Below are 47468 nucleotides of genomic sequence, written 5' to 3'. Positions count from 1 at the left end.
AAGGATGCCAAAGTCATTGCACAATTAGTTAAGGATGGGAGATATGCTGAACCAACAATTCCGCAAGGAGTTTATGCAGAACTCCGAGTGGCTAAAAAAATACGTGATCTCTTGACTGACGATCTTCAAACTGTCCAAGGGCAGATTCATAACTGGATAGATCGCTATTTTCCTGAGTTCCTTACGGTCTTTAAAAAGTGGGAGGGAAAGGCAGCGTTACAGTTCTTAAAGCTTTTTGCGTTACCGCATGAATTAGTAAAGTTCTCTGATCAAGACTTATTAATGCATTTAAGAAAAACTGTAAAACGTAGTGTTGGTCTTAATAAAATTCAAGAGTTAAAACATGCAGCTAGTAAGTCCATAGGACTTAGACAAGGCGCAAATATGGCCAAATTAGAGCTTAAAACATTAATTGATAAGTATGAATTAGTTCAACTTAAATTCGAAGAATTGGATTCAAAGATTGATACATTAATCGATCAGATACCTGGTGTCCAACAAATGTTGGCTATAAAAGGTGTTGGAAGAGATACAGTTGCGGGTTTCTTCGCAGAAGTTGGAGATTTAAGTGAATATTCTCATCCCCGCCAACTTATTAAACTAGCTGGTCTAAGCCTTAAAGAGAATACTTCAGGTAAACATAAGGGTAAAACCACAATTACCAAAAGAGGTAGAAGGAAACTACGAGCCCTCCTGTTTAGGGTATGTATGATTCTAGTTGCTAAGAATACAGCGTTTAAAGCATTACATGCTTACTATACTCAAAGACCAGATAATCCATTGAAGAAGATGCAGTCACTCATTGCTTTGTGTAATAAATTGATTCGTATATTCTTTGCGATTGGAAAGAAACAATTTGAATTTAATGAAGAAAGAATGTTGAAGGACATTCCTCATATGAAAGAGTTACAGACTGTGAAAGAAGCCGCATAAAGACGCAATAAATATAGATTTTAAGTAGTTTTACTTTTTATTATTTATGATTAGTATTCTATCGAAATGAAGCACGGATTAGTCAGCAAAGCAACTAAACTTCGGGCATGGACCCTGTGGAGCAGCATGACTGACATCCACCTCATGGTAAGGTTGGACGAAGGAATTTTAGAGCAATGACTCTGCGAGACATGGGAGGGTTGACCTCCGTGAGACATGTGGACATCCAAATGTGCGATCATATTTTAACATTGTTACCAATTTTTTCTTAAGGTTGGTCTAGTTGAATAAGAGTCTTTTTACTCTAACGGTCCAACATTTACCTAAATAGATAATAATATCCACTAAATCATAGATTATTAAAAACAAGCTAATATGAAAATCTAAGAAAACGAGAGAAATCGGCAGATTTCGCTTTCTTCATTGAGGGAGTTAGTGCAACAAGGCAAAACTACATTTTCAGGACTTCCAAAAGTATGGAAGTCCAGTTTTTTTATATAGAATCAACACTAACCACTAGCAGAGCTTTCTTTAAAAAAGGTAAAATAGAAAAAACATAAATCTTATGCACCACCAAATTAATCAGCCAAAGATCCTGGAAATAAAGCCGGATATGCGGCATCTAACATGATGGAAGGGGAAATAGAACGTTTCATGGGCAAGAATCGATCAAATTGTTGTATAGACGTGAATTTGGCCTTATCAAGGGCTAAGTTATAAATCTTTTTGATTATTAAGCCACTAACGTTATAGATTTACATGTTAATAGTCTTTATTGCATTTCTTTTTTTCGTGTTTACCCATAAAATGACTGGAATTAACATGAATGATAGATAAGCACCGATAAAACCTAATATCGTATAACTAGAGAACGCAACAATAAAACTTGATAATATGCTGCCGGCAGACCCACCAATTGCTACACCAACGTCAATGGATCCTTGTATTTTAGCACGGTTTTGAACAGTAGTTGAATCAACAACAATTGCCGTTCCACTAATTAAACCAAAGTTCCAGCCTAAACCTAGCAAAACAAGTGAAATAGTTAGCCATACAACTGATTCTCCTGGAACTAATGCTGCTAATAACCCTGCAGCTGTTAAAGTAACAGCAGATGCTATAACCATCTTCATACGTCCGATTTTATCAACAAGTGAACCTGTAATTAGAGAAGGGAGATACATTGCTGCAATATGAAGGCCGATTACTAATCCAACTGCAGACAATCCACTTCCATGGTGTTGCATATGAACCGGTGTCATTGTCATAATGGCTACCATGACAATATGAGATAAAATTAATACACTCGCTCCAATCATAACTCCAGTACGCTGAACTTGTTGCTTAGAATGATCTATAGTAGACGTTTCTGCCTTTGTCTTATTATTTTCTTCGATTGCACGTGCTACCATTAATGGGTCGGGTTTTAAAAATAGAAAGAATACAAGTCCCGCCAAAGTATAAGCTACCATTGCAAGTAAAAATGGTCCTGAAAGTGTTGGCATACCTAAACCTTCAGCTACGTGCCCCATTGGCGTAACCAGATTAGGACCAGCCACAGCACCGAGTGTAGTTGCTACCATTGCGATACTAGCCGCTTTTGCGCGTTGATTTGCTTTTGCTAAATCGACACCAGCGTACCGTGCTTGTAAATTCGTTGATGTACCTGCGCCATAAATAAATAACGAAATGAATAAAAGCAGAATACTATTTAAATTTGCTGCTACTACGACACCGAGTGCTCCAAGTCCCCCGGCAATAAAGCCAAAAGAAAGCCCAATTCTTCTTCCAAAAGAATTTGTAATTCGTCCAACAACATACGCGGACAGGGCGGAACCTAAAGTAAATAGTGCGGTGGGTAACCCTGTTAAGCTTTCAACACCTAACATTTGCTGAGCAAGTAATGCACCAACTGTAATACCTGCTGCTAATCCAGCCCCGCCAAGCGTTTGCGATAGTAAAATAACAAGTAAAGTTCGTCTATATAAAGCCTTTTGCAGACTTTCTGAACTTGCAATTTTTTGAATATCCTCTGTTTGAAATTTAAACATTGTGTCAGCTCCTTTATGGTCACAGTGCCCCTCGAAATTTGTCGAATGATTTACTTGGTTGAAGTCCAGTGACGCCCCGAAATTTGTCGAAAGAATACTTCCGACTAACTTATTTGCTTTTCTTTCCGCTAATAAATTGTTTTAACGCCGTTTTTTTATCGAATATTAAATGAGATATTAAAGATATTTAATATCCTTAATTGCGGTAAAATGAACCAAAATTTACCTTAAGGAAGACCTAATAGAATATCTTTAATTGAAAAAATTAACGTGATTCAGATCTTATATGTGAAATAATCTTATCATCAACATTTTTTATAATTTCTAATAATGTTTGTTCTTTAAGATGTTCTTCCATTTTTCTTTCTGCTTTCTCCATTACTTCTTGAATTAAGCATTTATGGTTATTGTGTAAATCATTTTCTAAACTACAATTAAATAATGACGCTGATCCTTCAATAGCATGGATAATTTCTAAAAAAGTAATATCCCTTATATTTTTAACTATTTTATACCCACCATTTACCCCGGGCGCCGATTCAACAAAACCAGCTTTTACCAACTTTGTTAAAACCTTTGAAAGATAAGTTGGCGACACCTTCTGAATTTCTGCCAAAGGACGTACTCCAATTGTTTTTCCGCTTGGTGTTAAAGCTAAAAATACCATGGTATGAAGCGCATAATTCGTTGCCTTGGAATACTTCAAAATTCCACCTCCAATTACAGATTCAATATGTCCATATTATTCTTTCTTTTAATATTAGTCAACCAATAGAAATATCTTATGTTCACTCCTGATGTCAACATTCCTTTATTTTGATGAGGTTACAAATTAACCAAGCATTAAGCATTATCTTCTAAATCATCATTTCATAAAGAAAGATAACCTTTTTTAATAGAAAGGTTTTTTGAGTTTATTTTCAGTTCATATAAATATGATATTTTTTGTGTGCGGAGGAAAAAGGGAGGTAACTATCATGGAAAAAAGTAAGTCTATAAACCATATGCGTTATTTAAAGAGGTTTAGTTGGTTTGTAGCTGTATTAAGTGTTGTTTTGGTCCTAGGAGGGACCCTTTCATTAATAGGATTGTTGCCGAAAAGTATGTGGACTGGCTTAGATGCTTTTCTAACAAAAATGACGCAAATTTTTGGCATTGTAGCTGTGTTTCTCATAATTTTTAGAAAGGTCTGGATGGGTGTAAAGAAGAGTAAAGTTCTAAATCTCCGCTGGATTTTCTCCACTTGGCAATTTCTCAAAAAAAGGCATACTTTGTTTGGTTGGATTGTAGTAGCTGCGGGAACGGCACACAGTCTTTACTTCCTTCTTTTTATACCGAGTGACATGAATGGAGTTTTCAGCGGGATCCTTGCATTCGTGGTCATGATTTTGATGGTTTTATTTGGATATAAATTAAATCAAAAAGTACGCACAACCAAATATGTGAGATTGTCACATACTCTTCTAGGCATAGCCTTTATGATTGGACTGGTATACCATATGGTCGAACTTCACTAGGGGGAAAAAATGAAAATTTTTAAGCAAGAAGTTTAGGAGGAATAGTAATGAAGCTACTAGAATTAAAACATATAAATAAATCATATAAATTGGCTGGAAAAGAATCAGTATCCGTTTTGCGCGATGTGAATATAAACTTTGAAAGTGGTGAATTTGTTTCTATCTTAGGAGAATCCGGTTCGGGGAAATCTACATTAATGAACATTATCGGCGGGATGGATTCAGATTATGAAGGAGACGTCATTGTTCAGGGGAAAACGCTGCGGGCAATGAAAGAAAAGGAAATCGATGCCTAGAAAGGAAAAAATTGGATTTGTTTTTCAAAGCTTTAACTTAATCCCTCATTTATCTGTGTTTGAAAATGTGATGATTGCCATGCAAATGATGGATAAAAGCGTAAAAGAACGAACGAAACATGCATTGGAAATTTTGGCAGAAGTGGGTTTACAGGATCATGCGAAAAAACGGCCCAATCAGCTTTCTGGCGGGCAAAAACAGCGTGTTGCGATCGCACGTGCCCTAGCCAATGACCCTGAGATTATTTTAGCGGATGAGCCAACAGGCGCACTCGATCAAGAAACAAGCGGCCAAATTCTTGAGCTGCTTGATTCCATAGCGAAAAAAGGTGTTCTCATTATTACAGTGACGCATTCACAAAAGGTAGCTGATTTTGGTAGTCGGATTATAACGGTTGAGGATGGGAGTATTAAAGAAGATCAGTCATTAAAAGAGCGATACACCACTGTGAAGGAAACGGTACAGAAAAAAGGAAAAAATTTAAGTATGATCGACTCTTTTAAGCTGGCTATGAAAAATATGCAATTAAAGGCGAGACGAAATATTCTCGTCGCTTTGGGAGGTTCCATCGGAATATTCAGTGTTATTTTAATGTTGTCTTTAGGAAACGGTGTTACAGACTATATGAATAATGAAATTAACACGAATTTGAATCCCCTTCTTGTTGATGTGGTAAAGCAGAATGAAGAAGAGACTACACAAGAGAAGGAGTTACGGCCTAATCCACAAACGGGGAGTGAGTCATTTTCAGATGAAGACATAGCTAAGGTCAGCAACTTAGAAAATGTTGAGAGAGTAGAAAAAGTGACAACGATCAGGGGAAAAACGAATGTTGTATACAATGAAGAGAATTATGAACTGGCATCAATGGGAACTATAACTGATACAATTAATGAAGATAATATTGAAAAGGGAACACTCCCATCTAAGAATGAAGTATTGCTGACGACTTCTTTTGCACAAAGTTTATCCAGTGAAGAGACATATGAGTCCCTCGTAGGAGAATCCGTTACACTCTTTATTAATGAAATGGGAGAAAATAATCAGCCTGTCATAGTGGAAAGAGAGCTAGTCATCTCGGGCATATATGCTCAGGAAGATATGGGGCCAGTAGAAGGAGCAGGTGCGTACGTATCGTATACGACGCTAGAAGATGCATACAGCGAACAGAAGTTACTATTGCAACCTGTACAGCTTAATGCGTATGCAAAAAAACAGGAAGATGTAGAAAAAATTAAAGCAGATGTGGAAAAAGCCGGCTTCGTAAGCTCTCCGATTGCAAGTATGATGGAACAAGTAACAACGTATGTGAATATGGCATCATGGCTGTTAGCTGGAATTGCGGCTATCTCCCTGCTTGTATCTGGTATTATGATTTTAGTCGTCCTTTATATAAGTGTAGTGGAACGAACGAGGGAAATTGGGATTCTACGGGCGATTGGTGCTAGAAAGAAAGATATTCGCCGCATTTTCTTTTCAGAGTCTGCTCTTATGGGTCTGTTGAGTGGTGGAATAGCCGTTGCAGGAGCCCAGCTTATTAGTATTCTTTTGAATAATTTGACGTCCAAAAGCTTCGGTACTGAACTGATTCAGCCGACAAATGAATACATGCTGTTTGGAATCGGAGCCAGCATTTTGATTAGTGTGATTGCAGGATTACTCCCATCTTCTAAAGCAGCTAAACTCGATCCAATGGAGTCCCTTCGATACGAATAAAAAGCAGGACAGAACCCTTTCATTACATTGTATGATAGGGAATAAATAGATGAACGGAGGGGGCAAAATGAATAAGATTTTAGTCGTGGATGATGACCCGCATATTCGGAAGTTGATAAAGCTTTATCTTGAAAATAGTCAATTCACCGTAGTGGAGGCCAAGGACGGAAAGGAAGCATTGGATTATGTGTCCCATACAAAAGTCGATTTAATGATTGTCGATGTCATGATGCCACGTGTAAATGGCATCGAATTAACGGAAGATATTCGCAGGTACTTGGATATTCCAATCTTAATGGTAACAGCAAAAGGCGAATCGATGGATAAAGTTAAAGGGTTTCAGGCCGGAACGGATGATTATTTGGTGAAGCCCTTTGACCCTGTGGAGTTGGTCCTCCGGGTTAAATCCCTTTTAAAGCGCTACAATATTTCCACATCAAAGACAATCGAAATTGGTCATACAAAAATTGACCTTGAGACCTTGACCGTTTCTTCAAATGAAGGAACGGTATCGCTAAAAAAGAAAGAATGTGAACTACTCTTTATGCTGGCCAGTTCGCCAGGTAAGATTTTTACTCGAACACAATTGATTGAAAGCCTTTGGGGAATAGACTATGAAGGGGACGAACGGACAGTGGATGTTCATATTAATCGCCTTCGTCAGCGGATTGAGTCTTTCTCATCTTTAATAATCACCACTGTTCGAGGGCTCGGATATCGGTTGGAGGAAAAATAGGGTGTTAAAAAAAAACCTGCGTATTCAAATAGTCGCTACTTTTATCATGATTATACTCCTTAGCCTCTTTTTATCATTTGGAATTACTCGATTGATTTCGGAGAGGGAAATTAGCATTGACGAGCCGTTTTTAACGATTGCAAGTGACATTGCTGATCTTCTTGCGGTAGCTGAACCCGATAGGCGTAATCAAGTGCTGGAAATTTTATCTAAATATAATATACATGGTGAAGTTTTAAAAGAAGGACATTTACTGCCTTTTTCATTAACAGAGGAAGAAACTTCACTGCTATTTCAGACTGATATAACAGAGCCGTTCTTTTTAAATAAAAAGGAAGGTCCTGTGCGATTTATTGGAGTACCGAATATTGATGATAGTGGAAGTTCATTGATCGTAAAGGTGGACTTTACCTACTTTTCGGAGGCTATCCAGCGCATCATACTCATTAGTCTTATTTTGGTATTGATTATTGGCAGTCTGTTTATTCTGCTAGCCTCTAACTACATTATTAAACCAGTAAGAAAACTGACGAGTGCAGCGAAAGAAATGGCAACAGGAAATTTATCCGTTCGGCTTAAATATAAAAAGAATGATGAACTCGGGGAATTAATAAACAGTTTTAATCATATGGCAAGTGAACTTCAAAAAATTGATAAAATGCGAGATGATTTTGTCAGTAATGTTTCTCATGAAATCCAGTCGCCAATCACATCGATTCGAGGGTTTACAAAGGCGATTAGAGACGGTGTTATTCCACAAGAACAGCAAAAAGAACATCTGGATATTATTTATGAGGAAACCTTAAGACTTTCGAAGCTTAGTGATCATTTACTTCGGCTTGCTTCACTCGATTCAGAAAACCATCCTTTCAATCCGGTGGAGTATCAATTAGATGAACAGCTACGTAGAACGGTTCTCGTTTTGGAACCGTTATGGCCGGAAAAAAATCTTGATGTTGAACTCGATCTCAAGCCTTGCAAAGTTAAGGTTGACCAGGATTTGTTTGAACAGGTATGGCAAAATTTAATTACTAATGCGATTAAATATTCCGATAAAAATGATAAAATTGAAGTGAAAATGGAAATAGTTGATAAAGAAGTCCGCATTCATGTAAAAGATAATGGAAAAGGGATTCCAGAAAAAGACCTTCCATACGTATTTGACCGATTCTATATGGTGGACAAGGCAAGAAGCCATTTAGGAGGAGGAAATGGGCTGGGGTTGTCGATTGTGAGAAAAATCATCGAACTTCATGGCTGTCAAATAAATGTAAAAAGTGAGGAAGGAAAAGGCAGCTGTTTTACGATTTCCATCCCGCTTTAGATTAACAAGTAAAAACCTCGACCATTATTTGAGTTGGGTTCAATTCCAGGACTAAATTTGATTCCGTAATGATGCTACAACTTTAATAAAATTATAATTAAGGACCTAACCTGAGGTCCTTAATTTATATTATTTATCTACTAATTAAAGTATCTTCTAGTAAAACCTTTACATTTAGGAAATTGCGTTTCGAATTTTCATTCTGGTCAAACAAGATCTCTATTGGCAATTGACTCGTCCCGATGGTCGCAATGTAGGTGGCAATGCCTGCATCGATATTTTGAAAAATATCAATGAGGTTGGAGACCAAATTTACGTCAAAAAGACAGTCAATAATGTCTTTATATAGATATTTTTCGCTTCGTTCATGACGACTTACATTCTTCCTTTGCATGTTCGATACCTATCAGACACGGTGATGATCCGGTCGCCACGTTTTTACAGACTTTTTAATGTCATCTGGCGATAGGCTTTCAATAATTGTACGTTCAACTAATTCAACTAACTCCGCATCTGATGCAAACCGCAATGCAATTAATTGCTCCTTCGTAATGCTGTCATCTAAACGACTGCCTGTTAACATATAATAACGCATTTGCTCTTCTGTACGAATGAGTCGATCTTGTAAAGTTAAAGCATACATACGTGCAAGCATTCCGGGAATGATTGCCAGTACAACTACGCCAAATAATAATAACAATTGCATAGAAAAGCCGTATTTCATAAATTGATAAATACTATAGATTGCTGTAGTCAAAAGCAATATGAAACTTAATGGCAACCAAACAAAGTGCTGCAACGGTTGAAAACGGGTATGACTTCCATACGATTGTTCTTTCATTTTCTCACCTCCTATACCCATAAGGGTATTATAAAACATTTCAACATAAATAGCGAAGGATAACTACTTGAAAAAGCTGATTGTTTTTTCGCAAAAAACATATATTCAAGCCAATTTGAAGAGATTTATTATGATATAAGTTGAAAATAATTATTTTATTCAAGGCATGTACTAGTTGTATTTTTTTGACAAGATATATTTTTTCTTTAATATATATACCCATAAGGGCATTTTAATCATTCAAAAAATACAGATACTATAAAAAAGGAAATGGGGGTGTTAAAATGGTCAAAGTAACACATGCTGCAATTTCAGCCATTACCAGAGAGGTTCAAGATATCATTGATGAGGGTAGAAAACCGCTGATTCGCTTTTCCATGGGCGTTGGCTGAGGGGGCCCGCAGCTTCGTCTGACTCTGGAAGAGTCGGCTTTAGAAAATGATGAAATAATAGAGCAGGATGGAATCAGCTTTTTAATAAATGAAAGAGATCAAGTATATTTTAATGATGCAAAGATTGATTATGTAAAGACATTATTCGGAGGCGGACAGTTTACTGTGCTTCGTGTTTAAGTTAAAGGGCTATTTTTAGCCCTTTTTTACATATTTGATTATGACCAGAAAGGAGAATATTATGAACAACCATTGGAATAATCGCTTTCAAACTGAGAATTATGTTTATGGGACAGAGCCAAATGTGTTCATATCCGAAATGCAGGAAAAACTTCAATTATCCGGGGATGCTTTGGCTATTGCTGAAGGTGAAGGCAGGAATGCCGTTTTCTTAGCTGAACAAGGAATGAGGGTGACTGCTTGGGATTATGCAGAATCTGGGCTGTAAAAAACAAGGAAGCTTGCCGAGAACAAAGGGGTAACTGTTCAAACAGAGTATGTTGATTTAAATGAAGCTATTTGGGAAACAGAACTGTGGGATAAAATTATTTGTGTTTTTGGACACTTCCCAAAGAAAATACGTAAAAAAACACTTGAGGGAGTAAAAAAGGCAGTAAAACCAGGGGGGTATTTTGTAACAGAAGTATATTCAATTTAGCAACTTCCCTATAAAAGCGGGGGACCAAAAGATATCGATTTCCTTTATTCTCCGGAAGAGTTCCTGCAAACCTTTACGGATTGGCGGATTGTTCATTTCTTTATGGGTGAAGCTATTCGATATGAGGGAGATTTACATACTGGCTTAGCACATGTTATTCAATTTGTTGGCCAAAAACCGGAATTATAAAATGCTGGTAAAAAGGTGAGAAGGCTCCAATTTTTCAATCGGGGATCCTCACCTTATATTATTTTGCAGATTTTTCAACACATTCTTAACAGTTCATACCAAGGAGAATAAAGGTCCCCAAGTCGGATTAACACTTTGTGATCTTTTTCTAATTAATGATATACAGCTGAATATGTTTTCCAACCGCCATCAAGATTCTTTACTTTAAAACCGTTGGCCATTAAAATTCTTGTAGCAAGATATCCTCTTAACCCTACTTGACAAGATACATAAATTGTATTGTCCTTAGGTAGTTCTTCTAAGCGGCCACGGATTTCTCCTAATGGAATATTGACTGAACCTTTGATGTAACCAGCTTCTCTTTCACTTGGTTCCCGAACGTCAATTAGTAGTCCTCCATCTTCTATAATAGAGTCGATTTCATTCCATTGTATTGTTTCAACGTCCTCCTCAATCATGTTTGCAGCAACATATCCAGCCATGTTAACTGGATCTTTTGCAGATGAGAATGGAGGAGCATATGCTAACTCAAGCTCAGTTAAATCAAATACCGTTAATCCACCCTTAATTGCGGTAGCGATAACATCAATTCTCTTATCTACACCATCTGCACCAACTGCTTGTGCTCCAAAGATCTTCCCAGTTGATTCTTCGAAAATTAATTTAAGCGCGATTGGATGTGCTCCTGGATAATAGCCTGCATGTGATGCTGGGTGTATATGAAGCACCTTGTAATCTTTTCCAAGCTTTTGTAATACCTTTTCGTTATTGCCTGTTGTGGCAACAGCTAAATCGAATACTTTTGCAATTGCTGTCCCTAGAGTCCCATGGTATTTTTCATTTTTCCCATAAATATTATTAGCAACAATCCGGCCTTGACGATTTGCAGGTCCGGCGAGTGGAACCATGGCAGAGATTCTGCTAATAAAGTCAACAACTTCGATTGCGTCACCTAATGCATAGATTGACTCATCACTAGTTTGTAAGTATTCATTTACCTTAATTCCACCACGTTCCGCAACGTCAAGACCAGCATCAGCAGCTAAAGTGTTTTCTGGACGAACACCAATAGATAAAATAATCATATCTGTAGATACTTTGTTTCCGCTTGATAAAATAACAGTCTTACCTTGATCTTCAAATGCTTTTACGCCATCTTTAAGTAGAAGATTTACTCCTTTTTCGATGAGATGTTTGTGTACAATAGCGGCCATTTCATAATCAAGTGGAGCCATTACTTGGTTTGCCATTTCAATTAATGTAACTTTTACTCCACGCTCAACAAGGTTTTCTGCCATTTCCAACCCGATGAAACCACCACCGATTACAACAGCTTCTTTTGGTTGTTTATGATCAACAAAGCTTTTAATTTTATCAGTATCAGGTATATTGCGAAGTGTAAATACGTTCTCAGCCTCGTTTAAACCTGGAATAGGTGGAACAAGTGGCTTTGCTCCGGGAGAGAGAACTAGTACATCATAGCTCTCTTCATATTCCTCGCCTGTTTTTAGATTTTTAACTGAAACAGTTTTAGTATCACGGTTAATCTTTGTTACTTCACTGACATTTCTAATATCCAAATTGAACTTTTTACTCATTCCATCTACTGTTTGGACAAGTAGTTTTTCGCGTTTTTGGATGGTTTCACCTATATAGTATGGTAAACCGCAGTTTGCGAAGGAAATATGTTCTCCTCTTTCAAATAAAACGATTTGTGAACTTTCATCTAATCTTCTAAGTCTTGCTGCAGCAGTAGCTCCGCCCGCAACGCCACCGACAACTACAATTTTTTTACCCATCTTTTATCTCTCCTTATTATGAAAAATTTATCTTTAGTTAATACCCCTACCCCTATATTAGTCCAACGTAAATATAAAAGATGTGATAAAAATCACATCAGCGGAAGAAATTTGTGGAAGTGCCCTTGAAGGTATTCAATTTGCCTAATAAGAAATAATACTCTTGAAAGGGGGTTATTATATGACAGTAACAGCGAATCGAGTTCTTGATGCGAAAGGTCTTGCATGTCCAATGCCGATTGTAAAAACGAAAAAAGAAATGACCACACTTGAACCAGGACAAGTAATGGAGATCCAGGCAACTGACAAAGGATCTACTGCAGATATCAAGGCATGGGCAGAGAACACGGGTAATCAATATTTAGGAACGGTCACAGAAGGGGATACATTAAAGCATTATCTTCGTAAAGCAACGTCGGAAGAGGAAAAGCCTGAGAAGAAACATGATGCTGTTGCTACACTCGAGGATCTTCAAAATTCAATTGACGGTAACGAAAAAGTTACAATACTTGATGTAAGAGAACCAGCTGAATACGCATTTGGACACATTCCAGGTGCTATTAATATACCTTTAGGCGAGTTAGAAAAACGCTTTGAAGAACTAGATAAAAGCGAAAACCTTCATGTTATATGTCGCACAGGTAGTCGAAGTGATTTAGCAGCTCAACAGCTTACAGCGAAAGGGTTTCAACATGTAAAAAATGTTGTCCCAGGTATGAAAGAATGGAAAGGCCAAATCGAGAGTAAATAAGGAGGAATGAATCATGAAAGTAGCGATTATTGCTGCAAATGGTGGTATGTTCGATGCATATAAGGTTTTTAATATTGCTACTGCTGCCGCAGCAACCGATGCAGAAGTAGGAATCTTTTTTACATTTGAGGGGTTAAACCTCATTCATAAAGAAGGACATAAAAACCTACCAATGCCGGCGGGTACAGAACATTTTCAGGAGGGTTTTAAAAAAGCTAATGTTCCCCCAATTGAAGAATTAGTTTCCATGGCAAGCGAGATGGGTGTCAAAATGATTGCCTGCCAGATGACAATGGATGTGATGAGCTTAGAAAAAGAGCATTTTGTGGAAGGTATTGATGTAGGAGGAGCCGTTACCTTCTTAACGTATGCGAAGGATGCAGACGTAACACTTACATTCTAAGGAGGGACAAATTTGGCACAAACAATTTCAGTAAAAGAACTAGTGAAAAAAGTGCTAAGTAAAGAGAAGCTTTTTATTCTCGATGCAAGAAACACGGATGATTTCGATGATTGGAAAATTGAAGGGGAAAATGTGGAAGTTATCAATAAACCTTATTTCGAGTTAATTGATGGAATTGAGCCAGTTCAAGACCAGTTACCAAGAGACAAAGACATCTATGTCATTTGTGCGAAAGGTGGTTCCTCTGAGTTTGTAGCAGATCAAATTATGGAAGCTGGTTTCACGAATAACGTGTTTTCTATAGAAGGCGGAATGAAAGCATGGAGTGAATACTTAGAACCGATAAAAATTGGTGACTTAAAAAATGGTGGTTCGATTTATCAATTTGTTCGTATTGGGAAAGGGTGTTTGTCATACCTAATCGAGTCAAATGGCAAAGGAGCTATGATTGATACAAACCGAATGATCGAACAATATGAGGAGTTCATTAGTGAGCACAACATCCAGATGAAACATGTACTGGACACTCATCTTCATGCAGACCACATATCAGGTGGGAGAAAACTTGCTGAAAAACATGGTGCTACTTATTATTTACCACCTAAGGATGCTGATGAAGTCACATATGAATATAACCATATTCAAGATGGTGATGAATATCAGGTAGGAGAAACGACAATTAAAGCAGTATACTCACCTGGACATACAATCGGGAGTACATCCTTTGTCGTGGATGATCAATATTTATTAACAGGAGATATTTTATTCATTGATTCGATTGGTCGCCCAGATCTTGCAGGAAAAGCTGAGGATTGGGTAAGTGATCTTCGAAATACCTTATATAAGAGATATAAGGAACTAGCAGATGACCTTTTCGTTCTCCCAGCACACTTTATGACTCATCATGAAATGAATGATGATGGAAGTGTGTCTGAGAAACTTGGAGTCCTCTATAAAGAAAATCATGGATTAAATATACATGATGAAAATGAATTTAGAAGGACTGTAACTGAAAATCTTCCTCCTCAACCGAATTCATATCAGGAAATACGCGAAACAAATATGGGTAAGATCAATCCGGAACTAGAGCAACAGCGGGAAATGGAAATTGGACCAAATCGATGTGCGGTTAGGTAGTAAGGAGAAACACAATGCTGTTCAATCAACTAAGGTGTTGGATTGTAAAGGTCTCGCCTGTCCTATGCCTATCGTTAGGACAAAGAAGAAATGGACACATTGGAATTAGGAGATGTTTTGGAAATTCAAGCGACCGATAAAGGTGCTAAAAATGATTTAACAGCATGGCGAAATCAGGCGGACATGAATTTATTATAGAGGAAGAGGAAAATGGCGTACTAGAGTTTTGGATTAAAAAAGGTTAACAAACAAAAAGATAGGTGGCAAAAAGTCACCTATTCCCTTTGAAGTGAGTAACATTCATATGACTTATAAAAAAGCGTTTCTACTGAAGTAGAGACGCTTTTACCAAATTTTTAAAGTGAAAAAGAATTTCGTTATTTTCATAGAATTTTCACATTGGACTTTTATTATATTTTTTAGGGACTATAAAATAGATATTTTTTCTATTATATATATTTTAATTTATTATCAAATAGAAAGAGGGATTTCTTTGAGTGTAATTGGAGCAGATACTGTATTAATTGTAGGAATGTTACTAGCTATGTCTGCTGGAGCACTGTCTTTTCTTTCACCTTGTGTACTTCCTATTTTCCCAGCATATTTATCTTACATTACTGGAATAAGTGTGAAAGAACTAAATGAAAGACAAAATACTAAAATACGCGGGAAGTTATTAAGTCATTCGATCGTATTTTTATTAGGTGTTTCACTCGTTTTTATTAGCTTAGGTGCAAGTGCTTCTTTTTTCGGACAATGGATTCAATCAATATTAAACGGTGAAACAGGATTATTGATTCAGAGAATTGCAGGTATCTTTTTAATTGTAATGGGGTTGTTTGTTGCGGGGTGGTTAAATATCTCTTTATTAATGAAGGAAAGGCGGTTTCAGTTTGCAAGAAAACCTTCAGGATATGTAGGGACGTTTTTTGTGGGACTTGGCTTTGCCGCTGGATGGACGCCTTGTATAGGACCAATCTTCGGTTCAATTTTGCTATTGGCCGCAAGTAATCCCACGCAAGGCATGGTATATACAATGATGTATATTATTGGCTTTGCTTTACCTTATCTAATATTGACTTTCTTTCTCGGATCAACAAAGTGGATTGTACGCAGAAGTTCATTGATTATGAAAACGGGCGGAGTAATTATGATTTTAATGGGCCTAGTATTATTCTTAGGCTTGATGCCGCGAATTACGGGCTTTTTACTTGATATCGTTGAAGGAACATGGTTATCGAAATTAGGATAGTAGGTGGAGGTTAAAGAGTTGAGTAAAATAAACAAAATTATTCTTGCTGTAATCATATTCGGGATGTTTAGTTGGGTGATTTTTGAAGCGGTTTTTTCCAATGGCGATACAACAACGCAAAACACTATATCAGAAGGAGAAACGAATGCTGATGTAGTGACAACGTCTGATGGTAGTGGAATTACAAAGGGTGAATTAGCACCTGACTTTCAGCTTAAAACTTTGAATGGTGAAACTGTGAGTTTGTCCGATTATAGAGGTAAACCAGTCTTTATTAACTTTTGGGCAACTTGGTGTCCCCCATGTAGAGCAGAGATGCCTGATATGCAAGAATTATATGAAAAAAAGGATATTGAGATATTAGCTGTTAATTTAACATCAACTGAGCCGAGTCAAGAAGATGTTAGTAAGTTTGTAGAGGATTATGGTTTGACTTTTCCCATAGTGCTTGATGAAAACTCAAGTGTATCAGAAACTTACGAAGTATATGCATATCCTACTTCTTATTTGGTAGATTCAAATGGGCATATACAATTTATTTCCATAGGTGCAATGAATTATGAATCAATGGCTCAAGAATTCGAAAAGGTGAAATAAGCCTTGTTGTTCAGTACAATAGTCAAGAGGTGACCTATGTGACACAATCCATACTGGTTGTTGAAGATAATCAAATGATTCGCGAGTTAATTAAAATTTACTTAGAAAAGGAAGGTTATCATGTAATTGAAGCTGAAGATGGAATACAAGCAAAAGATGCCTTCTTAACATACCATCCATGTTTAATCATTCTTGATTTAATGCTTCCAAAGCTAAGTGGAGAAGATTTTTGTATGTGGGTTAGAGAACAAGAGCAAAATGAGGTATCCATTATTATGTTGTCGGCGAAAGCACGTATCGATGATCGGATAAAGGGATTAAAAATGGGTGCGGATGATTATCTAACTAAGCCTTTTGATCCTAATGAACTTCTGGCCCATGTCGAAGCTGTTCTAAGGAGGACAGGGCAATTTTGCCAAAAGATAACATATGGAGGTTTATCTATAAAACCTAGAAAAGGCGAGGTTATCTTATATGATAAAAAGTTAAATTTAACTAATCATGAATTCAAACTTTTATATCATTTCTTAAAAAATCCGAATGTAGTTTTATCAAGAGAGGATTTAGTAAATCAATTATACCCCTATGCTGATAAAATGATATTAGATAGGACGATCGATGCCCATATTAAAAAGCTACGAGAAAAAATTGAAGATAATCCGTCTTCTCCAAAACGAATACAAACGGTCAGAGGAATGGGGTATAAATTTGTTGATGGATAAAGTGTTAAAATCATGCTTTCCCAAAAAGGTTTTATGGAGATTAACACTGACAAATATTATAGTTATTGCCACATTTATCATCTTGAGTAGTTGGGCGATCTATAACACAGCTTGTTTCTTGGTTGAGGGCATGGGGCAAATTAATGCTCAAAAACAAAATGAGTTCAATACGACACTTTTTCAATATTTATGGATATTTAGTGTCAGTGTAATCATAATGGGTAGCGTAGTTCATTTTTATATAACAACGAAGTTAATTAAACCATTGAATAGATTGATAGAGTCTACAAAAATTATGAAGCAAGGGCATTATCCCGAGCCAATTAAAGTGAAATCGGATGGAGAGATAGAACAACTTATTCTCCATTTTAATGAATTAGTACAGCAATTAAAGAATAATGAACAATATCGACAGAAACTTATTTCGGATCTATCACATGAATTTCGAACGCCGTTATCAAATTTAAATGGTTACTTAAATGCATTAAGTAATGGGGTCATTGAAGGTAACCCAAAACTATATGAATCACTTCAGAAAGAATCTAAACGTCTTACGCATATGGTTGAACAGTTTGAGATATTAAAAGAATGGGATTATGCGTCCATACAAAACTTTACTGAAAGACAGCAGGTAGATATGCGCTTATTGCTAGAGCAATCCGTTGAAATGTTTAAATGGTTATTGGATCAGAGAGGTATTAAAGTAGATTTACAAACGGATTATGGAAAAGTGACTGTTATCAATGGAGGGATTCCACAGGTAATTAGTAATTTGATCGATAATGCAATCCGTTATTATGAGGGTACAGGGCCAATTATCATAAAAGGAGAAGCATTAGATGAAGAATACCTCGTGACCGTAAGTGGACCTAGCCAAAGAATTTCAGAATTTAACCAAGAAAAAATCTTTGAGAGATTTTATCGAACTGATTCTTCAAGAAATAGTGAAACGGGTGGAACAGGACTTGGACTATCGATTTCAAAAGAAATTGTTGAACATCATAATGGGAAGATTGGGCTAATATCGAATCAGAATTATAATTCATTCTGGTTTACTTTGCCTTTAGGCCATATCACTTAAAAAAATTATCTGACATTAAAAAATAATAATGATTAACAGCTAGGAAATAAAATAATACTCCTAGCTATTTTTATGAAAACAATCATAATCCTCTTTTAATCAGATAAGCACAAAACCAATTTAAGATTTAACAACTGTTATATAATATCAAGTCTCATTGTCACAGGCTATTAAGAAATTATGTGGAAAAAATCACTTCGTATTTTAACTCCTGTAAAAGAAATAATAAGGGTTAGAGGAGGTGTGATGAATAGCCTTCTTAATTAGTTGGATAAGATAAAAAAGAATTGTGTTGACCTTAAAGGTCACTCATCTAATGAGGTGATTTGAGTTTGGATTTCTCTTTTATAATTGTGATTTTTTTAATTGGATTCATTGGTTCATTTATTTCTGGTATGGTTGGAATTGGTGGATCTATTATTAAATACCCTATGCTGTTATATATACCACCGTTATTTGGATTAGCTGCGTTTAGCGCCCACGAGGTTTCTGGAATAAGTGCAGTTCAGGTGTTTTTTGCAACAATGGGTGGGGTATGGGCATATCGAAAAGGTGGCTACTTAAATAAGACACTTATTATTTACATGGGAGTAGCCATATTAGTAGGAAGCTTTATAGGGGGATATGGTTCAAAGCTTTTGAGTGAGGGTGCAATTAACCTTGTATACGGTATACTTGCAGTTATTGCAGCTGTGATGATGTTTATCCCGAAAAAAGGAATAGATGATATTCCACTTGAGCAAGTAACCTTTAATAAATGGTTGGCTGCAATTCTATCACTGATAGTAGGTATTGGTGCTGGAATTGTAGGAGCAGCGGGTGCATTTATTTTAGTACCTATCATGCTTGTGGTTTTAAAAATACCAACTCGTATGACAATTGCTTCATCATTAGCTATAACGTTTATTTCTTCTATTGGAGCAACAATTGGAAAATTAACAACCGGTCAGGTAGAGTATTTCCCAGCACTAATTATGGTTATTGCAAGCTTAATTGCTTCTCCACTTGGAGCAAATCTAGGTAAAAAAGTAAATACGAAGATTCTACAGTGGATATTAGCGGCACTAATTCTTGCAACATCTATCAAGATTTGGGTAGATATATTATTTTAAACAAGAGGTGAGATAAATGGCTGGACACAGATTTAATCCTGAAAAGGCTGATAAATTAATTAATCCAGATAGAAAGAAGATCGTTGACCCGGAAAGAATCATTACAATGCTTGGACTAACAGAAAGTGACAAGATTGTCGACTTGGGAGCTGGAAATGGTTTTTTTACCATTCCATTTGCGCAAACCACTAGAGATACAGTGTATGCGGTTGATATCGAACAAAAAATGTTAGAACTTCTAAAAGAGAGAGCGAATAAGGCAAGTATCGAAAATATTACCTATATCCAAAGTGATTTAGAAAATATAAAAATGGAAGAAGATACTGTAGACAAGGCCTTCATTGCATTTGTGATGCACGAGATCCCAAATATGACAAAGGCACTAGAGGAAATAAAACGTATTATTAAACCAGGAGGAAAACTCCTTATTGTAGATTGGGAAGCTGTAGAATCTGAAATGGGGCCACCACTGCATGAACGAATCTCTTCTAAGGAGATGGAGAACTTTTTACATAGCAATGGATTTCAACCTACTGTTAAGATCCTTCATGAAGCAGTCTATGCAGTCTTAACCGACGTAAATTAATGGGTAAAGGGGAATCATGATGTTTGATTATACGGTTACAACGAAAAAGAATATGGAAGAGGCTATAAAAAGCCTAGAGGACAACTTAAAAGAAGAACAATTTGGTGTGTTGTGGAATTTCGATTTGAAGGAAAAACTGCAATCAAAAGGTCTTGATTTTCAAAAAGAGTTTAAAATTCTTGAAGTATGTAATCCACATGAAGCACATAGAGTTATTAATGAAAACATTATGGCAGGTTACTTCCTACCATGTAAAATAGTTGTTTATAATGAAAAAGAAACGACGAGTATTGGAATGCCGAGACCGACATCACTTATTACCATGATGAAGGATGAAAAGATACATTCTCTTGCTAAGGATATTGAAGAAAGGCTAATAAGATGTATTGAGAAAAGCGTGTAATAGCTATAGTTGGGTGTATGTGAAAAAAACATCCAACTTTTTTATTTTATCTGTTGACAATATACCCATTAGGGTATAACATTGGAAATGTGATTTTTATCACAGCATCTTTAAATTTTGAATAATAAGTAAGAAATAATAGGGTTGACACCCGTTTTTATTTTAGTTAACATTATACCCATAGGGGTAAAGGTAAAAATAAAACTATGGAGGTTATCTACATGAATATAGATAAAGTATTAGATGCAAAAGGGTTAGCTTGCCCAATGCCTATTGTAAAAACAAAAAAAGCAATTGATAGTCTTGAGTCAGGGCAAATCTTAGAGGTTCTTGCAACTGACAAAGGTGCAAAAAATGATTTAACAGCATGGGCAGCATCTACTGGACATGAACTAGTTGAAACAAAAGAGGAAAATGGTGTTCTTTACTTTTATATAAAAAAAGGCTAATACATTGGAGTAAATGGGAGGAATAAGAATGACTGAAAGAAAAAAAACAACGATCGTATTATTTAGCGGGGATTATGACAAGGTAATGGCAGCTTATATTATTGCGAATGGTGCAGCAGCATATGATCATGAAGTAACAATTTTCCATACTTTTTGGGGATTAAATGCTTTACGTAAAGATGAAGAGATTAAAGCAGACAAAAGCCTCATTGAAAAAATGTTTGGCAAAATGATGCCTAGGGGTGCAAATAAACTAGGACTTTCAAAAATGAATATGGCAGGAATGGGGCCAAAAATGATCAAGGATGTAATAAAAAAACATAATGCGTTGCCATTACCACAGCTTATTGAAATGGCGCAAGAGCAGGATATCAAGCTCGTTGCATGTACAATGACAATGGATTTACTTGGACTTAAACAAGAGGAACTTCTAAAAAATGTTGAATTAGCAGGTGTTGCGGCTTATTTAGCAGATGCTGAAGATGGAAATGTAAACTTGTTTATCTAAGAGACTTTATTGCACACAGGAGGTAATGAACATGGAATATATCAATTATATCGTTTTTGCACTAATTGTAATTTTTATCGTACAACGTCTTATTCCTACAAGAGGAATTAGAAGTATTAACACAGTTGAATTAAATAATGAATTAAAGGACAAAAACAAACAATTTATTGATGTTCGTACTCCTGGTGAGTTTAAAGGCTATCACATCAAAGGGTTTAAAAACATGCCACTTCATCAGCTTGCAAAAAAAGCGAATGAACTTTCAAAGGATAAGGAAGTAGTTGTGATCTGCCAGAGTGGTATGAGAAGTCAAAAAGCCAGCAAGCAATTAAAAAAATTAGGTTTTAAGCATATAACAAATGTTAAGGGTGGCGTGAGTTCCTGGAGATAATGATAGCTATCACAATTGTAAATAAACTTGTTGAAAATGGAGGAAATCAAAATGAAACAACTAACAGCTAAAGAAGTTGAAACATTACTAAACGAAGGTAAAACGTTAAATATCATCGATGTTCGTGAAGTGGATGAAGTTACGGCAGGAAAAATTCCTGGTGCTGTGAATATCCCACTAGGATTAGTAGAATTCCGTATGCATGAACTTGATAAGTCAAAAGAATATGTTATGGTTTGCCGTTCAGGTGGTAGAAGTGGAAGAGCTTCTCAATTCCTTGAAGGACAAGGATTCAAAGTGATCAACATGGAGGGCGGGATGCTCGCTTGGGAAGGTAATGTAGAGTAATCTTTTTGAGTTTGTATAATACCATTATAGGTATATAAAGGTGCACAGTTTCTTTTAAACATGGACACTTATACAACTTATGTACAACAGATATCCAAATATGATTTTGATTGATGATTTAACGTTAAAATTGTTTTTTCGGAGGTAATAAAATGGAGTCATTAAAAACGAATCTTGTATTAGATGCAAAAGGGTTGGCTTGCCCGATGCCGATTGTGAAAACTAAGAAAGCAATTAATAATATAGAGGGCGGTCAGGTCCTAGAGGTACAAGCAACCGATAAAGGTTCAAAAGCAGATCTTAAAGCATGGGCTGAGAGCACTGGGCATCAATACCTTGGCACAATAGAAGAAGGCGATATACTGAAACATTATATTCGTAAAGCTAGCGGTGAAGAAGTAGCAGAGAAAAAACATCCGAATGTTGTTTCAAACGAAGATCTTGAGGCTGCTCTTTCTTCTGGAAAGGATATTCTTGTTCTAGATGTTCGTGAAGCTGCTGAATATGCATTTAGTCATATTCCTGAGGCAATCTCTATTCCGTTAGGAGAATTAGAGGAAAGAATGAATGAACTGAATGTAGATCAAGAAATCTATGTAGTTTGTCGCACAGGTAACCGTAGTGACTTAGCTTCACAAAAGCTAACAAAAAAAGGTTTCAAAAATGTTGTTAATGTGATACCAGGAATGAGTAATTGGACTGGAAAAACAAAATCTATTACAAATGAATGAAAAAAGGAGTAATGAAGTCATGAATACTATTAAAGTTTACACTACAACTCGTTGTCCTTATTGTGTAATGCTAAAAAATTTTTTAACAGATCAAAATATTCCTTTTACAGAAATTAATGTTGAATCCAAACCTGAAATGATGCAGTATGTTGTAAACAAAACCGGTCAAATGGGTGTACCACAAACTGAAGTAAATGGAAAATGGGTACTAGGCTATGATCCAAATAGCATCATGGCAGCACTAAAAAATTCATAAATAAATCGTAATATAAAAAAATTTTAATTTAAAATATACCGTAGGGGGTAATAAGGAAATGGCTGTTCACGTAATGACTGCAAAAGATGTTACGAAAAAAGTATTCGCTAAAGAATCATTGTTTATCTTAGACGTTCGTAACGAAAGTGATTTTAACGATTGGAAAATTGAAGGTGAAAACTTCGACTATTTAAACATTCCGTACTTTGAATTACTAGACGGGGTTGAGGAAATCCTTGAAAATCTACCAAAAGATAAGGATATTTTAGTAGTTTGTGCCAAAGAAGGTTCATCTGTCATGGTAGCTGATATGCTTTCTGAAGCTGGGCTAGCTGTTTCCTACCTTAAAGGTGGTATGAAGGCTTGGAGTGAACATTTAGAGCCAGTTAAAGTGGGCGACTTTAAAGATGGTGGCGAAATCTATCAATTCGTTCGTATCGGAAAAGGCTGTCTATCTTACATGGTTGTATCAAATGGTGAAGCAGCTATTATTGATGCAACCCGTATGACTGATATCTTCCTTGATTTTGCTGAGAGCAAGGGTGCAAAAATCACACATGTATTTGATACTCACTTACATGCTGATCATATTTCTGGAGGAAGAAAAATCGCAGAAGCTACAAATGCAACTTACTGGTTACCACCAAAAGATGCTACAGAAGTAACGTTTGAATACGCTGCTCTAGAAGGTGGTCAAGATGTGACTATTGGTCATACAACCATTAATATTCATGCATTGTATTCTCCAGGTCACACAATTGGATCTACTTCTTTCGTTGTGGATGAAAAATTCTTACTTTCTGGTGATATTCTATTTATTGATTCAATCGGTAGACCGGACCTTGCTGGTTTAGCACAGGATTGGGTAGGAGATCTAAGAGAAACTCTTTATAACCGTTATAAAGAATTGTCTGATGACCTAGTGGTTTTACCTGCTCACTTCATGATTATTGACGAATTAAATGAAGATGGAAGTGTATCCGAAAAACTAGGAACACTATTTGCGAAGAACCATGGTCTAAATATTAAGGACGAAGCAGAATTTAGAAGAATCGTAACAAAAAACCTACCACCACAACCAAATGCATATCAAGAAATCCGTGAAACAAACATGGGGAAAATTTCTCCTGATGAAGAAAAACAACGTGAAATGGAAATCGGACCAAACCGTTGTGCGGTACGCTAATTACGAACTTAATTGATAGGAGGAGTTATTTTTATGAATATAGCAAAGGTATTAGATGCAAAAGGACTCGCATGTCCAATGCCGATCGTAAAAACAAAAAAAGCAATGAATGAAATCGAATCAGGCCAAGTCCTTGAAATTCATGCAACTGACAAAGGTGCTATAAATGACCTAACAGCTTGGGCTAAGTCTGGTGGTCATGAACTAATAAAGCACGAAGAAGATAATGAAGTATTAAAGTTCTGGATTAAAAAGGCGTAAACAACCAAAAAAAGGGAACCGTATATGGTTCCCTTTTCTCAAGAGGAGGTAAACATAAATGGATTTTACATTTATCATTACAATTTTTCTAATTGGTTTTATTGGTTCATATATCTCAGGAATGTTAGGAATCGGTGGATCTATCATTAAATATCCAATGCTATTATATATTCCACCATTATTTGGTTTAGCAGCTTTCAGTGCTCATGAGGTATCAGGAATCAGTGCTGTTCAAGTATTTTTTGCAACTATTGGTGGTGTCTGGGCATATCGTAAAGGTGGGTATTTAAATAAAACACTGATTCTCTATATGGGGATTAGTATTTTAGTAGGTAGTTTTGTTGGTGGATTTGGATCCAAATTTATGTCAGAGGGTGGAATTAACGTAGTCTATGGTGTGTTAGCGTTAATTGCTGCTGTTATGATGTTCATTCCGAAAAAAAATGTAGATGATGTTCCATTTGACCAAGTTACTTTTAATAAGTGGTTAGCTGCTGTACTTGCCTTTATTGTAGGTTTAGGTGCTGGGATTGTTGGAGCAGCCGGCGCATTTTTACTTGTACCGATCATGCTCGTTGTCTTAAAAATTCCTACCAGAATGACAATCGCATCTTCACTTGCGATTACATTTATTTCATCCATTGGTTCTACTGTAGGAAAAATAACAACAGGCCAAATTGAATATGTTCCAGCCATTATTATGATTGTAGCAAGCTTAATTGCTTCACCACTAGGTGCAAATGCAGGGAAGAAGATGAACACAAAGGTTTTACAGATTATCCTTGCAATTTTAATCGCTGCAACTGCAGTGAAGATTTGGATGGATATTCTATAAAATAAAGAGACCGATATGCTTAAAGAAGGAAGGGTAATCTTTATGAGAAATTTTGTTTTCTTTGTATCATTACGTTCAAATGTACCCTTTGTTTTAAAAGAAGTTTTACGCATGGTCGAGAATGGGCATAAAGTAAGTATATTCTTTGACCTTGATGGTGCAAGAGTTCTTGATAAGAATTATGTAAAGGTTAGAAAAAGGAATCATAATGTTGATCTAGATATTCTTTTACAAAATGCAGTTGATAAAGGAATAAAATTATTTGGTTGTCAAATGAATGTATTAATTGCAGATGGTCTTGAACTTATAGATGGAGCCGAATTAGCTGGTGTTGTAACTTTTCTAGAAAAAGCATATGAAGCAGATGCCGTTTTGAGCTGTTGAAGGGGGACTTCTAATGAAAAAACGAAAAGTAGTTGTGTTAGTCTTACATGATGAATTAGAATCGGCATATCCTCCATTGAATATTGCGGTTGGCGCAGCTTCTTCAGGAGCTAATGTTTCATTAGCTTTTTTAAGAAAAGGTGTTAATTTACTTGATAAAGGGTTTGTTCCAGTTGTTTCTGATGGAACTGAATATTTGTCAAAAGCGTTAAAGAATTTTAACGCACCAACTATTCGCGAACTCTTTGATATAGCAGTAGACTCGGGGGTTAAATTGTATGCTGTTGATTTAGATATTCAAAATCATACAAATTTTTTATACTCGATTGAACAGGTTCCGATAAAGTGGATCCTTAATGAAGCGGTGTCAGCTGACCTTTTTGTTCATTTTTAACGTGTAGTTGTACCAAAATTGAAATGGGGTGAAACAATGGAGAAGCCCAACAAGAATTGTGGTAATGGTACTTGAGGAATTAAGACAAACAAGGACTCAAAGGTTAAGGGCATTCCGCCAATATGACCTGGTGTTCTTGTCTGGCTCCTGGTAGGAGTCATTATATTGCTACAAAAAATATTTTAACGAGAAAGGAGGAGCACACCCTCCTTTTTTGTTTGTGGAAATTTTTCTACTATAGATTTTAAAGATGCTCATACTACTCATAAATCAATTACTATGAGGAGTTGGGATGATGGCAAAGAAACTTACAATTATTCAGCAGAATGATACACATGGAAATCTTGAGGAACATAATGAGCTCTTTTGGAATAGCAACTATCATCTCCGGAGGGTAGGTGGCTTTTCAAGGATTTTTCAATTTGTGAAAGAACTAAAACGGAACCAAAATGTCTTGTTCCTAGACGGCGGAGAATTATTTCACGGCACTGCCCCACTTGTTTTGTCGAGGGGCGAAGCGGTCCTTCCGCTTTTACAGGAGATGCAAATTGATGCATTTGTTCCAGGCAATTGGGATTACGCGTATGAACCAGATCAACTTGTAAAATTGGTGAAGCAGCTGCCATTTCCTGCATTCGCATGTAATGTACATATAAAGGAAACGAGGGTCACCTCATTATTTGAACCCTATATTGTAAAAGAAGTGAATGATGTCACTGTTGGTGTAATTGGAAGAACCTATCCATATGTAGATGTAACGATGCCTGAGGCTTTTTCTGCTGGCTTAGAATTTTCAATTGGGGTAGATGAGGTTAAGAGGTGTGTTGAAGCTTTACAAAAGGAGAATGTCGATCTCATAGTCCTTTTAAGCCATATGGGATTACCGCTTGATTACAAACTAGCATCATTGGTTAGTGGTATCCATGTGATTGTGAGTGGACACAGTCATGACCGTATAACAAAACCAATCATTCAAAATGAAACCCTTATCTTTCAATCGGGAGCTAGTGGTTCCTTTCTCGGATTACTGGAAGTAACATGTGAGAAGAACAGAGTTATAGACTACTCGCATAAATTTATTCCGTTAGATGTAAGTCAATTTGAAGATAATGACAAAATTAATTACCTAATTCAACAGGTAATGGAGCCTTATTCGTTTATGAAAGAAGAAATAGTCGGAAAATCTGATACATTGCTTCATAGAATGACGCTAAACGAAGCGCCGATGGACAAGCTCATAACAAACTCTTATCTTTACCCATTTGATGCAGATTTTTCATTTTCTCACGGGTGGAGATACGGTACTCCTGTCGCACCAGGAAACATATCTTTATATGATTTGCATACAATCATCCCTACCAACCCGGAGATTTTTTCGTTGGAGCTAACAGGTAATGAAATCTTTCAAGAACTAGAAAAAAATCTTGAACAAGTATATTCGACAGATCCGTTTCAACAAAAGGGAGGCTATGTCTTACGTTCCAGTGGCTTATTTATGACATATAAGCCTTATAATCCAAAGGGACATCGTATTCAGTATTTAGCGATTAATGGTGAACCCTTTAACCCAGAGAAGGTTTATCGCATTATTAGTGCGGGAGAACAGCTCTTTAAACAATATAGCAACAGAAAACAACCGAAACATGTACACGCAATTGAAGTGATAAAAGCATATTTATCCGAAAAAGGACCTTTTTCTACTGGAGGTCCACCATCCATAATTAGTGTTTAGAACTTTTTTCAAAAGCCTCTTAACAGAAACTTAATAATTCTATGCCATAATAGTGTAAATAAAGTTTTCACTATGCAGGAGGTAGAAACGAATTGTTTGAATACGAAGTAAGAGATGGCTCATGCCGTATACAAACCGAATATCAGGAGTTACATGTCTCAGCAGATCCTCACAAGGGAGTAAGGCCTGTTGAGTTACTTGTTTCTTCATTAGTAGGCTGTAGTTCTGGAATATTTACTAAAGTGCTGGAAAAGAAACGAATACAAGTGGATTCTATAAGGGTTAGAGCAACCGTCGATAGAAATCCCGAGGAAGCAAACCGAGTCACCAAAATAAATCTTCATTTTATAGTAACCGGAAAGAACATAAGTGAAAAACAAATTCAAAAATCGTTAGAAGTTACTCGGAAAAACTGTAGTATGATACAATCTGTTAAGGATTCAATTCAAGTCACCGAAACATTTGAGATACGTGGTTTAGCAAATAATTGAATAACCAACTTAGAGTATATTTATATATACCCGGTATGGTATAATGAACATGCGGTTAACCTGTAATCCATGAAATTAAGGGGAAAAACGAATGGCAGTTATTCAAATAGGTTCTTTATCAATTCTACTAAAATGGGTCATTCTTGGAATAGCAATTATAGCAGGGCTTGTTTTTATAAAAGTATGGTTAAAAGTTACTCATGAAAAGGATTCTCAAAAGAAGATTTTTGATATCCTGTCAAACGGTATTTTTATCGGATTTGTCTCCTGGAAAGCCAGCTTACTAATACTTGAGCCACAGCTGGTCCTAAAAAGTCCTCTTTCACTTTTATACTTTACTGGTGGATCAGACGGATTATTAATTGCGGTTATAATAACAATCTTATTTGTATTTTATAAGTTAAAGAAAATGAGCTTGTCGGAACATCAAATGATCCAGATTGTTCTCAATTATAGTTTAGTAGTAGTGGGTGGGTATCAAACGCTTGCAGCTATACTTCTTGGTACTGAAACACTCTATCATGTAGCACTTGGGGTTATCACTTTTATTCTATTACTGTTCATTCTTATACGTAAGCCATCTCTGAATGGACTAGTAAATGTGATGATCATTTGGTTATTTAGTATGGTTATTTTACAGCTTACTTTATTACCGCAAAGTGTTCGACTATTTTTATTTACCATGGAGCAATGGTTTTTTATTAGTTTAATTCTCATTTCTTGGTTTTATCTAAATAAAAAATAAAATCAAATCACAGATATAGCATCAGAAGGGAGTAATCTTGTTCGAAAATATAACTGAGGTTGAGAACCTTAGTGACTATTTACCTTCGTTTACATTTTTTTAATGAGAGGTGATCACATATGATACGAAATATAATCATTATTTTAGGATTAGTAGGTCTGGTAGGTTGGGCAATTTATGATACCCAATTTTCAAAAGCGGATGCGGAAAAAGCGAAGAAAACAGAAGAGGTATCAGAGGATATTGAGGTAGGGATTGAAGAAGGTAATAAAGCTCCGGATTTTGAATTAAAGACATTAAAAGGGGAACAACTTAAACTTTCAGATATGGTTGGAAAAAAAGTGATTTTAAACTTTTGGGCAACATGGTGTCCTCCTTGTAAAGCAGAAATGCCCCATATGCAGGATTTTTACGAGGAACAAGCTAAAAATGGAGTAGAAGTAATTGCGGTAAATCTAACAACTTTGGAGAAGGATACTTCGGAAATAGGAAAGTTCGTTGAGGAATATGGATTAACATTTCCAATTCCTTTGGATAAAGAAGGGGATCTCGGAGGGGATACGTACCAAGCATATACAATACCAACAAGCTATATTATAGATTCAAATGGAATTATTCGTAAGAAAATCGTTGGACCAATGGATAAGGAATTGATGACAGAGCTAATAAATAGTGTAGAATAAATGTGGTGAGAGTTTTGAATAGACGAGGAAAATCAATATTGATTGTAGATAGTGATGAACAAATCCGAGATACGATAAGGAAACAATTAGAGGATGCAGGATTTGATGTTCTTGAGGCTACTTCTTATAAAACAGCAAAAGACTATTTTTTGACCTTTGACCCATGCTTTTGTATCAGTGAGCTCCTTTTACCAGATAGAAGTGGATATGACCTTTGTAAGTGGATCAGAAAAGAACAAAAAAGTGAAATACCACTCATGGTTGTATCTGGTCTTACTGATGAAATGGCTACTGTTAAAGCTTTACGATTAGGAGCTGACGACTTTATGCGTAAGCCCTTCCGTCATGAGGAGCTGATTGCACGGGTTGAAACGGTCTTAAGAAGAACGGCCCATCGTTGTAGTAAAATATCGTATCGAGGTATTGTCCTAAAGCCATTAAAAGGAGAAGTAAGATATCAAGGACATGAGATTTCATTAACTCTGCATGAATTCCGCCTTCTTTACTTTCTGATGAGACACCCAAACCAAACATTGACGCGTCACCAAATCTTGGATGAATTATATCCAACCGATGATAAGATTGTTTCGGAACGAACGATTGACGTTCATATTTTAAAACTCCGCGAAAAGTTTAAGGTGCACATAACTGACGGAGAAATCATTGAATCGGTCAGAGGTATCGGTTATCGATTTATAGCATTTTAATTTTTTCGACTCGCCTAAACGGCGGGTTTTTTATATTTTGAAAAAATAGTTTCTACTTTAAACACAAGGTGAGTTGGGTGATTGACAATATACCCATATGGGTATATAATAATTCTACAGTGTTTCCTTAATTTATTGCCTTAAGGGGTTGTTAAGCTATTGATATTGTTTTTACTTTTGATACTATTTATACTATGGGAATTATATAAGAGGTATTTCCCTGTAGCTGGTATACACTGTGAAGATATATTAAAAATTAATTTTACGGATGTTGAGGTCATAGATGTAAGAGACTACAATATATCATACAAAGATGTAATCGAGAAATCTATTAATATTCCTGTTGCCTATTTGGAAAGGTATTGTTATGAGATACCAGATAAGAAGGTTCATGTTGTGGCTTTAAATAGACTTGAAAAAAACGTAGCTATCCGAATCTTAAGACGCAAAGGATTCCAAGTGACTGGATATACAGTGAGTGATTCTCAGAAATTTATCGAAGAATTAGCAGTAAAATAGGGAATCATCAAACCTACGATCAAAGGGGGGAATTTACATGGATTACGATGAGAAAATAAGGAACCGCATAAAACGTATCGAAGGACAATTACGCGGTATTTTACGAATGATGGAAGAAAATAAAGATTGTAAAGACGTTATTACTCAACTTTCCGCAGCTCGTACAGCTATTGATCGAACAATTGGAGTAGTGGTTAGCTCTAACTTGGTTGCATGTGTACGTAACGCGGATGAAAAAGGGGAAAGCACAGAGGAACTTGTAAAAGAAGCAGTTGAATTACTTGTAAAAAGTAGATAAAGACCTTAGAAGGTCTTTTCAGACTGTGGACAAACTCGATAATTCTTGAGTTTGCCTACAGTCCTTTTTATTTTACAATGTTATTAGAGAATATTAGGGTGGTTGGAAAATATGTCGAGAAACAATAGCTTAGAAAGAGAACAATTGGAAATGATTCAAGTCGTACCATAGGATCACCATGTGAGAAAGCTTGAAGCTGCAATTGATTTCTCCTTCATATACCCATTGGTTGAAAACCTTTATTCAACATTAGGTCGTTCAAGTATTGATGCAGGTTGTTCTGATTAAAAGGACATTTATTCAGTATGATTTGGCATACGTTCAATGAGACAAACAATCAAGGAAATTGAAACGAATGTAGCTTACCGTTGGTTTTTGGCCACCAACAAAACGCATTTTGCTGGTGGCACCCCAAATTAGAATATTAATATAGTCACTAATAGTAGCACAATGCCGCATAAACCAGCAAAATAGTCCATCAAAATTAATTACAATTTGATGGACTATTTCATTTATATTTTTATGTTTTATGATAGATATCTGAAACCGCTACGGTTTTGCCCGGTTTTTTTATGAGGCCGAACATCGTAAGCTATTTATTTGCAGGATTTTATTTCACTGACATCAAGCTGACTTATTTCAATGCTATTATAATAGACATTAGCCAGTTGTAAGAGTATCATATATTCAGTTTAAATTGCTGTATTAAGTTATTAATGCAGGGAGATGAGACCGTGAAAACGATTTTAATTGTTGAAGATGAAGTTCCTATTAGCCAGGTGCTGAAGGTTTATTTGCAAAAAGCAAATTTCAAGACGGTACAGGCTTTTGAAGGAAATGAAGCAATAGAAAAATTCTGCCTTCATAAACCAGCGCTTGTTTTATTAGATGTGATGCTACCTGGTAAAGATGGCTGGGCGGTTTTAAAAGAAATTCGCCAAACAAGTGCATGTCCCGTAATTATGCTAACGGCCTTGGGTGATGTTCATTATCGGCTGACCGGGTTGAATGGAGGTGCAGATGATTATATTCCAAAACCATTTATAGCTGATGAGGTGGTGGCGCGTGTCAATGCAGTTTTAAGACGCGCACAAATAGATGATGGTCCAGCAAGAAAATTTGGACAATTGCAAATCAATCTCAATTCTCATAGAGTAACAATTAATGGTAGAGAAATTGAATTAACGCCGCGTGACTTATCTTTGCTTTTGTTTTTGGCAGAAAATCCGAATCAGACTTTTACAAGGGACCAGTTAATAGAGCATGTGTGGGGTTGGGAGTATGAGGGCAGTGACCGGGCGGTTGATTTATCGATTAAAAGACTAAGGAAATCGCTTCGGGATTGGCCTCTCTCAGAGGGAGAAATTAAAACACTTCGAGGATTGGGGTATCAATTTTGTGTCTATCAAAAATAATAAAAGAATATCGCTGCTCCGCTATTGGACAAGCCGTTATTTAATCACCCTCTGTATTGGACTTGTCGTTATAGCGGTGATATCCGCTTCATGGATCAAGCATACAACGCTTGAGCACCGATTAAACATGACAAGGCTGATGGCAGAGGAAATTGCGGATCGATTTGTGAATTTAAGTGAAGGAAGACCGATTCCGAGAGGGGATGTGCCGGGATTTTTAACTGACCGCGGAAGATTTATGAATATAGAAAGTGACCCTTCTATTTATATCATTGATGCGTCTGGTACCATTCTCTCTAGCAACCGTCCGCGGAATCGGCTGTTACGGCAGTTTCCTCCAGCTGTTCTAGATGAGGAAGAGGATGTTCTAAAACTAAAATTAGAGGATGAGAAGACAGATTTCTATGTAGTTAAGACACCGATCGTGTCACAGGATGTCACTTTGGGATGGGTTGTTATTTTTGAATTAGAAGATAATTTAACTCAGGTAAAACAAGAATACCGGCAGTTAGCAGTTATGATCATTAGTCTTGCCTTGCTGGGCTGGGCGGCGATTTATTTTCTATCTCGCAGGCTATCGAATCCGATTAAAGATGTGGCAAGAGCTGCTAAACAGGTTCAAGCTGGAGATTATAATATTAATCTGCCTGATGATATTAAAGAGCAGGAAGTATTTGAGCTTGTTCAGTCTTTCAAGGATATGACAGAACGCCTCCAAAAACTGGAGTCACTCCGTACAGAAATGCTGGCGGGGGTGACGCATGAATTAAAAACACCGGTCACATCAATTAGTGGGCTACTACAGGCACTTAATGATGATGTCGTGACAGGGGAAGATGCAAAAGAATTTTTAGCTCTATCCATAAATGAAACGGCGAAAATGAAAAAGATGGTGGAGGATCTTTTAGCTTTCAATTCATTTGCTGCAAATGCAATACCAGTTTCAAAGGAAAGGCATGACATCAATGAGCTATTACTTGATATTATACATCAATGGAAACTTGTTCAGGGAGACACGAATATAGAGGTATCCGTAACTACGCTTGCTAAACAGCAGGTTATTAGCGTAGATCCGCTACGTCTTCAGCAAATTATTACGAACCTTCTTAATAATGCCAAAGCTGCCATCGAAAGTGCTGGTAAAATTGACTTAATTCTTACGGAAACCTCTAATCAAATAACCATCGATATTAAGGATACAGGGGGAGGAATTCCAAAAGAAGAGCAAGCCCTTATTTTTGAGAAGTTTTTCCGAGGACAAGGAAAAAAGTATAAAGTGAGAGGACTAGGACTTGGTTTGCCATTTAGCAAGATGATTGCACAATCACTTGATGGCAATCTGATGTTAATCGATAGCTCTCCAGCTGGAACAACTTTTAGAATTGTATTGCCAAAATGATAAAGTGATAAAACTACTGATTTCGGTCAGTAGTTTTTTTGTGCGAAAAAAATAGTCTATTACTGTAGATAAAAAAGGCTTAGGTAGATTTCTTTGACATCTTCCTGACACATTTAGCTTTTAAAGTATGATTTGTAAGGCATATAAAAGCCATATTTCAGGGCTAAACCGAGAGTAATATAAAACAAAAAAGGAGGACATTTATGGGACAAGATCTATTTAATGATAAAAACCGGACTATAACGAAATCTGGACAAAAGTCAAAGTTGAAAGGCTATTTAACAACAGTAACTGCAGGTGTCATTTGCTCGGCATTAACACTTACCGAATTGCAGGTACTCACATTAACTAGTAATCAAACAGCAAACGAATAAAGGAGAAAATAATGAAACGAATCTATTGGGTTACAGGATCTATTTTAGCAGTCATTCTAGTAGTAGTGCTATTTTTCGTGCCAGGGGACCAAGTTGCCAGTGTGAATGGAGAAAAGATCAGTGAGAAGGATCTCCATGAGCTACTCGTTTCGCAATATGGGTTGGATGCGTTAGACGTGTTAATAACAGATAAAATCATTGCATTAGAAATGGAAAAGGAAAATATCGAGGTAACGCAGAAAGAGCTTGAAGAAGAAATGAAGGCCTATGCTGACTCTTATGGCGGAGAAGAGGCATTCGAAGAAATCCTTGCTAGCAGTGGGGTAGATGTCTCCACAATTGAAAAAAATATCGAGATGTATTTAGCAACAAATAAGCTGCTCGAACCTAGAATTGAAATTACAGAGGAAGAGATGACTGCTTATTTTGAAGAAAATAAAGATAGTTATGCACAAGCTGAACAAGTTCAGGCAAGCCATATTTTAGTGGAGGATGAGACAACTGCCAAGGAGGTCCTTGAAAAGCTGGAGGCTGGTGAGGACTTTGGTGAGTTAGCCGCTGAATATTCGACAGATGAATCAAACAGTGAAATAGGAGGGGATCTTGGCTTTTTCAGCCGGGGAGAAATGGTCCAGGAGTTTGAAGATGCCGCATTCTCTTTAGGGGTTGGGGAAATCAGTGAGCCGGTTCAGACTGAATATGGTTACCATGTGATCAAAGTTGTAGATAAAATCGAAGCCAAAGAAGCAGTTTATGAGGATGTAAAAGAGGAGATTAAAACAACCTTATTTGATTCAAAGATGGAAACAGAATATATAGCCTGGCTGGATGAGAAATATGAAGAATATGAGATTGAGAAGTTTTTGGAATTCTAAAGGAAATGTTTTTTGGAAATAAAGGAAAATAAACTTTATCAATCTATTAAAAGGAGAAAAAAATGAATTTTTTAAAACGTGCTTTATTAAGTGTAAATGCGCGAAAAGGCAAAAGCTTACTGCAAATTTTTGTTTTTTCGGTTATATGTGTGTTGGTGCTTGCTGGCCTGTCTATCCAGACTGCTGCGGAAAAGTCAGGAGATTTGGCAAGACAAAAACTAGGGGCAGATGTCACTCTTCAAGTTGATACAGAAAAATTAAGAGAACACATGATGGCCCAGCAATCTGGAGGAGAGCGGCCACGGTTTCAGGTAACTCCTATTCCTGTTGAATCTGCCGAGGAACTAACATCATACGGACAAATCAAAGGTTATAATTTTTATTCAGCAACCACAGGGCTAGCTTCCAGTTTTGAACCCATTGAAAATGAAACAGCAGAAACAGGGACTTCAGAAGAAATTCCTAGTAACCAAGGGCTAGTAAGAGGTATGCCTGGAGGAATGGCTCAAGGGGATATAAGCCTGCAAGGTGTTGTATTTACCGATTCTGTATCAGAATTTATGGATGGTACTTCGACTATAGTGGAAGGCAGCCACATTAAAGAAGATGATATGGGTACGAATATAACTATGATTGAACAAACATTGGCTGAGGAAAATGATTTAATGGTCGGTGACACGATAACCGTTAAAAATCCAAGTGATAATTCAATCGCATTAGACCTTGAGATTGTTGGTATCTATAAAACTACTTCAATAGGTTCAGATCAGGCAATGAATTTCACAGCCTTAAATCCTTATAACAAGATATATGTACCTTATACGGTTGCAGCAGCATTCAAAGGTTCCGATTATGAAGGAACCATCGACAGTGCGATTTACTATATTGATGATCCTGCTGACATGCAGAGCTTTATTGATGAGGCAAAAGAAAACAGCAGCATTGATTTTGAGACATTTAATCTCGATGCAGATGATCAGCTGTATCAACAGATGGTAGGTCCAATTGAAAATGTAGCCAGTTTTTCGAATAATATCGTTTATTTAGTTTCCATTGCAGGAGCCATTATCTTAGGTTTGATTGTCATGATGTCGATCCGGGAAAGAAAATATGAAATGGGTGTCCTGCTTGCAATAGGGGAAAAAAGATGGAAGCTTGTCGGCCAATTTATTGTCGAAATTTTGATGGTCGCAGTACTATCCATTGTAATCGCCACAGCCAGTGGAAATGTCGTAGCAAATCAACTTGGAGAACAGTTGCTAAATCAGGAAATGGAATCGGCCGAACAAACGAATACACCTGAATCTTTTAGAAGAGGAAGAGGCATGGGATTTGGACCAGGAATGCAGGCTTCACAGGCCCAAACCCAGCAAGTAGAAATGCTTGATGAGCTTGACGTGCAAGTTACTGCAGACGATTTAGGTTTGTTAATGATAATCGGAGTACTTATTGCAATTGTTACGGCACTCTTGCCATCCTTATCCGTCCTTCGGCTGCAGCCTAAAACAATATTAACAAAAGAGGATTAATAAACCTAATGTCTGGCTTCCAATGGTTTACTGTAAAGTAAGTTCCGGTGTGATGAGGTAAGCCAGGCAGTAGATCTCCAAAAAATAAGGTAAGGAGTTATAAAAAATGACTACTCTGCTTGCATTTCAAAATATCAGTTATTGGTATAAACACGAAAATAAAAGACATGACATCCTTAAAAATATTAATGTTAGCTTCCATAAAGGGAATTTTTATACCATTATCGGCCCTTCCGGTTCTGGTAAGACTACTTTTCTCGCGCTTGCCAGTGCACTAGATATTCCAAAAGATGGAACAGTTCTGTATGAAGGAAAAGATATAAAGAAAATCGGCCTAACAAGGTTTCGAAATAAATTTGTTTCAATCGTATTTCAATCTTATAATCTCCTCCCATACATGACAGCCTTGCAAAATGTGTTAACGGCGATGGAGATTACTGGTTCGAGACAAAAAAACAAGAAGAATTTTGCCTTAGACATGCTTCAGCGGGTTGGAATCTCTGAAGAGCAAGCGCGTCAAAAGGTTTTGACATTAAGTGGGGGGCAGCAGCAGCGTATATCCATTGCACGAGCTTTATGCTGTGAAGCTGATTTAATCGTAGCTGACGAACCAACGGGAAACCTGGATGAGGATACAGCTCAAGAAATCGTGGATTTGCTGCAAACCTTAGCACATAACGAAGGGAAGTGTGTCATAGTCGTCACTCATGACCCGAACATTGCAAAGAAATCTGATATTACTATTAAGCTATCAAAAGGAAACTTAACGATTAAGTCTAACGATTAATTGGTTTATAATTAAAGTCACACAAATAAACTAATTGATTAGGTATTTAAAACAAAAAAATACTTATAGTTGAAAATCCGCATTATCCAGACTGTGCCCCTTTAATGTTAATCTTCCACAATCGTGCGCTTTTCTTTAATATGAAGTCGACTTTTGCATGGACAACACATTTAAGGGATTGAGTTTTTTGAGGTGAAAAGGATTGTGAAGTAATCTACTTAAAGTAAAGGGTGCTTTAGTTGAATAAGGAAATTAGGAACTTGAGTATAAATATTTAGTTTTCTTTCCAAGTCCTTATTATTGTATTTAAAAACCATTTAAAAATCGAACTTAAAACAAGAAAGACAAAGGGGTCCGGAATCCCTTTGTCTAACTTCACATCATTTATTTAGTTAAAGCTATTAGTGCGATTATTGCAGTAAATAGAATGACAACGAAAGTCATGCCTTGAAGAACTAGAGAAAGAACTTCACTTTTCATTTGCAAAACCCCCCTATAAATTAGTACGGGAGTATAAGCGCTTATACAAACTTTTTTATAGTCAGCTCTATATTTTTTTGATTATTTAGTTTCCAAAACTATTCAACTTAAAATTATATTCCATACGATTCATTAATTTTTGCTCTAAACTCTTTTTCTTTTTTCAATGTCTATTCTCTTTTAGCTATCTCTTTTCAATTTCTTTATCTTTAAATTAACTTCTTTTCATTTTTCTTGTCTTTAAACTATTTTTCTTATTTTTATGTTTTGTCTTTAAACTATTCAACTTAATTACTTTAAATTGGAGCTGAATATAGTATAAATGCATTTAAATACATAATATAGCAAGGCTGAGAAAAAGTAAACGAATATTTGTAATTTGTTGATAAAATCTGAATACTTTCGACTTTAGCTATAATAAAGGAAAGAATGAGAATGCTATTGTAAAAAAATGGATATACATTTAGAAAGAGTGTAGTCTATTAAAAATTTTGTAATTTATATCTTTTCTATAAAACAATAACCTTTTACCATCATTTAATTCCGGCCCCGATATTGAATTCAAATTCCCCATACTATGCTGTTTGAGAATTTTTTTTGTATGAAGATTCAATTCAATTGATAATTCGAAAGTTGTTATATAATGATTTAAAAATGTTAGAAAGTTGTTAACTGGTAGGTAAACATAATCAGTAGTATTGCTGAATTCACCTAATCGTCCAGTTTCTAGCCAATATATTACATCTGATTTCTTTATTCCTAAGATGAAAATTATATCCCGAATGTTTATTGATCCGCTATTAAAGCTTTGATTAATAATAATTTCTTTTAAGTAAAAATAACAATCTCGCTTATCTATTAACGTATTGGTTAGTTTTGGTCCGTTCAATTTAAATTTAATTTTGCCCGATAGCATTCCTCTTAAGATTAATGCTGCATGGTGTGGACCAGCCCATTGAAATGAGTTGCCTAAAGATATTGGCAATTTTACATGTTGGCTATCACTTTCTTCCAGCTTTGACTCAATGCTATTTATTGACTTAATTGGTATTATCCAAGTACTCGCAGAACCAATTTTATAACAATGAGTTCCCTCGATTAGGTTACTATTCAAGATATTAAATGCTGCCTTAGAACTTAATCCCCAATGGGTCATTATTTCCTCTTTCGTATAACTATTCTCAAATTCATCTAGGAGTTTATCGACCTCACTTTTTTCGATTATGTTGAACTTTAAGCCCTTATAAAAATATGGTTCTGAATTAATAACTTCTGAATAAATAATTCCACCGTTAAATTTAGTATTTATATATTTTATCTCGTCCGACCTGATAAATTGATCACCTTTTAATTTAATCCTGTTCTTAGAAATGAAATTTGTAACTTCCTTTGAAATTGGCCACAAATCAGTTCCTATCAATTTTGTTATTCCATATTTTAAGAAGCTAAAGAAGGCCTGTTCATTATTTTCTTCTGCCATTTCAAGAAATTGATAGAAAGCTGTTGGCCAGTTCTTAATGATGTTGAATACGAAGTTATATATACAAATTGACTGTTCAAGTGTTCTGTAGTTTTTCAAATGATTTCTTTCCAATATACTCCCTTTATAGAAGATATTACTATCATGAATAGAGAGGTTATCAGGTTTAACAAGCTTTGCAGCCCAAATAGATAAAAAATCTAATGCGTTTAGAAAAGTAGCTGAATTATTAATCCATGAATGCTCATATTCAAAACTATTTTTTAAGTAGATATTATTTAATAATTTTTGGTATTGAATAAGACTATTATTTTTTACGAAGTTATTTTGTGAAAATGAAAGAAATTTGTTACATTTTGGGCAAATATTTTGTATAATGTCTCTAGTATTTATAATATTATGACAATTTGTGCATTTGTCTATTAAAAATCTCTTATGTTCCAAACATATAATTGAATGGCTGCTGATCCAAATTTTCCTTTGAAAACTATCCTCATCAAGACAAATAGGACAAAATCTAGTTTTATCATACAAAAACCATGGATTTTTCTTAACATTCCATACTCCTAGTCCAATCCTTTCAAGATCAAAAGAAATTGATAATGCTTTTGCTTGTTCAATAGGTAACCTTAAAAAGTTAGCTAAGGCCTCCAGTTCTTCACCATTAAGCCAATTAACCATATTTTTGATAAGTTTAATCGAATAGCGGTTCTCAAGAATGTGAAAAATCCAGCTGGGATCCATTAAATTTTGTTGAGCAACCCGATAAACAAAGCTAAGTAATGTTTCATGTGCATAAGGCTTAGGATATATAAGCATGATATTACCACCTATTATTTTTTCCTAGTTTTGCCTTGTATAAATAAACTATGTAAGGAGAATTGGAAATGAATGGTTCAAGAAAAATTAAAGCGAGCAATAAATTAAGCATAAGAGGAAAACACCGTAGCACAAAAATGCGTAGAATGATTCCTTGGGAAAGCACTTTAGAAAGAGATTTCATTAAGCTATTAGACTTTGACCCGACCGTTATATATTTTGAGTTTCAACCAGTTAGAATAGATTTTGCATACAAAGGAAAAAAGCGAAAATATTATCCTGATTTCCTAGTTCGGAAAAATGATTATAAAGACTATATTTTTGAAGTTAAAGCATTTGAAAAAAGTAAAAATGAACAAAATGTACTTAAGTTTCAAGTGGGGCAGAAATATTGTTCGGAAAATAACATGAAGTACGTTGTTGTGACGGAAGAAGATATTAGACAAGGTTATTTAATTGAAAATCTAGATATACTTTCTGAGGTACGTGAGGATTCAATTAGTAAAAGAGTAATGAATGAAATACGTAGAAAATTAATTGAATTGGGCGAAAAAGCATCCATTCATCAATTAAAACTAGCATGTAATGATATTGATGAAGCAGTTTTTGAGTGTAATCTTTATTATTTAATTTATACTAAAGAAATTTATACTGACCTAGTTAATAATGAAATAAATGAAAATATCATTGTTGAAAGGATGCAAGGATAGATATGGCTGGTTATTATTTTGAAGTTGGTACTAAGTTTATGATAAATGATAAAGAATATATGGTTCGTCGTGATTTGGAATTAGATTATGAAGTAGAAAATTTGAATTATAAGAAGATAGAGATTATTCGAAAACAGGAATTGCTTAATTTATGGTGGAATGGTTCATTGCTCTTTAGGGTAAATAATGAGAAGGAAAATGAAAATCTCTTAATAATACATAATTTAGACGACCTAGATGAGTCATCAAAAAGTGAAGCATTAGAACGTTTTAGAATTTTAGAACCGGTAATAAAGGGAGAAGTATTACCAAGTGAAATAAATGAGTATTTAAAATCATTAGAACGTAAGGTTGGTAAATCTACTTTTTATGACTGGAAAAAAGACTGGGAAAGAAATGAAGATATACGTTCGCTAGTTCCAAAAAAACCAGGACCTAAAGGCTCTAGAACAAAGAAACGGGTTTTAAAATTATTAAATGAAGCAATTGAGAATTGTGTATATAGTGATGGAAAGGTTACATTAGAAGATATACATTCTGAATTAACCTGTTTAATAGATGAGGAGAATAAAGAGGCAGTAGAGGCAAATGAAAAACTAGAATATATATCTCCAGCGACAGTGAGAAGAAGAAAAGAGGAACTAATTGATATATATAGATTAGACAAAGAAAAGTATGGAACAGTTTTAGCAAAATTAAAAAGAGATGGGGCCAAGGAAGAAGTATTAGCTACACGTCCATTACAACGAGTAGAAATAGATTGGACAACTGTGGACGTAATGTTAATAGATCCAACAGATTTAAAACCTAAAAGACCAAATCTAATATATGCTATTGATAAGTATTCTGGTGAACCATTAGGATTTTTTATTACATTTAATCCAGTTGATAGCAATGCCTTAAAGCAATGTTTAATTCATGTCATAATGCCTAAAACCTATATTGAAGACCTATATTCACTTGTTCAAAACAAGTGGGTTGCACATGGAATTCCTCATACAATTGTTGTTGATAATTCGACTGTTAATGATTCATATGAATTTGAAGAAGCGTGTTATCAGGTAGGGGTGAAGGAGGTTCAATTTTGCACCATTGATTCTGGGTACCAGAAAGGTACTATTGAAAGGGCATTCAGAGAATTAAATACAAAGTTTATTCATGATTTAAAGGGAACGACATTATCTAATATTATGGAAAAAGGTAGATATGACTCTATGGGAAAAGCTTGTATCACAATACAAGGCTTTATCTACATGGCACATATTGCAATAGTTGATATGGTTTCACATAAGTATCATACAAGAAGAGGTAATTCTCCTCATAATATTTGGAAAGAAGGCATAGCATCAAATTCAAGATTAGAATTGCAGCTCCCTAGAAGTATAGATTCGCTAAAGATTATGCTTATGGGTGGTTCGGAACTAAGGAAAATTCAGCAAACTGGAGTTGTCATTGAAAACGAGTATTATCAAAGTAAGGAACTAATGCAATTAAAGAATGAATTAGAGAAATACAACAGAAAAGATGAAAAAGTAAGGGTAAGATTTGATTTAAGTGATATGAGGAAAGTTTATGTTTATAACACGTTTAACAATCGATATATAATTGCAGATGAAACCGGATTCAAGAGAAAGAAGATAGATATGACATTGCCAGTTCCTTATGTAACGCTTGAATTAGATTCAAAAAGAAAGTCAGAAATTAAAAAAACTTTCAACCCACGTAGTCGAGCTATTTCTAAAAGAAGTATAAAACTTATTCAGGATCAAGATGAAAAAATAGTAGCAAAATGGAAGAAAGGTCATGAACCAAATGAAACAGTAAGTTCTTCATTCATTACCGAAACTGTTTTAAAAACAGAAACAAATGTGAATATACCTTTGGGTAATGATGATATAACGATTTTAGAAAATGAACAGCCAACGAAAAATACAAAGAATAAAAAAGATGATTCTAAAAATGAAAGTCAGGATAAGGATATTTCTTATATGGATTATGAAATTACTGATATTGAAGATCTACCAAGTTGGGAAACAAAAACAAAAACTAGCCCAAAGGTGGGGTAATGTGAGCGAAAATAAGAAATTTGCAAAATTAAATGGGTTTCCTGCAAGTCCTGTTGAAGTGAAAAGTAGGAGAGAACATACAAAATCTATAATAGTCTCACATCCCAGATATCAAAAAATTATGAACAGGATAGAAGAATTACATTTTTATTCTAGTGGTTCCTTACAAGCAGAAACGTTATTCTTATACGGTGAAACGGGTGTAGGAAAATCCACTGTATTAGAAGAGTATACTGAACGATTTCAACGAGAGATTATAGATGGGATTACAATTGTACCAATACTTTATAATAAGGTCCCTGTTGGAGCAACCCCAAAATCGGTTGCATCTAGTCTATTAAGTTCTCTTGGGGACCCTGCATATGACAAGGGTACGGAAATTTCTCAAACCGATAGACTTCTACATTTTATTAAAGTATGTAAAGTTGAATTAATTATTATCGATGAGTTTCAACATTTAATTGATCGTGATACAAGAACTGTATTGAGGAAAGCATCTGAATGGATAAAGAAGTTTAGTGATGACGCTAATGTTCCAATTATTTTATGTGGGATGCCAGAATCGAAAAGAATCTTTGAACATAATGAACAGTTAGACAGAAGGTTTCTTGATAAAGAAGAAATATACGGATTCCAATATATAACAAAAGAAGAACAAATCGAATTTAGAACATTCTTAAAGGCTGTAGACGAAGATCTTCCTTTTTACAATAGAACATACCTTGCAGATAAGAAATTGTCCGATAAGATGTTTTATGCTACTAATGGAAATCCGTATTATGTTAATAAAATCCTAGTTGAAGCTACAGCTTTCGCTGCCAAAAGTGGAAGTGATTCAATTGACGAAAATCACTTATATGAGGCATTTAGGAGAATAAAAAATTCAAAAAGACCCTTTGTCACAAATCCTTTTACAAACGATAAATTTAATTTATTTGATGCATTTGAATTAGAACAAAATAAAAACAAAAAATTAGCTAAAAACATAGGATAACACTATTGCAATTGCAATAGTGATTTTTTATAAAATTTCACATCCCTTATTTGATTGGGTGAGGAAGTGCTTTAATTAATTTTAGGCAAGGTAAAATATTGTTTTTATCTTTTATTTGGATATTTATGTTAAAGTATCTATAGAAAGAATTATTTAAAAAGGGGGAATATTGAGTGAAAAAAATATATAACCTATTTATCAGTCACTCATGGACTTATTCTGATGCTTACGAAAAATTTATCAATCTATTAAATTCTGATTCAACTTTCTCATATAGGAATTACTCTGTCCCGAAAAATGACCCAATTCATAATGCTAGGACTGATAGGGAACTTTATGAAGCCATTAAAAGACAGATTAGTCCAAGTAGTGTTGTAATCATGTTAGCGGGGGTTTATTCCACATATAGTAAATGGATAAATAAAGAAATTACCATAGCAAAAAGTGAATTTTTTATCCCTAAACCAATTATTTCAGTGGAGCCTTGGGCTTCAGAAAGAACATCTAAGATTGTAAAAGATAGTGCTGATAAAATTGTAAAATGGAATTCGAAATCCATAATTGATGCAATTAAAGATTTATCATAGGGTTGGTGATAATAATGAGAAAAGCACTTATCGTTGGATTAAATGATTACCCTGATGCTCCGTTAGAAGGTTGTGTAAATGATGCGTACAGTGTTTCCAATGTTCTTCAAAGAAATAGTGATGGGTCACCCAATTTTGATGTAATGCTTATAACAGATAGATGTACCAAGGGTGAACTAAAAAGAAATATTAAAGCACTATTTGAAGGAGATAACGAGATTGCATTGATGTATTTTTCAGGGCATGGAACGGTTACTTCAACAGGAGGTTATATTGTAACCACTGACTATTCCGAAGAAGATGAAGGAGTATCCATGGATGAAATTTTAGTAATAGCTAATAGATCAAAAGCAAAAAATAAAATAATAATCTTAGACTGCTGTAATTCTGGTGTATTTGGAACACCTTCAATTCAAAACCAAAGCAATTTAACCTCAATTTGTGACGGATTGACAGTACTTACTGCTAGTAAAGAAGATGAGTCTGCTATGGAATTTAATGGTTCAGGAATTTTTTCATCACTATTAGTTGAAGCATTGCATGGGGGGGCTGCTGATTTAAGGGGAGACATAACACCAGGTAGTGTTTATTCGTATATTGATAGGGCGCTCGGGGCTTGGGACCAAAGACCAGTATTCAAAACAAATGTTTCAACTTTTACATCATTACGAAAAGTCGTCCCCCCAATTCCATTGGATATTTTGAGAAAAATAAAAGAATATTTCCCTAGTCCTGAGGAGTATTTTAAATTAGATCCATCGTTTGAACCTACTTCTGAAAATCCAAATTCGGATAATGTAGAGATTTTTGGAAACCTACAAAAGATGGTAAAGGTGGGTCTTGTTGTACCAGTTGATGAAGAGCATATGTATTATGCAGCAATGAATTATAAGGCATGTAGATTAACGGCTACTGGCTACCATTACTGGAAACTTACCAATGCCAATAGAATATAAAGAACGAAGAAGCACATCTTCTTCGCTCTTTATTGTTACCTCTTAATGCTATTTGGTGTCGGTGGTTTTTGTGCAGGTGGTGCAGGTGGTCTAGGTGTCGAAGGTTTAGGGTTCAACCCTCCCTTTTTAGTGGTTCCTTCATTTAATCTTTTGTTTTCACTCATCAATTATTTCTCCTCTTCATGGTTTAGTAATTTAGGAAATTCCAGAATTAAATTATTTGAATCCTTTGTAATATAAACACCTTCCATAAAATATAGCTCTTCTGAAGTAGAATTTCTATATACAAAAACTTCTCTAAGGAAAAGTTCATTTTTGTCATAAGTATCTGAAAAGGCTTCAACCCATCCTTGGTACAATAAGTCATTGTCTATATCTCTTACTATAATCCACTCTATATCTGGTGAGTCAAAAACATATGACCATACGTCTAACTGCCCAAATTTTTTTGTGATTTTGAGTTTTTTTGCCAATCTATGAAGTATTTTATAATTTATTGCAGTTGAAATTATGAATGCAAGAACTATAGCAATAAAAATAGCTACAATTACTTCTTTTATATTAATGGTTGACGTTTTATCAATTAAAGAATTAAAAAAGCTTACTTTCCAAGTTGGTTCATAACCATTTAGTTTAACAATCAGGTTGTTTATCCCAATTAATATATATAATACAAAATATGACGCAAGCCCTACTATAAAAGAATTTAATATAAATACTTTGAATTCGCGTCCTCGATGGACTGTTAAACTATCAATTATTAATGCAGCAAGAATACCAGGAAAAAAAATTAATAATAACCTTATTGTCAGTTCCGAAAATTGCATAATATCTCCTAATTGATTGATTTTTAAGTTATTTTTATAATAATTATACTATATATTGTAATTATTTAAAAATTTTCCATTTCAAATTTATTATACAGTAGTATATGTTTTTAGGAGAAAAATTTTTCCGATTAATTATGAATAATCCTTTATTTGGATGAAGAAATTAGATATCTATTCCGGATAATTATGAAAAATACCAATTTTAATAACCTTGATTTAACAACACTGCATTCCGAAAGATTATGAAAAATAATATTTAATGTAATTTTTCATAATTAAACGGAATCTGTTCATAATTAGCCGGAATGAATTTCATAATTAATCGGAATCGAATAATTGTAACTAAGAAATAGAGAAGTTTTGCTTCTCTATTTTCTTAGTTAATAATGTCTGAAAATTAAAAAACAAGAAGGTTTTATGACAAATTTTTTGATAGTGCCTCACCCTGAGACGGCCGGAGTTAACCTCAAACGCTTACCTATTGCTAACATTTATTGAAGAGTACAGCTTGATCTTTATTCAGCAATCGGGCCATATTGTGGATTAACTCTTATATTACGTAGTAGACTAAATTGCGCAACAAAAATTTTCCATAATTAAGTAAAATTAAAACAACAAATCACTATCTTCTGATATGATTTTAGTATGGGTATTTCTGATATTGTGAAGTTTTCAACTTAAATGTAGTGTAGTGCTTTAATAAATTAATGCTAATTCCTAAAAACACAAAATCGCCTATTTTTTTGTTTAAT

53 protein-coding genes and 3 pseudogenes are annotated in these 47468 nt (G+C 35.3%); 48 read left to right on the top strand and 8 right to left on the bottom strand.

The annotated features are described in order from the left end of the window. Positions 1–933: transposase (locus ACR65M_RS14230; RefSeq protein ID WP_440273644.1), on the top strand; the 933-nt coding region annotated here is incomplete at its 5' end. A 755-nt stretch (positions 934–1688) separates the two neighbouring features. Here ACR65M_RS14230 and ACR65M_RS14225 read toward each other — a convergent pair. Continuing rightward, positions 1689–2984 (bottom strand): MFS transporter, encoded by a 1296-nt coding sequence (locus ACR65M_RS14225; protein WP_440273643.1) that lies wholly within the window; start codon positions 2982–2984, stop codon positions 1689–1691. 265 nt (positions 2985–3249) lie between these two features. Further along, positions 3250–3690: an Rrf2 family transcriptional regulator gene (locus ACR65M_RS14220; RefSeq protein ID WP_440273642.1), complete on the bottom strand. Its 441-nt coding sequence runs from the start codon at positions 3688–3690 to the stop codon at positions 3250–3252. A gap of 271 nt (positions 3691–3961) precedes the next feature. On the opposite strand from ACR65M_RS14220, the gene ACR65M_RS14215 reads away from it, so the two are divergent. The 5 genes from ACR65M_RS14215 (at position 3962) to ACR65M_RS14195 (ending at position 8574) form a co-directional block, all read left to right on the top strand. Continuing rightward, complete coding sequence (locus tag ACR65M_RS14215; RefSeq protein WP_440273641.1) at positions 3962–4501, top strand: hypothetical protein; 540 nt, start codon at positions 3962–3964, stop codon at positions 4499–4501. Positions 4502–4548: 47 nt separating this feature from the next. Beyond that, positions 4549–4797, top strand: coding sequence for an ATP-binding cassette domain-containing protein (locus ACR65M_RS14210; RefSeq protein ID WP_440273640.1), 249 nt, complete (start codon positions 4549–4551; stop codon positions 4795–4797). Then, complete coding sequence (locus ACR65M_RS14205; protein ID WP_440273639.1) at positions 4790–6514, top strand: ABC transporter ATP-binding protein/permease; 1725 nt, start codon at positions 4790–4792, stop codon at positions 6512–6514. Before ACR65M_RS14210 ends, ACR65M_RS14205 begins: the two co-directional genes overlap by 8 nt. 67 nt (positions 6515–6581) lie before the next feature. Beyond that, positions 6582–7250: a response regulator transcription factor gene (locus ACR65M_RS14200; RefSeq protein ID WP_440273638.1), complete on the top strand. Its 669-nt coding sequence runs from the start codon at positions 6582–6584 to the stop codon at positions 7248–7250. Position 7251: 1 nt separating this feature from the next. Continuing rightward, entirely contained in the window at positions 7252–8574 is a 1323-nt protein-coding gene (locus ACR65M_RS14195) for a sensor histidine kinase (protein ID WP_440273637.1), read from the top strand. Between the two features lie 133 nt (positions 8575–8707). On the opposite strand, the gene ACR65M_RS14190 is transcribed toward ACR65M_RS14195, so the two are convergent. After that, entirely contained in the window at positions 8708–8968 is a 261-nt protein-coding gene (locus tag ACR65M_RS14190; RefSeq protein ID WP_440273636.1) for a hypothetical protein, read from the bottom strand. A gap of 12 nt (positions 8969–8980) precedes the next feature. Next, complete coding sequence (locus tag ACR65M_RS14185) at positions 8981–9415, bottom strand: DUF6526 family protein (RefSeq protein ID WP_440273635.1); 435 nt, start codon at positions 9413–9415, stop codon at positions 8981–8983. 633 nt (positions 9416–10048) lie between these two features. On the opposite strand from ACR65M_RS14185, the pseudogene ACR65M_RS14180 reads away from it, so the two are divergent. Then, positions 10049–10654: pseudogene (locus tag ACR65M_RS14180) on the top strand (class I SAM-dependent methyltransferase). A gap of 152 nt (positions 10655–10806) precedes the next feature. Here the strand turns inward: ACR65M_RS14180 and ACR65M_RS14175 are convergent. Further along, complete coding sequence (locus ACR65M_RS14175; protein ID WP_440273634.1) at positions 10807–12453, bottom strand: CoA-disulfide reductase; 1647 nt, start codon at positions 12451–12453, stop codon at positions 10807–10809. Between the two features lie 181 nt (positions 12454–12634). Between ACR65M_RS14175 and ACR65M_RS14170 the strand changes: the two genes are divergently transcribed. The 36 genes and pseudogenes from ACR65M_RS14170 to ACR65M_RS13995 all read left to right on the top strand — a co-directional run bounded on the left by ACR65M_RS14170 (position 12635) and on the right by ACR65M_RS13995 (position 37794). After that, positions 12635–13204 carry a sulfurtransferase TusA family protein gene (locus ACR65M_RS14170; protein ID WP_440273633.1) on the top strand — a complete coding sequence of 190 codons (570 nt, stop codon included), beginning with the start codon at positions 12635–12637 and terminating at the stop codon, positions 13202–13204. 13 nt (positions 13205–13217) lie between these two features. Next, positions 13218–13607, top strand: coding sequence for a DsrE/DsrF/DrsH-like family protein (locus ACR65M_RS14165; RefSeq protein WP_440273632.1), 390 nt, complete (start codon positions 13218–13220; stop codon positions 13605–13607). 12 nt (positions 13608–13619) lie between these two features. Beyond that, positions 13620–14744 (top strand): MBL fold metallo-hydrolase, encoded by a 1125-nt coding sequence (locus ACR65M_RS14160; RefSeq protein WP_341330224.1) that lies wholly within the window; start codon positions 13620–13622, stop codon positions 14742–14744. Then, a pseudogene (locus ACR65M_RS14155) lies at positions 14731–14989 on the top strand (sulfurtransferase TusA family protein). Before ACR65M_RS14160 ends, ACR65M_RS14155 begins: the two are co-directional and overlap by 14 nt. 248 nt (positions 14990–15237) lie before the next feature. Beyond that, the gene (locus tag ACR65M_RS14150) at positions 15238–15996 is read left to right on the top strand and encodes a cytochrome c biogenesis CcdA family protein (RefSeq protein ID WP_440273631.1); all 759 of its coding nucleotides are present in this window, start codon (positions 15238–15240) and stop codon (positions 15994–15996) included. 18 nt (positions 15997–16014) lie between these two features. Continuing rightward, a complete protein-coding gene (locus ACR65M_RS14145) occupies positions 16015–16593 on the top strand; it encodes a TlpA family protein disulfide reductase (protein WP_341330226.1) in 579 nt (192 codons plus the stop codon). A 38-nt stretch (positions 16594–16631) separates the two neighbouring features. Then, a complete protein-coding gene (locus ACR65M_RS14140) occupies positions 16632–17315 on the top strand; it encodes a response regulator transcription factor (protein ID WP_440273630.1) in 684 nt (227 codons plus the stop codon). Further along, positions 17308–18396 (top strand): sensor histidine kinase, encoded by a 1089-nt coding sequence (locus ACR65M_RS14135; protein ID WP_440273629.1) that lies wholly within the window; start codon positions 17308–17310, stop codon positions 18394–18396. Before ACR65M_RS14140 ends, ACR65M_RS14135 begins: the two co-directional genes overlap by 8 nt. 332 nt (positions 18397–18728) lie before the next feature. After that, on the top strand, positions 18729–19508 hold the full coding sequence (locus ACR65M_RS14130; RefSeq protein WP_440273628.1) for a sulfite exporter TauE/SafE family protein: 780 nt from the start codon (positions 18729–18731) through the stop codon (positions 19506–19508). Between the two features lie 16 nt (positions 19509–19524). Beyond that, positions 19525–20094 carry a class I SAM-dependent methyltransferase gene (locus tag ACR65M_RS14125; RefSeq protein ID WP_341330230.1) on the top strand — a complete coding sequence of 190 codons (570 nt, stop codon included), beginning with the start codon at positions 19525–19527 and terminating at the stop codon, positions 20092–20094. A 19-nt stretch (positions 20095–20113) separates the two neighbouring features. Beyond that, entirely contained in the window at positions 20114–20497 is a 384-nt protein-coding gene (locus ACR65M_RS14120) for a DUF302 domain-containing protein (protein ID WP_341330231.1), read from the top strand. A gap of 221 nt (positions 20498–20718) precedes the next feature. Continuing rightward, entirely contained in the window at positions 20719–20946 is a 228-nt protein-coding gene (locus tag ACR65M_RS14115) for a sulfurtransferase TusA family protein (protein WP_440273627.1), read from the top strand. A gap of 28 nt (positions 20947–20974) precedes the next feature. Then, positions 20975–21454 (top strand): DsrE/DsrF/DrsH-like family protein, encoded by a 480-nt coding sequence (locus ACR65M_RS14110; RefSeq protein ID WP_341330233.1) that lies wholly within the window; start codon positions 20975–20977, stop codon positions 21452–21454. Positions 21455–21485: 31 nt separating this feature from the next. Continuing rightward, positions 21486–21845: a rhodanese-like domain-containing protein gene (locus ACR65M_RS14105; RefSeq protein ID WP_341330234.1), complete on the top strand. Its 360-nt coding sequence runs from the start codon at positions 21486–21488 to the stop codon at positions 21843–21845. 51 nt (positions 21846–21896) lie between these two features. Then, a complete protein-coding gene (locus ACR65M_RS14100; RefSeq protein WP_341330235.1) occupies positions 21897–22193 on the top strand; it encodes a rhodanese-like domain-containing protein in 297 nt (98 codons plus the stop codon). Between the two features lie 152 nt (positions 22194–22345). After that, positions 22346–22924: a sulfurtransferase TusA family protein gene (locus tag ACR65M_RS14095; RefSeq protein ID WP_341330236.1), complete on the top strand. Its 579-nt coding sequence runs from the start codon at positions 22346–22348 to the stop codon at positions 22922–22924. A 19-nt stretch (positions 22925–22943) separates the two neighbouring features. Further along, complete coding sequence (locus ACR65M_RS14090; RefSeq protein WP_341330237.1) at positions 22944–23180, top strand: glutaredoxin family protein; 237 nt, start codon at positions 22944–22946, stop codon at positions 23178–23180. A gap of 58 nt (positions 23181–23238) precedes the next feature. Then, positions 23239–24366: an MBL fold metallo-hydrolase gene (locus ACR65M_RS14085; RefSeq protein WP_440273626.1), complete on the top strand. Its 1128-nt coding sequence runs from the start codon at positions 23239–23241 to the stop codon at positions 24364–24366. Positions 24367–24399: 33 nt separating this feature from the next. Next, positions 24400–24627 carry a sulfurtransferase TusA family protein gene (locus ACR65M_RS14080; protein WP_019155552.1) on the top strand — a complete coding sequence of 76 codons (228 nt, stop codon included), beginning with the start codon at positions 24400–24402 and terminating at the stop codon, positions 24625–24627. 58 nt (positions 24628–24685) lie between these two features. Next, positions 24686–25462 carry a sulfite exporter TauE/SafE family protein gene (locus tag ACR65M_RS14075; protein WP_019155551.1) on the top strand — a complete coding sequence of 259 codons (777 nt, stop codon included), beginning with the start codon at positions 24686–24688 and terminating at the stop codon, positions 25460–25462. A 42-nt stretch (positions 25463–25504) separates the two neighbouring features. Beyond that, positions 25505–25846: a DsrE/DsrF/DrsH-like family protein gene (locus ACR65M_RS14070; protein WP_440273625.1), complete on the top strand. Its 342-nt coding sequence runs from the start codon at positions 25505–25507 to the stop codon at positions 25844–25846. A 13-nt stretch (positions 25847–25859) separates the two neighbouring features. Further along, positions 25860–26240 carry a hypothetical protein gene (locus tag ACR65M_RS14065; protein ID WP_019155549.1) on the top strand — a complete coding sequence of 127 codons (381 nt, stop codon included), beginning with the start codon at positions 25860–25862 and terminating at the stop codon, positions 26238–26240. Positions 26241–26535: 295 nt separating this feature from the next. After that, complete coding sequence (locus ACR65M_RS14060; RefSeq protein WP_440273624.1) at positions 26536–27972, top strand: bifunctional metallophosphatase/5'-nucleotidase; 1437 nt, start codon at positions 26536–26538, stop codon at positions 27970–27972. A 92-nt stretch (positions 27973–28064) separates the two neighbouring features. Next, on the top strand, positions 28065–28463 hold the full coding sequence (locus ACR65M_RS14055) for an OsmC family protein (protein ID WP_440273623.1): 399 nt from the start codon (positions 28065–28067) through the stop codon (positions 28461–28463). A 91-nt stretch (positions 28464–28554) separates the two neighbouring features. After that, positions 28555–29208 carry a hypothetical protein gene (locus tag ACR65M_RS14050; protein ID WP_440273622.1) on the top strand — a complete coding sequence of 218 codons (654 nt, stop codon included), beginning with the start codon at positions 28555–28557 and terminating at the stop codon, positions 29206–29208. Between the two features lie 119 nt (positions 29209–29327). Further along, positions 29328–29891 carry a redoxin domain-containing protein gene (locus tag ACR65M_RS14045; RefSeq protein WP_019155545.1) on the top strand — a complete coding sequence of 188 codons (564 nt, stop codon included), beginning with the start codon at positions 29328–29330 and terminating at the stop codon, positions 29889–29891. Between the two features lie 14 nt (positions 29892–29905). Next, complete coding sequence (locus tag ACR65M_RS14040) at positions 29906–30598, top strand: response regulator transcription factor (protein WP_440273621.1); 693 nt, start codon at positions 29906–29908, stop codon at positions 30596–30598. Positions 30599–30757: 159 nt separating this feature from the next. Continuing rightward, positions 30758–31117 carry a rhodanese-like domain-containing protein gene (locus ACR65M_RS14035; protein WP_440273620.1) on the top strand — a complete coding sequence of 120 codons (360 nt, stop codon included), beginning with the start codon at positions 30758–30760 and terminating at the stop codon, positions 31115–31117. Between the two features lie 37 nt (positions 31118–31154). Next, positions 31155–31415 (top strand): metal-sensitive transcriptional regulator, encoded by a 261-nt coding sequence (locus tag ACR65M_RS14030; protein ID WP_440273619.1) that lies wholly within the window; start codon positions 31155–31157, stop codon positions 31413–31415. A gap of 111 nt (positions 31416–31526) precedes the next feature. Beyond that, positions 31527–31793, top strand: a pseudogene (locus tag ACR65M_RS14025) (transposase); the annotation flags it as partial. Between the two features lie 356 nt (positions 31794–32149). Next, complete coding sequence (locus tag ACR65M_RS14020; protein ID WP_019155541.1) at positions 32150–32830, top strand: response regulator transcription factor; 681 nt, start codon at positions 32150–32152, stop codon at positions 32828–32830. Continuing rightward, complete coding sequence (locus tag ACR65M_RS14015) at positions 32814–34229, top strand: HAMP domain-containing sensor histidine kinase (protein WP_019155540.1); 1416 nt, start codon at positions 32814–32816, stop codon at positions 34227–34229. Before ACR65M_RS14020 ends, ACR65M_RS14015 begins: the two co-directional genes overlap by 17 nt. Positions 34230–34432: 203 nt before the next feature. Further along, positions 34433–34603: a hypothetical protein gene (locus tag ACR65M_RS14010; protein ID WP_440273618.1), complete on the top strand. Its 171-nt coding sequence runs from the start codon at positions 34433–34435 to the stop codon at positions 34601–34603. A gap of 11 nt (positions 34604–34614) precedes the next feature. Then, positions 34615–35478, top strand: coding sequence for a peptidylprolyl isomerase (locus tag ACR65M_RS14005; RefSeq protein WP_440273617.1), 864 nt, complete (start codon positions 34615–34617; stop codon positions 35476–35478). A gap of 62 nt (positions 35479–35540) precedes the next feature. Next, positions 35541–37007 (top strand): ABC transporter permease, encoded by a 1467-nt coding sequence (locus tag ACR65M_RS14000; RefSeq protein ID WP_440273616.1) that lies wholly within the window; start codon positions 35541–35543, stop codon positions 37005–37007. Positions 37008–37113: 106 nt separating this feature from the next. After that, positions 37114–37794: an ABC transporter ATP-binding protein gene (locus ACR65M_RS13995; RefSeq protein WP_440273615.1), complete on the top strand. Its 681-nt coding sequence runs from the start codon at positions 37114–37116 to the stop codon at positions 37792–37794. A gap of 943 nt (positions 37795–38737) precedes the next feature. Here the strand turns inward: ACR65M_RS13995 and ACR65M_RS13990 are convergent. Continuing rightward, entirely contained in the window at positions 38738–40573 is a 1836-nt protein-coding gene (locus ACR65M_RS13990; RefSeq protein WP_440273614.1) for a TniQ family protein, read from the bottom strand. A 68-nt stretch (positions 40574–40641) separates the two neighbouring features. Between ACR65M_RS13990 and ACR65M_RS13985 the strand changes: the two genes are divergently transcribed. From ACR65M_RS13985 to ACR65M_RS13965, 5 genes are all read left to right on the top strand, one after another. Further along, positions 40642–41283, top strand: a complete 642-nt coding sequence (locus ACR65M_RS13985) for a TnsA endonuclease N-terminal domain-containing protein (protein WP_440273613.1) — start codon at positions 40642–40644, stop codon at positions 41281–41283. Positions 41284–41285: 2 nt separating this feature from the next. Next, a complete protein-coding gene (locus tag ACR65M_RS13980; RefSeq protein WP_440273612.1) occupies positions 41286–43349 on the top strand; it encodes a TnsB C-terminal domain-containing protein in 2064 nt (687 codons plus the stop codon). Position 43350: 1 nt separating this feature from the next. Next, on the top strand, positions 43351–44343 hold the full coding sequence (locus ACR65M_RS13975) for a TniB family NTP-binding protein (protein WP_440273611.1): 993 nt from the start codon (positions 43351–43353) through the stop codon (positions 44341–44343). A gap of 173 nt (positions 44344–44516) precedes the next feature. Beyond that, a complete protein-coding gene (locus ACR65M_RS13970; protein ID WP_440273610.1) occupies positions 44517–44930 on the top strand; it encodes a TIR domain-containing protein in 414 nt (137 codons plus the stop codon). Positions 44931–44944: 14 nt separating this feature from the next. Continuing rightward, entirely contained in the window at positions 44945–45886 is a 942-nt protein-coding gene (locus ACR65M_RS13965; RefSeq protein WP_440273609.1) for a caspase family protein, read from the top strand. A gap of 35 nt (positions 45887–45921) precedes the next feature. On the opposite strand, the gene ACR65M_RS13960 is transcribed toward ACR65M_RS13965, so the two are convergent. Both ACR65M_RS13960 and ACR65M_RS13955 read right to left on the bottom strand, forming a co-directional pair. Continuing rightward, the gene (locus ACR65M_RS13960; protein ID WP_440273608.1) at positions 45922–46050 is read right to left on the bottom strand and encodes a hypothetical protein; all 129 of its coding nucleotides are present in this window, start codon (positions 46048–46050) and stop codon (positions 45922–45924) included. 3 nt (positions 46051–46053) lie between these two features. Next, positions 46054–46713, bottom strand: coding sequence for a DUF6338 family protein (locus tag ACR65M_RS13955; protein WP_440273607.1), 660 nt, complete (start codon positions 46711–46713; stop codon positions 46054–46056). Between the last annotated feature and the right edge of the window lie 755 nt (positions 46714–47468).

The organism is Ferdinandcohnia sp. SAFN-114, assembly GCF_059415045.1.
The sequence above is the reverse complement of the archived record's forward strand: the minus strand, read 5'-3'. Positions and strand labels throughout refer to the sequence as shown.

Excerpts from the sequence above, each read along its gene's own strand:
- ACR65M_RS14225 (WP_440273643.1), bottom strand. The coding sequence starts at position 2,984 with ATGTTTAAATTTCAAACAGAGGATATTCAAAAAATTGCAAGTTCAGAA.
- ACR65M_RS14215 (WP_440273641.1), top strand. The coding sequence starts at position 3,962 with ATGGAAAAAAGTAAGTCTATAAACCATATGCGTTATTTAAAGAGGTTT.
- ACR65M_RS14210 (WP_440273640.1), top strand. The coding sequence starts at position 4,549 with ATGAAGCTACTAGAATTAAAACATATAAATAAATCATATAAATTGGCT.
- ACR65M_RS14205 (WP_440273639.1), top strand. The coding sequence starts at position 4,790 with ATGCCTAGAAAGGAAAAAATTGGATTTGTTTTTCAAAGCTTTAACTTA.
- ACR65M_RS14200 (WP_440273638.1), top strand. The coding sequence starts at position 6,582 with ATGAATAAGATTTTAGTCGTGGATGATGACCCGCATATTCGGAAGTTG.
- ACR65M_RS14190 (WP_440273636.1), bottom strand. The coding sequence starts at position 8,968 with ATGCAAAGGAAGAATGTAAGTCGTCATGAACGAAGCGAAAAATATCTA.
- ACR65M_RS14185 (WP_440273635.1), bottom strand. The coding sequence starts at position 9,415 with ATGAAAGAACAATCGTATGGAAGTCATACCCGTTTTCAACCGTTGCAG.
- ACR65M_RS14175 (WP_440273634.1), bottom strand. The coding sequence starts at position 12,453 with ATGGGTAAAAAAATTGTAGTTGTCGGTGGCGTTGCGGGCGGAGCTACT.
- ACR65M_RS14170 (WP_440273633.1), top strand. The coding sequence starts at position 12,635 with ATGACAGTAACAGCGAATCGAGTTCTTGATGCGAAAGGTCTTGCATGT.
- ACR65M_RS14165 (WP_440273632.1), top strand. The coding sequence starts at position 13,218 with ATGAAAGTAGCGATTATTGCTGCAAATGGTGGTATGTTCGATGCATAT.
- ACR65M_RS14135 (WP_440273629.1), top strand. The coding sequence starts at position 17,308 with ATGGATAAAGTGTTAAAATCATGCTTTCCCAAAAAGGTTTTATGGAGA.
- ACR65M_RS14125 (WP_341330230.1), top strand. The coding sequence starts at position 19,525 with ATGGCTGGACACAGATTTAATCCTGAAAAGGCTGATAAATTAATTAAT.
- ACR65M_RS14120 (WP_341330231.1), top strand. The coding sequence starts at position 20,114 with ATGTTTGATTATACGGTTACAACGAAAAAGAATATGGAAGAGGCTATA.
- ACR65M_RS14115 (WP_440273627.1), top strand. The coding sequence starts at position 20,719 with ATGAATATAGATAAAGTATTAGATGCAAAAGGGTTAGCTTGCCCAATG.
- ACR65M_RS14110 (WP_341330233.1), top strand. The coding sequence starts at position 20,975 with ATGACTGAAAGAAAAAAAACAACGATCGTATTATTTAGCGGGGATTAT.
- ACR65M_RS14105 (WP_341330234.1), top strand. The coding sequence starts at position 21,486 with ATGGAATATATCAATTATATCGTTTTTGCACTAATTGTAATTTTTATC.
- ACR65M_RS14100 (WP_341330235.1), top strand. The coding sequence starts at position 21,897 with ATGAAACAACTAACAGCTAAAGAAGTTGAAACATTACTAAACGAAGGT.
- ACR65M_RS14095 (WP_341330236.1), top strand. The coding sequence starts at position 22,346 with ATGGAGTCATTAAAAACGAATCTTGTATTAGATGCAAAAGGGTTGGCT.
- ACR65M_RS14090 (WP_341330237.1), top strand. The coding sequence starts at position 22,944 with ATGAATACTATTAAAGTTTACACTACAACTCGTTGTCCTTATTGTGTA.
- ACR65M_RS14085 (WP_440273626.1), top strand. The coding sequence starts at position 23,239 with ATGGCTGTTCACGTAATGACTGCAAAAGATGTTACGAAAAAAGTATTC.
- ACR65M_RS14080 (WP_019155552.1), top strand. The coding sequence starts at position 24,400 with ATGAATATAGCAAAGGTATTAGATGCAAAAGGACTCGCATGTCCAATG.
- ACR65M_RS14075 (WP_019155551.1), top strand. The coding sequence starts at position 24,686 with ATGGATTTTACATTTATCATTACAATTTTTCTAATTGGTTTTATTGGT.
- ACR65M_RS14070 (WP_440273625.1), top strand. The coding sequence starts at position 25,505 with ATGAGAAATTTTGTTTTCTTTGTATCATTACGTTCAAATGTACCCTTT.
- ACR65M_RS14065 (WP_019155549.1), top strand. The coding sequence starts at position 25,860 with ATGAAAAAACGAAAAGTAGTTGTGTTAGTCTTACATGATGAATTAGAA.
- ACR65M_RS14060 (WP_440273624.1), top strand. The coding sequence starts at position 26,536 with ATGGCAAAGAAACTTACAATTATTCAGCAGAATGATACACATGGAAAT.
- ACR65M_RS14050 (WP_440273622.1), top strand. The coding sequence starts at position 28,555 with ATGGCAGTTATTCAAATAGGTTCTTTATCAATTCTACTAAAATGGGTC.
- ACR65M_RS14045 (WP_019155545.1), top strand. The coding sequence starts at position 29,328 with ATGATACGAAATATAATCATTATTTTAGGATTAGTAGGTCTGGTAGGT.
- ACR65M_RS14030 (WP_440273619.1), top strand. The coding sequence starts at position 31,155 with ATGGATTACGATGAGAAAATAAGGAACCGCATAAAACGTATCGAAGGA.
- ACR65M_RS14010 (WP_440273618.1), top strand. The coding sequence starts at position 34,433 with ATGGGACAAGATCTATTTAATGATAAAAACCGGACTATAACGAAATCT.
- ACR65M_RS14005 (WP_440273617.1), top strand. The coding sequence starts at position 34,615 with ATGAAACGAATCTATTGGGTTACAGGATCTATTTTAGCAGTCATTCTA.
- ACR65M_RS14000 (WP_440273616.1), top strand. The coding sequence starts at position 35,541 with ATGAATTTTTTAAAACGTGCTTTATTAAGTGTAAATGCGCGAAAAGGC.
- ACR65M_RS13995 (WP_440273615.1), top strand. The coding sequence starts at position 37,114 with ATGACTACTCTGCTTGCATTTCAAAATATCAGTTATTGGTATAAACAC.
- ACR65M_RS13990 (WP_440273614.1), bottom strand. The coding sequence starts at position 40,573 with ATGCTTATATATCCTAAGCCTTATGCACATGAAACATTACTTAGCTTT.
- ACR65M_RS13985 (WP_440273613.1), top strand. The coding sequence starts at position 40,642 with ATGAATGGTTCAAGAAAAATTAAAGCGAGCAATAAATTAAGCATAAGA.
- ACR65M_RS13980 (WP_440273612.1), top strand. The coding sequence starts at position 41,286 with ATGGCTGGTTATTATTTTGAAGTTGGTACTAAGTTTATGATAAATGAT.
- ACR65M_RS13965 (WP_440273609.1), top strand. The coding sequence starts at position 44,945 with ATGAGAAAAGCACTTATCGTTGGATTAAATGATTACCCTGATGCTCCG.
- ACR65M_RS13960 (WP_440273608.1), bottom strand. The coding sequence starts at position 46,050 with ATGAGTGAAAACAAAAGATTAAATGAAGGAACCACTAAAAAGGGAGGG.
- ACR65M_RS13955 (WP_440273607.1), bottom strand. The coding sequence starts at position 46,713 with ATGCAATTTTCGGAACTGACAATAAGGTTATTATTAATTTTTTTTCCT.